The sequence below is a fragment of the Frondihabitans sp. PhB188 genome (assembly GCF_003752365.1).
GTDB lineage: Bacteria > Actinomycetota > Actinomycetes > Actinomycetales > Microbacteriaceae > Frondihabitans.
Map to the genome: position 1 here is coordinate 227,993 of NZ_RJUO01000001.1, position 56,563 is coordinate 284,555.

The 56,563-nt window shown below is 69.0% G+C and carries 54 protein-coding genes (1 of these 54 only partly in view); 37 read left to right on the forward strand and 17 right to left on the reverse strand.

The window, feature by feature from the left end:
- From mraY to dnaE, 14 genes are all read left to right on the forward strand, one after another.
- Positions 1–819: the 3' portion of a phospho-N-acetylmuramoyl-pentapeptide-transferase gene (gene mraY / locus EDF46_RS01060; protein ID WP_123504429.1), read on the forward strand. It extends 273 nt beyond the left edge of the window; only the last 819 of its 1,092 coding nucleotides appear in the window; its start codon lies beyond the left edge, outside the window; its stop codon occupies positions 817–819.
- On the forward strand, positions 819–2,351 hold the full coding sequence (murD, locus tag EDF46_RS01065) for a UDP-N-acetylmuramoyl-L-alanine--D-glutamate ligase (RefSeq protein ID WP_123504430.1): 1,533 nt from the start codon (positions 819–821) through the stop codon (positions 2,349–2,351). Before mraY ends, murD begins: the two co-directional genes overlap by 1 nt.
- Positions 2,308–3,600, forward strand: coding sequence for a putative lipid II flippase FtsW (gene ftsW, locus EDF46_RS01070; RefSeq protein ID WP_123504431.1), 1,293 nt, complete (start codon positions 2,308–2,310; stop codon positions 3,598–3,600). Before murD ends, ftsW begins: the two co-directional genes overlap by 44 nt.
- Positions 3,597–4,697 carry a glycosyltransferase gene (locus EDF46_RS01075; RefSeq protein ID WP_123504432.1) on the forward strand — a complete coding sequence of 367 codons (1,101 nt, stop codon included), beginning with the start codon at positions 3,597–3,599 and terminating at the stop codon, positions 4,695–4,697. The genes ftsW and EDF46_RS01075 overlap by 4 nt, the downstream gene beginning before the upstream one ends.
- A complete protein-coding gene (murC, locus tag EDF46_RS01080) occupies positions 4,694–6,100 on the forward strand; it encodes a UDP-N-acetylmuramate--L-alanine ligase (RefSeq protein WP_123504433.1) in 1,407 nt (468 codons plus the stop codon). The genes EDF46_RS01075 and murC overlap by 4 nt, the downstream gene beginning before the upstream one ends.
- A gap of 10 nt (positions 6,101–6,110) precedes the next feature.
- Positions 6,111–7,130, forward strand: a complete 1,020-nt coding sequence (locus tag EDF46_RS01085; RefSeq protein WP_123504434.1) for an FtsQ-type POTRA domain-containing protein — start codon at positions 6,111–6,113, stop codon at positions 7,128–7,130.
- 160 nt (positions 7,131–7,290) lie between these two features.
- Positions 7,291–8,439 (forward strand): cell division protein FtsZ, encoded by a 1,149-nt coding sequence (ftsZ, locus tag EDF46_RS01090; protein WP_123504435.1) that lies wholly within the window; start codon positions 7,291–7,293, stop codon positions 8,437–8,439.
- A gap of 17 nt (positions 8,440–8,456) precedes the next feature.
- Positions 8,457–9,143 (forward strand): YggS family pyridoxal phosphate-dependent enzyme, encoded by a 687-nt coding sequence (locus EDF46_RS01095; RefSeq protein WP_123504436.1) that lies wholly within the window; start codon positions 8,457–8,459, stop codon positions 9,141–9,143.
- A 34-nt stretch (positions 9,144–9,177) separates the two neighbouring features.
- Positions 9,178–9,744, forward strand: a complete 567-nt coding sequence (locus tag EDF46_RS01100) for a cell division protein SepF (protein WP_123504437.1) — start codon at positions 9,178–9,180, stop codon at positions 9,742–9,744.
- 69 nt (positions 9,745–9,813) lie between these two features.
- Positions 9,814–10,110, forward strand: a complete 297-nt coding sequence (locus EDF46_RS01105; RefSeq protein WP_123504438.1) for a YggT family protein — start codon at positions 9,814–9,816, stop codon at positions 10,108–10,110.
- A 182-nt stretch (positions 10,111–10,292) separates the two neighbouring features.
- A complete protein-coding gene (locus EDF46_RS01110) occupies positions 10,293–11,144 on the forward strand; it encodes a DivIVA domain-containing protein (protein WP_123504439.1) in 852 nt (283 codons plus the stop codon).
- On the forward strand, positions 11,131–11,748 hold the full coding sequence (gene lspA / locus EDF46_RS01115; protein WP_370454027.1) for a signal peptidase II: 618 nt from the start codon (positions 11,131–11,133) through the stop codon (positions 11,746–11,748). The genes EDF46_RS01110 and lspA overlap by 14 nt, the downstream gene beginning before the upstream one ends.
- Positions 11,745–12,668: an RluA family pseudouridine synthase gene (locus tag EDF46_RS01120; protein ID WP_123504440.1), complete on the forward strand. Its 924-nt coding sequence runs from the start codon at positions 11,745–11,747 to the stop codon at positions 12,666–12,668. Before lspA ends, EDF46_RS01120 begins: the two co-directional genes overlap by 4 nt.
- A 131-nt stretch (positions 12,669–12,799) precedes the next feature.
- Entirely contained in the window at positions 12,800–16,261 is a 3,462-nt protein-coding gene (dnaE, locus tag EDF46_RS01125) for a DNA polymerase III subunit alpha (protein ID WP_233579842.1), read from the forward strand.
- 93 nt (positions 16,262–16,354) lie between these two features.
- Here the strand turns inward: dnaE and EDF46_RS01130 are convergent, their stop codons facing one another.
- On the reverse strand, positions 16,355–16,960 hold the full coding sequence (locus EDF46_RS01130) for an HD domain-containing protein (RefSeq protein WP_123504442.1): 606 nt from the start codon (positions 16,958–16,960) through the stop codon (positions 16,355–16,357).
- 276 nt (positions 16,961–17,236) lie between these two features.
- A complete protein-coding gene (locus tag EDF46_RS01135; protein WP_123504443.1) occupies positions 17,237–18,190 on the reverse strand; it encodes a zinc-binding alcohol dehydrogenase family protein in 954 nt (317 codons plus the stop codon).
- A gap of 82 nt (positions 18,191–18,272) precedes the next feature.
- On the opposite strand from EDF46_RS01135, the gene EDF46_RS01140 reads away from it, so the two are divergent.
- Genes EDF46_RS01140 through EDF46_RS01155 form a run of 4 tightly spaced genes read left to right on the forward strand, consistent with a single transcriptional unit; the run spans position 18,273 to position 21,614 of the window.
- Complete coding sequence (locus EDF46_RS01140) at positions 18,273–18,686, forward strand: MarR family winged helix-turn-helix transcriptional regulator (RefSeq protein WP_123504444.1); 414 nt, start codon at positions 18,273–18,275, stop codon at positions 18,684–18,686.
- A gap of 41 nt (positions 18,687–18,727) precedes the next feature.
- Positions 18,728–20,038, forward strand: coding sequence for a histidinol dehydrogenase (hisD, locus tag EDF46_RS01145; protein ID WP_123504445.1), 1,311 nt, complete (start codon positions 18,728–18,730; stop codon positions 20,036–20,038).
- Between the two features lie 32 nt (positions 20,039–20,070).
- Complete coding sequence (gene nrdR / locus EDF46_RS01150) at positions 20,071–20,553, forward strand: transcriptional regulator NrdR (protein WP_123504446.1); 483 nt, start codon at positions 20,071–20,073, stop codon at positions 20,551–20,553.
- Between the two features lie 29 nt (positions 20,554–20,582).
- Positions 20,583–21,614, forward strand: coding sequence for a quinone-dependent dihydroorotate dehydrogenase (locus tag EDF46_RS01155; protein ID WP_123505143.1), 1,032 nt, complete (start codon positions 20,583–20,585; stop codon positions 21,612–21,614).
- Positions 21,615–21,671: 57 nt separating this feature from the next.
- Here the strand turns inward: EDF46_RS01155 and EDF46_RS01160 are convergent, their stop codons facing one another.
- Positions 21,672–22,250, reverse strand: coding sequence for a DUF3043 domain-containing protein (locus tag EDF46_RS01160; RefSeq protein WP_233579744.1), 579 nt, complete (start codon positions 22,248–22,250; stop codon positions 21,672–21,674).
- Positions 22,251–22,293: 43 nt separating this feature from the next.
- Here EDF46_RS01160 and EDF46_RS01165 point away from each other — a divergent pair, with 43 nt between their 5' ends.
- From EDF46_RS01165 to EDF46_RS01185, 5 genes are all read left to right on the forward strand, one after another.
- Positions 22,294–23,706: a dipeptidase gene (locus EDF46_RS01165; protein ID WP_123504448.1), complete on the forward strand. Its 1,413-nt coding sequence runs from the start codon at positions 22,294–22,296 to the stop codon at positions 23,704–23,706.
- A 42-nt stretch (positions 23,707–23,748) separates the two neighbouring features.
- On the forward strand, positions 23,749–24,117 hold the full coding sequence (gene erpA, locus EDF46_RS01170) for an iron-sulfur cluster insertion protein ErpA (protein WP_123504449.1): 369 nt from the start codon (positions 23,749–23,751) through the stop codon (positions 24,115–24,117).
- Between the two features lie 206 nt (positions 24,118–24,323).
- Complete coding sequence (gene coxB, locus EDF46_RS01175) at positions 24,324–25,217, forward strand: cytochrome c oxidase subunit II (RefSeq protein WP_123504450.1); 894 nt, start codon at positions 24,324–24,326, stop codon at positions 25,215–25,217.
- Positions 25,218–25,227: 10 nt separating this feature from the next.
- Positions 25,228–26,973, forward strand: coding sequence for a cytochrome c oxidase subunit I (gene ctaD / locus EDF46_RS01180; RefSeq protein ID WP_123504451.1), 1,746 nt, complete (start codon positions 25,228–25,230; stop codon positions 26,971–26,973).
- Positions 26,974–26,984: 11 nt separating this feature from the next.
- Positions 26,985–27,407 carry a cytochrome c oxidase subunit 4 gene (locus EDF46_RS01185; protein WP_123504452.1) on the forward strand — a complete coding sequence of 141 codons (423 nt, stop codon included), beginning with the start codon at positions 26,985–26,987 and terminating at the stop codon, positions 27,405–27,407.
- Between the two features lie 828 nt (positions 27,408–28,235).
- Here EDF46_RS01185 and EDF46_RS01190 read toward each other — a convergent pair.
- The 4 genes from EDF46_RS01190 to EDF46_RS01205 form a co-directional block, all read right to left on the reverse strand.
- Positions 28,236–29,861 carry a ubiquinol-cytochrome c reductase cytochrome b subunit gene (locus tag EDF46_RS01190; protein ID WP_233579844.1) on the reverse strand — a complete coding sequence of 542 codons (1,626 nt, stop codon included), beginning with the start codon at positions 29,859–29,861 and terminating at the stop codon, positions 28,236–28,238.
- 59 nt (positions 29,862–29,920) lie between these two features.
- Positions 29,921–30,988 carry a ubiquinol-cytochrome c reductase iron-sulfur subunit gene (locus EDF46_RS01195; RefSeq protein ID WP_123504454.1) on the reverse strand — a complete coding sequence of 356 codons (1,068 nt, stop codon included), beginning with the start codon at positions 30,986–30,988 and terminating at the stop codon, positions 29,921–29,923.
- Between the two features lie 95 nt (positions 30,989–31,083).
- Positions 31,084–31,911, reverse strand: coding sequence for a cytochrome c (locus EDF46_RS01200; RefSeq protein WP_123504455.1), 828 nt, complete (start codon positions 31,909–31,911; stop codon positions 31,084–31,086).
- A gap of 37 nt (positions 31,912–31,948) precedes the next feature.
- Positions 31,949–32,593: a heme-copper oxidase subunit III gene (locus tag EDF46_RS01205; RefSeq protein ID WP_123504456.1), complete on the reverse strand. Its 645-nt coding sequence runs from the start codon at positions 32,591–32,593 to the stop codon at positions 31,949–31,951.
- A 93-nt stretch (positions 32,594–32,686) separates the two neighbouring features.
- On the opposite strand from EDF46_RS01205, the gene trpD reads away from it, so the two are divergent.
- Complete coding sequence (gene trpD, locus EDF46_RS01210) at positions 32,687–33,739, forward strand: anthranilate phosphoribosyltransferase (protein ID WP_123504457.1); 1,053 nt, start codon at positions 32,687–32,689, stop codon at positions 33,737–33,739.
- Between the two features lie 71 nt (positions 33,740–33,810).
- Here the strand turns inward: trpD and glpK are convergent, their stop codons facing one another.
- Both glpK and EDF46_RS01220 read right to left on the reverse strand, forming a co-directional pair.
- Positions 33,811–35,328 (reverse strand): glycerol kinase GlpK, encoded by a 1,518-nt coding sequence (gene glpK / locus EDF46_RS01215; protein ID WP_123504458.1) that lies wholly within the window; start codon positions 35,326–35,328, stop codon positions 33,811–33,813.
- A 94-nt stretch (positions 35,329–35,422) separates the two neighbouring features.
- Complete coding sequence (locus EDF46_RS01220) at positions 35,423–36,100, reverse strand: MIP/aquaporin family protein (protein ID WP_233579745.1); 678 nt, start codon at positions 36,098–36,100, stop codon at positions 35,423–35,425.
- 229 nt (positions 36,101–36,329) lie between these two features.
- Here EDF46_RS01220 and dhaK point away from each other — a divergent pair, with 229 nt between their 5' ends.
- From dhaK to dhaM, 3 genes are read left to right on the forward strand one after another with little or no spacing between them, the layout of a single operon-like run.
- The gene (gene dhaK, locus EDF46_RS01225; protein WP_123504460.1) at positions 36,330–37,331 is read left to right on the forward strand and encodes a dihydroxyacetone kinase subunit DhaK; all 1,002 of its coding nucleotides are present in this window, start codon (positions 36,330–36,332) and stop codon (positions 37,329–37,331) included.
- Positions 37,332–37,364: 33 nt separating this feature from the next.
- Positions 37,365–38,009 (forward strand): dihydroxyacetone kinase subunit DhaL, encoded by a 645-nt coding sequence (gene dhaL / locus EDF46_RS01230; RefSeq protein ID WP_123504461.1) that lies wholly within the window; start codon positions 37,365–37,367, stop codon positions 38,007–38,009.
- A gap of 4 nt (positions 38,010–38,013) precedes the next feature.
- Entirely contained in the window at positions 38,014–38,706 is a 693-nt protein-coding gene (gene dhaM / locus EDF46_RS01235) for a dihydroxyacetone kinase phosphoryl donor subunit DhaM (protein WP_123504462.1), read from the forward strand.
- Positions 38,707–38,719: 13 nt separating this feature from the next.
- Here the strand turns inward: dhaM and EDF46_RS01240 are convergent, their stop codons facing one another.
- Positions 38,720–39,139 (reverse strand): YchJ family protein, encoded by a 420-nt coding sequence (locus EDF46_RS01240; protein WP_123504463.1) that lies wholly within the window; start codon positions 39,137–39,139, stop codon positions 38,720–38,722.
- A 48-nt stretch (positions 39,140–39,187) separates the two neighbouring features.
- Between EDF46_RS01240 and EDF46_RS18240 the strand changes: the two genes are divergently transcribed.
- The 3 genes from EDF46_RS18240 to EDF46_RS01250 all read left to right on the forward strand — a co-directional run bounded on the left by EDF46_RS18240 (position 39,188) and on the right by EDF46_RS01250 (position 41,781).
- On the forward strand, positions 39,188–39,364 hold the full coding sequence (locus tag EDF46_RS18240; protein WP_158614127.1) for a hypothetical protein: 177 nt from the start codon (positions 39,188–39,190) through the stop codon (positions 39,362–39,364).
- Positions 39,365–39,415: 51 nt separating this feature from the next.
- On the forward strand, positions 39,416–40,858 hold the full coding sequence (gene argG / locus EDF46_RS01245) for an argininosuccinate synthase (RefSeq protein ID WP_123504464.1): 1,443 nt from the start codon (positions 39,416–39,418) through the stop codon (positions 40,856–40,858).
- A gap of 170 nt (positions 40,859–41,028) precedes the next feature.
- The gene (locus EDF46_RS01250) at positions 41,029–41,781 is read left to right on the forward strand and encodes a class I SAM-dependent methyltransferase (protein ID WP_123504465.1); all 753 of its coding nucleotides are present in this window, start codon (positions 41,029–41,031) and stop codon (positions 41,779–41,781) included.
- A gap of 78 nt (positions 41,782–41,859) precedes the next feature.
- On the opposite strand, the gene EDF46_RS01255 is transcribed toward EDF46_RS01250, so the two are convergent.
- Complete coding sequence (locus EDF46_RS01255; protein ID WP_123504466.1) at positions 41,860–43,326, reverse strand: MFS transporter; 1,467 nt, start codon at positions 43,324–43,326, stop codon at positions 41,860–41,862.
- 63 nt (positions 43,327–43,389) lie between these two features.
- Here EDF46_RS01255 and EDF46_RS01260 point away from each other — a divergent pair, with 63 nt between their 5' ends.
- From EDF46_RS01260 to EDF46_RS01270, 3 genes are read left to right on the forward strand one after another with little or no spacing between them, the layout of a single operon-like run.
- Positions 43,390–43,977 (forward strand): TetR/AcrR family transcriptional regulator, encoded by a 588-nt coding sequence (locus EDF46_RS01260; RefSeq protein WP_123505144.1) that lies wholly within the window; start codon positions 43,390–43,392, stop codon positions 43,975–43,977.
- 57 nt (positions 43,978–44,034) lie between these two features.
- A complete protein-coding gene (locus EDF46_RS01265) occupies positions 44,035–45,249 on the forward strand; it encodes a sensor histidine kinase (protein ID WP_123504467.1) in 1,215 nt (404 codons plus the stop codon).
- Positions 45,246–45,899 (forward strand): response regulator transcription factor, encoded by a 654-nt coding sequence (locus EDF46_RS01270; protein ID WP_123504468.1) that lies wholly within the window; start codon positions 45,246–45,248, stop codon positions 45,897–45,899. The genes EDF46_RS01265 and EDF46_RS01270 overlap by 4 nt, the downstream gene beginning before the upstream one ends.
- Here EDF46_RS01270 and EDF46_RS01275 read toward each other — a convergent pair.
- The 3 genes from EDF46_RS01275 to EDF46_RS01285 form a co-directional block, all read right to left on the reverse strand.
- Positions 45,896–47,092, reverse strand: a complete 1,197-nt coding sequence (locus tag EDF46_RS01275; RefSeq protein ID WP_123504469.1) for a glycosyltransferase — start codon at positions 47,090–47,092, stop codon at positions 45,896–45,898. The genes EDF46_RS01270 and EDF46_RS01275 overlap by 4 nt on opposite strands.
- Positions 47,093–47,221: 129 nt before the next feature.
- A complete protein-coding gene (locus EDF46_RS01280; protein ID WP_233579746.1) occupies positions 47,222–47,707 on the reverse strand; it encodes an NUDIX hydrolase in 486 nt (161 codons plus the stop codon).
- Positions 47,708–47,718: 11 nt separating this feature from the next.
- Positions 47,719–48,483 (reverse strand): SDR family oxidoreductase, encoded by a 765-nt coding sequence (locus tag EDF46_RS01285; protein ID WP_123504470.1) that lies wholly within the window; start codon positions 48,481–48,483, stop codon positions 47,719–47,721.
- 133 nt (positions 48,484–48,616) lie between these two features.
- On the opposite strand from EDF46_RS01285, the gene EDF46_RS01290 reads away from it, so the two are divergent.
- From EDF46_RS01290 to EDF46_RS01305, 4 genes are all read left to right on the forward strand, one after another.
- Positions 48,617–49,147 carry an NfeD family protein gene (locus EDF46_RS01290; protein WP_123504471.1) on the forward strand — a complete coding sequence of 177 codons (531 nt, stop codon included), beginning with the start codon at positions 48,617–48,619 and terminating at the stop codon, positions 49,145–49,147.
- Complete coding sequence (locus tag EDF46_RS01295; protein WP_123504472.1) at positions 49,144–50,139, forward strand: SPFH domain-containing protein; 996 nt, start codon at positions 49,144–49,146, stop codon at positions 50,137–50,139. Before EDF46_RS01290 ends, EDF46_RS01295 begins: the two co-directional genes overlap by 4 nt.
- Entirely contained in the window at positions 50,136–50,891 is a 756-nt protein-coding gene (locus EDF46_RS01300) for a glycerophosphodiester phosphodiesterase family protein (RefSeq protein ID WP_123504473.1), read from the forward strand. The genes EDF46_RS01295 and EDF46_RS01300 overlap by 4 nt, the downstream gene beginning before the upstream one ends.
- A gap of 162 nt (positions 50,892–51,053) precedes the next feature.
- Complete coding sequence (locus tag EDF46_RS01305; protein ID WP_123504474.1) at positions 51,054–51,419, forward strand: RNA polymerase-binding protein RbpA; 366 nt, start codon at positions 51,054–51,056, stop codon at positions 51,417–51,419.
- A gap of 100 nt (positions 51,420–51,519) precedes the next feature.
- On the opposite strand, the gene lnt is transcribed toward EDF46_RS01305, so the two are convergent.
- The 3 genes from lnt to tatC are packed head-to-tail and all read right to left on the reverse strand — an operon-like array spanning position 51,520 to position 56,466.
- Positions 51,520–53,139 carry an apolipoprotein N-acyltransferase gene (gene lnt / locus EDF46_RS01310; protein ID WP_233579747.1) on the reverse strand — a complete coding sequence of 540 codons (1,620 nt, stop codon included), beginning with the start codon at positions 53,137–53,139 and terminating at the stop codon, positions 51,520–51,522.
- 47 nt (positions 53,140–53,186) lie between these two features.
- Positions 53,187–55,685, reverse strand: a complete 2,499-nt coding sequence (locus EDF46_RS01315; RefSeq protein ID WP_123504476.1) for an RNA helicase — start codon at positions 55,683–55,685, stop codon at positions 53,187–53,189.
- 25 nt (positions 55,686–55,710) lie between these two features.
- Positions 55,711–56,466 carry a twin-arginine translocase subunit TatC gene (gene tatC / locus EDF46_RS01320; RefSeq protein ID WP_123504477.1) on the reverse strand — a complete coding sequence of 252 codons (756 nt, stop codon included), beginning with the start codon at positions 56,464–56,466 and terminating at the stop codon, positions 55,711–55,713.
- Positions 56,467–56,563 lie beyond the last annotated feature (97 nt).

Below are 56,563 nucleotides of genomic sequence, written 5' to 3' on the forward strand. Positions count from 1 at the left end.
TTCGTCGGCTTCCTCGACGACTTCACGAAGGTCCGCAACCAGCGCAGCCTCGGCCTCACCGGCTGGGCGAAGATCCTCGGGCAGGTGCTCGTGGCCGTCCTCTTCGCCGTGCTGGCGCTCTCCGTGCACAGCCGCGTCGGGCAGTCCTCGGCGTCGACCATGATCTCGGGCGTCCGCGACATCCCGTGGCTCGACCTGGCGTTCGCCGGCCCCCTCCTCGGCGGCATCCTGTTCACCATCTGGGTGATCATGATCACCGCGTCGGCCTCGAACGGGGTCAACGTGGCCGACGGCCTCGACGGGCTCGCCACCGGCGCCTCGATCCTGGCGATCGGGTCGTACATCTTCATCGGGTTCTGGCAGAACAATCAGCTCTGCACGAGCGCCCGCGCCGTCCAGTCGGCCTGCTACGAGACGACGAACCCGCTCGACCTCGCCGTCGTCGCAGCCTGCGTGTCGGGCGGCCTCATCGGCTTCCTCTGGTGGAACACGTCGCCGGCGCAGATCTTCCTCGGCGACACCGGCTCGCTGGGTCTCGGCGGCGCCCTCGCCGCCCTCGCGATCCTCAGCCGCACCGAGCTCCTGCTGATCCTGATCGGCGGGCTGTTCCTGGTCGTCACCGGCTCGGTGATCCTGCAGCGCGCGTACTTCAAGCTCACCCATGGCAAGCGCATCTTCCTGATGAGCCCCCTCCACCATCACTTCGAGCTGAAGGGCTGGGCCGAGGTCACAGTCGTCGTGCGCTTCTGGATCGTCGCCGGCCTGTTCGTCGCCGCGGGCGTCGGGGTGTTCTACCTCGAGTGGATCTCGAAGTCCTGATGGCGGCTCCCCTCGACTCGCTCATCAGCTGGCATGCCGACTGGTCGGGGCTCCGCGTCGCGGTGCTCGGCCTCGGCGTCTCCGGCTTCTCGTCGGCCGACACTCTCGCCGAGCTCGGTGCCGACGTGGTCGTGGTCGCGCCCGACGAGGCGTCCGATCGCGCGCAGCTCGTCCCGGTCATCGGCGCCCGCCTGATCGTCCAGGCCGACCTGTCGACGCCTCCGGCCGAGCTCGTCGCCTTCGACGCCGACGTGGTCGTCGTGAGCCCGGGCTTCGCCCCGCACCACCCGCTCGTCGTCTGGGCCACCGCCTCGCGCGCCGCGGTGTGGGGCGACGTCGAGCTCGCCTGGCGCGTGCGCGACAAGACCCCCGAGCACATCGCCGACTGGGTGCTCATCACCGGCACGAACGGCAAGACCACGACGACGCAGCTCGTCGCCGCGATGGTCGCCGCCGACGACCGGAGCGTCGCGGCCTGCGGCAACATCGGGCTCCCGGTGCTCGACGCCATCCGCGAGCCGCTCGGCTTCGACGTCCTGGCCGTCGAGCTGTCGAGCCACCAGCTGCACTACCTGCCCATCGAGGGCCCCGGCTCGCTCAGCCCGGTGGCCAGCGTCATCCTCAACATCGACGACGACCACCTCGAGTGGCACGGCGGCGCCGACGCCTACCGGGCCGCCAAGGGTCGCGTGTACGCGAACACGAGAGTCGCCTGCGTCTACAACCGCGCCGACATCGCCACGCGGCTGCTCGTGCAGGAGGCAGACGTCGTCGAGGGCTGCCGCGCCGTCGGCTTCGGCCTCGGCACCCCGCCGGTCGGCGACTTCGGGGTGGTCGAAGAGATCCTCGTCGACCGCGCCTTCCTGGCCGACCGCGCGCACCGCGCCCTCGAGCTGTCCACCCTCGAGACCCTGACCGCGTCGGGTCTGGCCGCCCCGCACCTGGTCGCCGACGTCCTCGCCGCGGCCGCGCTCGCCCGCGCCCTCGACGTGGCCCCCGAGGCGATCCGGCTCGCCACGGCGGCCTTCCGGCCCGACCACCACCGCTCCGAGGTCGTCGCGACCGCGGGCGGCATCGTCTGGATGGACGACTCGAAGGCCACGAACCCGCACGCGGCCAAGGCCTCGCTCGCCGCCTCGCCGAGTGTCGTCTGGATCGTCGGCGGCCTGCTCAAGGGCGTCGACCCCGCGCCGCTCGTCGCCGAGGTGCGTCGCGGCGTCAAAGCCGCCGTCCTGATCGGCAGCGACCGGCAGATCCTCAGGGAGGCCTTCGAGCGACACGCGCCCGGCATGCCGGTCTTCGAGGTCGACGAGACCGACACTGAACGAGTGATGCCGCAGGCCGTGACATTCGCGGCCGCGGTCGCCGAGGCAGGAGACACCGTCCTCCTCGCGCCGGCCGCGGCATCGTTCGATCAGTTCGCCGACTACGGCGCGCGCGGAGACGCGTTCGCCCGAGCCGTGCACGACCACCTGGGAGGTGACGCCGATGGCCGACACGCCGTCGAGCCTCCCGCGACGCCTGAAGTCTGACGGGTCGGCGCGAAGCCGCACCCTCTCGGACGCCGTCGCGGGCCGAATCAGATCGGCACCGACCGGGGCCGCTCGCGTCGCGGTCAAGAAGCTGTTCGCGGCCGAGGAGACCAGCTTCTTCGTCATCCTCGGGACCGCGCTCTTCCTGGTCGTCTTCGGCCTCGTGATGGTCCTGTCGTCGTCGAGCGTCGAGCAGTACGTCGCCACGCACGACTTCTTCGGCGCGTTCCTGCGCCAGGGCATCTTCGCGGCGCTGGGCGTCCCGGCCATGCTCGTCGTGAGCCGAGTGCCCACCTGGGCCTGGAAGAAGTACGCCTGGCACCTGCTCGTGCTCGCGATGTTCCTCCAGCTCCTGGTCTTCACGCCCCTCGGCTCCACCGTCAACGGCAACCGCAACTGGATCCGCATCGGCTCCTCGTTCAGCGCCCAGCCCTCCGAGTTCCTCAAGCTCGCTCTCGTGATCTGGATCGGGATGATCCTCGTCAAGAAGGAGCGCAAGCTCGGCGACTGGAAAGAGCTGCTGGTCCCCCTGATCCCGGTCGTCCTGATCGCCATGGGCCTGGTCATGAAGGGCGGCGACCTCGGCACCACGCTGATCCTGATCATGCTCGTCGCCGTCGCGGTGTTCGTGGCCGGCGTCAAGCTGAGGTTCTTCGTCCCCCCGCTGATCCTGCTCGCCTGCGTGCTCCCGGTGATCACGTCGGGAGCGAGCTCCCGCACCGATCGCATCTCGGCGTGGATGTCGGGCTGCAGCTCCGAGGAGGCGTACCAGTCGACCTGCTGGCAGACCGTGCACGGGCTCTGGGCGCTCGCTTCGGGCGGGGTCTTCGGCGTGGGTCTCGGCAACTCGAAGGCGAAGTGGTCGTGGCTGCCCGAGGCCGACAACGACTTCATCTTCGCCATCGTCGGCGAAGAGCTGGGCCTCATCGGCGCCTGCGTCGTCCTGGCCCTGTTCATCGTCCTCGCCGTGTCGTTCATGAAGATCCTGCGCTCGACCGACGACCCCTTCGTCCGCATCGTCACCGGCGGCGTCATGACCTGGGTGATCGGCCAGGCGCTCGTCAACATCGCGGTGGTGCTCGGCCTCCTGCCGGTGCTCGGCGTGCCCCTGCCGCTGATCAGCGCGGGCGGGTCGTCGCTCATCTTCACTCTCATCGCCATCGGCGTGGTGCTCTCGTTCGTGCACCGACGGCCGGGCGACCCGGTGTCAGCGCTGCGCTCCGACGAGCAGGTAGGGTCTCTCCGGTGACGACGTACCTCCTCGCCGGCGGCGGCACCGCCGGGCACGTGAACCCCCTCCTGGCGACTGCCGATCGGCTCCGCAGCCGCGAGCCCGACGCGACGATCCTGGTGCTGGGCACCGCCGAGGGCCTCGAGGCCCGGCTCGTCCCGGCCCGCGGCTACGAGCTGCTCACCGTGCCGCGCCTTCCCTTCCCGCGGCGCCTGAACGCGGCCGCCCTCCGCTTCCCATCGCGGATCGTCGGCTCGGTGCGCGGCGTCCGCTCGATCCTCCGCGACCGCGGAGTCGACGTCGTCATCGGGTTCGGCGGCTACGCGGCCGCGCCCGCCTACCTGGCCGCCTGGCGCGCCAGGGTTCCGATCGTCGTGCACGAGGCCAACGCCAAGCCCGGCATCGCCAACGTGCTCGGCTCGTTCGCGACGAAGCACGTCGGCGTCGTCTTCGCGTCGACGAAGCTGCGCCACGCGCGCCAGGTCGGGATGCCCCTGCGCGTCGAGATCGAGACCCTCGACCGCCACGCGGTCAAGAGCGAGGCGCTCCAGTTCTTCGGCCTCGACGAGTCGCTGCCGACCCTGCTCGTCACGGGAGGGTCGACGGGCGCGCGACGGATCAACGACACGCTGTCGAGGGCCGCCGAGGTCGTGCTCGGATCGGGCTGGCAGATCCTGCACATCACCGGCGAGAAGTCCGAGCTCGGGCCGTCCAGCCTGGCGAACTACCACATCGTGAAGTACTGCGATCGCATGGATCTCGCCCTCGCCGCTGCCGACTTCGTCGTCTCCCGCGCAGGATCAGCGACCGTCTCCGAGCTGACCGCCCTGGGCCTGCCCGCCGTGCTCGTGCCCTATCCCGTCGGCAACGGCGAGCAGCGCTTCAACGCCACCGACGTGGTCGACGCCGGCGGCGCCGTCCTGGTCGCCGACGCCGAGTTCACGCCGGCGTGGGTGCGCTCGAAGCTCGTGCCGATCCTGCTCGACCGGGCCCGCATCGCCGACATGACCGTCCGCGCGGCCTCCGTCGGGGTGCGCGACGGCGCCGACAAGACGGTCGACCTCGTCCTCGAGGCCACTCCCGCGTCCACCTCCACACGAATCGCGAACTCATGATCAAGCCCGACCTCGACCAGCCGCTTCCCGAGACGATCGGGCGCGCGCACTTCGTCGGAATCGGCGGCTCCGGCATGAGCGGCATCGCCCGCGTCTTCCTCGCTGCAGGCATCCCGGTCTCGGGCTCCGACTCGCGCGAGAGCGGCAACGTCGAGGCGCTCCGCGCGCTCGGAGCCACCGTCGCGATCGGCCACGACGCGGCCAACGTCGGCGACGCCGACACCCTCGTGGTGACCGGCGCCCTCTGGCAGGACAACCCGGAGTACCAGCTCGCCCTCGAGCGGGGCATCCCCGTGCTCCACCGCTCGCAGGCGCTCGCGTGGCTGATCGGCGGGCACCGGCTGGTGTCGGTCGCGGGCGCGCACGGCAAGACCACCTCGACCGGCATGATCATCACGGCTCTGCTCGAGGCCGACCGCGACCCGAGCTTCGTCAACGGCGGCGTCATCCAGTCGCTCGGCGTCAGCGCCAAGGGCGGTGCCGACGACCTCTTCGTGATCGAGGCCGACGAGTCCGACGGCTCGTTCCTGCTCTACGACACGTCGATCGCCCTGATCACGAACGTCGACGCCGACCACCTCGACCACTACGGCTCGCGCGAGGCCTTCGACGAGGCGTTCGTCGCCTTCGCCTCGGCGGCGAGCGAGTTCGTCGCCATCTCGAGCGACGATCCCGGGGCCGTCGCCGTGTCTCACAAGCTCGATCGCTCGAAGGTCGTCACCTTCGGCGCGGCCGCCGACGCCGACATCCGCGTCGCCGACGTCACCACCTCGGGCCCGGTGGCCTTCACCCTCGTGCATGCAGGCGTCGAGCGCCGCGTGCAGCTCAGCGTGCCCGGCCACCACAACGCCCTGAACGCCGCAGGCGCCTACGCCGTGCTCACGGGGCTCGGTCTCAGCCCCGAGGAGTCCATCGCGGGCCTCGAGGTCTTCGGCGGCACCCAGCGCCGCTTCGAGCTGCACGGGACAGTGCGCGGGGTGAGCGTCTTCGACGACTACGCGCACCACCCGACCGAGGTCGCGGCCGCGCTGCAGGCCGCGCGCAGCGTCGTCGGCGACGGTCGCCTGATCGCGGTCCATCAGCCTCACCTCTACAGCCGCACCCAGATGATGGCGGGAGAGTTCGCCGACGCGTACGAGTCCCTCGCCGACCACACGGTGGTGCTCGACGTCTACGGCGCACGCGAAGACCCGGTGCCCGGAGTGACCGGTGCCCTCGTCACCGAGCGCTTCCGCGACGCCGCCAAGGCCGACTACGTCCCCGACTGGCAGGCGGCCGCCGACCGCGTCGCCGAGATCGCCCGCGAGGGCGACTTCGTGATCACCCTCGGCTGCGGAGACGTCTACCGGATCGTCCCGCAGCTGCTCGGCAGCCTCGAGGCGACGCCGGAGAGCGCCGCGTGACAGGCGACTCATGAAGCGCCCCGAGGGATTCGACCGTCACGCTCCGGCCGAGCGGCCCGAAGCACCACAGGCGGCAGCACCGTCGAAGCCCGTTCGCGCCGGGGTCGCGCCGTCGAGGCCGGCTGCGAGCCGGCCCGCCGTGCCGGTGCCGGGCCCGCGGACGAAGGCCCCGGCGGTGGAGCCCGCAGTCCCTGCGCCCGTCGATCTGCCCCGGGACGACCGCGGTGCCGCCGAGGCGCGCGATCGCGCCCGTGACGCGCGCCGACAGGCCCGGCGTGCGGCCGCTGCGCGCCGAGCCGTCGAGCGGACCGAGGTGCGCCGCTTCACCCGGCGCACGCGCCACCGCCGCGCCACCCTCATCACCGCAGGCGCCGTCGTGCTCGCGCTGGTCGCGACGGTCACGATCAGCGTGTTCTCGCCGGCCCTGTCGCTGCAGACCATCACCGTCCAGGGAACGTCGCGCGTCGACAGGGCGCAGGTGCTCTCGTCACTGGACGCACAGGTCGGCAAGCCGCTGGCGCTGATCGACTTCACGGCCGTCAAGAGAGACCTCTCGGAGTTCCCGCTGATCGAGTCGTACGTCACCGAGACGAAGCCGCCGCACACGCTGGTGATCCGCATCACGGAGCGCGAGCCGATCGCCTCGGTGAAGGTCGGCAAGACGTACGAGCTCGTCGACCCGGCCGGCGTGGTCATCGCGACGTCGACCAGGAAGCCCGCCGGTGTCCCGGTCGTCGGCCTCAAGGGCGGAAGCGTCGACAGCAAGGTGTTCCGGTCGACGGCGGAGGTGCTTCTGGCGCTGCCGGCCGAGCTGCTGAAGAAGGTGGCGTCGGTCTCGGCGTCGACCGCCGACGACGTCACGCTCACCCTCACGGGCGGCGAGCAGGTCGTCTGGGGGAGCGCCGACCGGTCGGCGAAGAAGGCGCAGCTGCTGACGGGGCTCATCCGCGACCACAACGCGCGCGATCCGCAGCAGTCGGTGCAGTACGACGTGTCGGCTCCCGACAACGGCATCATCCGCACCAAGTAGCGTGGAGCTCGACCCGATTCGCGCGACACGCGGCTCACGTCGACACAGGTCGCGCCGGGTCGACCTACCTTGTGACTGCAGATATGCATACTGCGCATAACATTAACCTTGAAGTTCAACTTGAAGGTTTGCGAGAACTTCCACCAGGCGGAGGCCGGACGTGACAACGAACCATAACTACCTAGCCGTGATCAAGGTCGTCGGTGTCGGCGGCGGTGGCGTCAACGCCGTCAACCGCATGATCGAGCTCGGGCTTCGCGGCGTCGAGTTCATCGCGATCAACACCGACGCGCAGGCTCTGCTGCTGAGCGACGCCGACGTCAAGCTCGACGTCGGCCGCGAGCTCACGCGAGGCCTCGGCGCAGGCGCCGACCCCGAGGTCGGTCGTCGCGCCGCCGAAGACCACGCCGAGGAGATCGAGGAGGCCCTCGCCGGGGCCGACATGGTCTTCGTCACGGCGGGCGAGGGCGGCGGCACGGGCACCGGCGGTGCTCCGGTCGTGGCTCGCATCGCCAAGTCGATCGGCGCCCTCACGATCGGCGTCGTCACGAAGCCCTTCGGGTTCGAGGGTCGTCGTCGTCAGGCGCAGGCCGAGGCCGGCGTCGCGCAGCTCAAAGAAGAGGTCGACACCCTCATCGTCGTTCCGAACGACCGCCTCCTCGAGATCTCCGAGCGCGGCATCTCGATGGTCGAGGCCTTCGGCACCGCCGACCAGGTGCTCCTCGCGGGTGTGCAGGGCATCACCGACCTCATCACGACCCCGGGTCTGATCAACCTCGACTTCGCCGACGTGAAGAGCGTCATGCAGGGCGCGGGCTCCGCGCTCATGGGCATCGGCTCGTCGCGCGGCGCCGATCGCGCCATCAAGGCAGCCGAGCTGGCCGTCGCGTCGCCGCTGCTCGAGGCCTCCATCGACGGAGCCCACGGCGTGCTGCTCTCGATCCAGGGCGGCTCGAACCTCGGCATCTTCGAGATCAACGACGCTGCGCGCCTGGTCCAGGAGGCCGTGCACCCCGAGGCGAACATCATCTTCGGTGCCGTCATCGACGACACGCTCGGCGACGAGGTCCGGGTGACCGTCATCGCCGCCGGCTTCGACGGCGGCGAGCCGACCACCAAGACCAAGGAGCGCCGCGCGAGCTTCGTCGAGACCGACGGCCCCGCCACCACCACGGTCGCCGGTGTCTCGGCCATCGCCGACAGCGGCGCGGCCCCGACGTACACCCGCCCCCAGGAGCCCGCCCAGAGCCCCGACCCGGTGTTCGACGACGGCGACGACGACCTCGACGTCCCCGACTTCCTCAAGTAGCGGCCATCCCTCCGGCTATGGCTGCGCTCTCCGACCTCGCGGGCCGTGTCGACGACGTCTTCGGACGCATCGCCGATGCGGCCCGCTCGGCCGGTCGGGACCCGGACGAGCTCACGACGATCGTCGTGACGAAGTTCCATCCGGCGCAGCTCGTTCGAGACCTCCACGCGCTCGGAATCCGAGATGTCGGCGAGAACCGCCATCAGGAGGCGCAGGCCAAGGCCGCCGAGACGAGCGATCTCGACGGGCTCCGGTGGCACTTCGTCGGACAGCTCCAGTCGAAGAAGGCCCGTCAGGCTCGTGCCTACGCCTCTGTCGTGCACTCGCTCGACCGCGCCAGTGTGATCGACGCCCTGGCGACCGACGACGGCACTGTGCTGGACGGCTTCGTGCAGGTGAACCTCACCGACGATCCGGGTCGCGGCGGAGTGCAGGCGGACGACCTCGAAGCGGTCGCCGAGCGCGTCCTCCAGAGTCCCGGCATCGTGCTCCGCGGCGTCATGGCGGTCGCTCCGGTGCAAGGAGACCCCCGGCTCGCCTTCGCACGCCTCCGGGGTCTCTCCGAGCGCGTGCGCTCCCTGTCGCCCGGGGCCGACCGGATCTCCGCCGGGATGTCTCTCGACTTCGCCGAGGCCATCGCCGAAGGCGCGACACACCTACGAATCGGCACCGCAATCACCGGAAACCGCCCCGACGCTCGTTAATGTCGATGCAGACGAGCCACGACCGGAGGACACCATGGCGAACCCCCTCAAGAAGAGCCTGATCTACCTCGGGCTTGCCGACGAAGAACTCGAATACGACGGCAACGCCCCCCAGAGCGAGTCGCGGCCCCAGCCGGCCGCCGTGCAGCAGACGGCGCCGCAGCCGGCTGTCGCGCACCCCGCGCAGAAGTCCGCGCACCCCCACAAGCAGGCTCCGGCCTCGCCCGTGCAGCCGGTCCCGGCTCCCGTGGCGAACAAGGCCCCTGTGACGCCCCTGAGGCGCCCCACGTCGACCAAGAATGCGGTAGCCACCGAGATGAACGAAATCCTCACCGTCCACCCGCGCGAGTACAAGGACGCCCAGTCGATCGCGGCCAGCTTCCGCGACGGCATCCCCGTCATCATCAACCTCTCGCAGATGAGCGAGGGCGATGCTCGTCGTCTCGTCGACTTCGCCAGCGGACTCTCCCAGGGTCTGTACGGCAAGATCGAGAGGGTGACGAACAAGGTGTTCCTTCTCTCGCCGTCGCACATCGCCGTCAGCGGCGACCAGGCCGAGGCAGAGTCCGACATCGACGCGTCGTTCTTCGCCCAGTCCTGAGAACCTCCCCGGGGCTGGCTTCCGCCGGCGGGGCCTCCCCGCACTATCACAGCGAGTTGAATCCCCTCGATGATCGTCCAGCCCATTGCCACGATCGTGTACGTCGCGCTCCTCATCTTCTTCCTGCTGATGTGGGCGCGGTTCATCTTCGACCTGACCCAGTCGGTGAGCCGCACGTACCGCCCCAAGGGTCCGCTCCTCCTGCTCGCCGAGGTGACTTACACCGTCACCGATCCGCCCATCAAGGCGATCCGGCGGGTGCTCCCTCCGATCCGCCTCGGTGCTGTCGCGCTCGACTTCGGCTGGAGCATCGTGATGCTGCTCGTCGTCGTGCTGATGAGCGTCGCCTCGGCCCTCCAGCGCTGACGGCCGGTTCGTCTCGCGACTCGCGCGACGCGCGGATGACCCTCAGCCTTCAGGTCAGGTCGACTGTTGTCGTTGTAGGCTGAGTCAGTACGGTGTCCCCATCGGCCTCTCTCGTTCAGGGCGAGACGAAGCGACAGACACCATTCCCAGACCATGTACCAGAGATTCACGAGGTGACGGCAATGGCTTTGACGCCTGAAGACGTAGTCAACAAGCGGTTCCAGCCGACGAAGTTCCGTGAGGGCTACGACCAAGACGAGGTAGACGACTTCCTCGACGAGGTCGTGGTCGAGCTTCGTCGTCTCGGCCAGGAGAACGAAGAGCTCCGCCAGCGTCTCGCTACGAGCGAGTCGAAGGCCGAAGACCTTCAGCGCCAGGCGTCCGCCGCCCCGGCAGCGGCCGCTCCCGTCGCCATCGAGAAGGCCCCCGAGCCCGAGCCGACCCCGGAGCCCGTCGCGGCCGCCCCGGTCGTCGAGTCGGAGCCCGAGCCCGCTCCGGCGCCCGCCGCCGTCTCTGCTCCTCCCGCCTACTCCGCGCCGACCGTCGACGAGACGACCAGCACGAACAACCTCCTGCAGCTCGCGCGCCGCCTCCACGAGGAGCACGTCCGCGAGGGCATCGAGAAGCGCGACGCGCTCATCGCCGAGGGTCACGCCACCGCCGCTCAGCTCGTCTCCGAGGCCGAGACCACCTCGCGCACCAAGACCGAGCAGTTCGAGGCCGAGCACCAGGCCCGCGTGGCCGCGCTCGAGGCCGAGCAGAAGGCCAAGGCCGACCAGTTCGACACCGAGTTCCGCGCCCGCCAGGAGAAGATCGAGGGCGAGCAGCGCGTGCAGGTCGAGCGCCTCGACAACGAGCGCATCGGCCTCGAGCACCGCATCGACGAGCTGCGCGGCTTCGAGCGCGAGTACCGCGCCAAGCTCAAGAGCTACATCGAGGGCCAGCTTCGCGAGCTCGACGGCGAAGGCGCCCCCGAGCCGGTGTCGGCGCAGTCCGCCGCTCCGGCCAGCTTCCAGGGCTTTGGCTCGAACTAGAACGGCTACCCCGAAGGCCAGTGTCCGCGTCCTGCTGACACTGGCCTTCGTCGCGGTAGTCGTCTATGCGCTCGACCAGGGCAGCAAGTACCTCGTGGTGCACAGCCTCATCGTGGGCGAGCAGGTCGACGTCCTGGGCGAGTTCCTGCAGCTGCACTTCGTGAAGAACCCCGGCGCCGCGTTCTCGCTCGCCACCGGATCGACCTGGGTGTTCTCGATCGCCGCGGCCGCCGTGGTCGTCGCGATCATCGTCTTCTCCCGGCGCATCCGCTCGTTCCGCTGGGCGCTCATGCTCGGCATGCTGCTGGGCGGCACTCTCGGCAACTTGACCGACCGCCTGTTCCGCGAGCCGGGCTTCGGCGTCGGCCACGTGATCGACTTCATCTACTTCCCGAAGCTCCTGCCGGCGATCTTCAACGTCGCCGACACCTTCATCGTCTCGAGCATGGGCCTTCTGCTCCTGCTGACGCTTCTGGGCATCGGCCTCGACGGCCAGCGCGTCGTGCGCGTGCCGAAAGGCGCTCCGGCGCAGGATCCCGCCGCTGTCGCCCGACCCGACGCCGCCGCGACGAGCCCCGAGCCGTCCTCCCGGGACGCCTCGTGACGGAGTCCCGCTCGCTGCCGGTGCCCGACGGCCTGGCGGGGGAGCGCGTCGACGCCGCCCTGGCCAAGCTCCTGGGCTTCAGCCGCACCTTCGCCGCCGAGGTGGCAGGGCTCGGGGGAGTGAGCGTCGACCAGCGGATCGTCGGCAAGTCCGACCGCCTCGAGGCCGGCGCGTGGCTCGAGGTCACCTGGCAACCGAAAGAAGAGCCGACGGTCGTCGCGGTCGACGTGCCCGGCATGGGCATCGTCTTCGACGACGACGACCTCGTGGTCGTCGACAAGCCCGTCGGCGTCGCCGCGCACCCGTCGATGGGCTGGACGGGCCCGACCGTGCTCGGCGGTCTCGCCGCGGCAGGGTTCCGCATCGCCACCAGCGGTGCGGCCGAGCGCGCCGGAATCGTCCACCGCCTCGACGTGGGCACCTCGGGCCTCATGGTCGTCGCGAAGTCGGAGCGCGCCTACACGCTCCTCAAGCAGGCCTTCCGCGAGCGGACCGTCGAGAAGATCTACAACGCCGTCGTGCAGGGGCACCCCGACCCGCTGATCGGCACCATCGACGCGCCGCTCGGCCGCCATCCCTCGTCGTCGTGGAAGTTCGCGGTCGTCGTCGACGGCAAGCCGTCCGTCACGCACTACGAGACGGTCGAGGCGTTCCCCGCCGCGTCGCTGCTCGAGGTCCACCTCGAGACCGGCCGCACGCACCAGATCCGGGTCCACATGGCCGCACAGCGCCACCCGTGCGTCGGCGACGCGCTCTACGGCGCGGACCCGACGCTGTCGGCCAAGCTCGGGCTCACGCGGCAGTGGCTGCACGCCGTCCAGCTCGGCTTCGATCACCCGGCGACGGGTGACTGGGTGTCGTTCCGGTCCGAGTACCCGGCAGACCTTCAACACGCGCTTGAGGTCCTTCGGTCTTCCTGACTGCGATTTGGAGCGACGCGCCGAGGGATGTCGGCGGCCCCGGTTACGCTTGTCGCACGCCTTGACCCAGGGGAGAAAAGTTGTCTTCGAGCGATTCCTTCGTGCACCTGCACGTCCACAGCGAATACTCGATGCTCGACGGCGCCGCACGCGTCAAACCCCTGATCGAGGAGGCCGCCAAGCAGGGCATGCCGGCCGTGGCGGTCACCGACCACGGCAACGTCTTCGGTGCGTTCGACTTCTACAAGACGGCCACCGCCGCAGGGATCAAGCCGATCATCGGCACCGAGGCCTATATCACGCCGGGTACGCACCGGGGCGACAAGACCCGAGTCAAGTGGGGCGACGGGGGCCGTGACGACGTCTCGGGCGCCGGCTCGTACACGCACATGACCCTGCTCTCGGAGACGACCGAGGGCATGCACAACCTGTTCCGCCTGTCGTCGAAGGCGTCGCTCGAGGGCTACTACTTCAAGCCGCGCATGGACCGCGAGCTCCTGTCGCAGTACTCCACGGGTCTCATCGCCACGACGGGCTGCCCCAGCGGCGAGGTGCAGACCCGCCTGCGCCTCGGCCAGTACGACGAGGCGCTCAAGGCGGCGAGCGACTTCCGCGACATCTTCGGCAGAGAGAACTACTTCGCCGAGATCATGGATCACGGCCTCGGCATCGAGCGCCGCATCATGGACGACCTCGTGAAGCTCGCCAAGCAGCTCGACCTGCCGCTCCTCGCGACGAACGACCTCCATTACACGCACGAGCACGACGCCACCAGCCACGCGGCCCTCCTCTGCGTCCAGTCCGGCTCGACGCTCTCCGACCCGAACCGCTTCAAGTTCGACGCCGACGAGTTCTACCTCAAGACCGCGGCGCAGATGCGCCACCTCTTCCGCGACCACCCCGAGGCGTGCGACAACACGCTGCTCATCGCCGAGCGCTGCGAGGTCAAGTTCGACACCGAGGCGAACTACATGCCGCGGTTCCCCGTCCCCGAGGGCGAGACCGAAGAGACCTGGTTCAAGAAGGAGGTCGCCGAGGGCCTGAAGTACCGCTACCCCGACGGCATCCCGCAGAACGTCCAGGAGCGCGCCGACTACGAGGTCGGCGTCATCGCGCAGATGGGGTTCCCGGGCTACTTCCTCGTCGTCGCCGACTTCATCAACTGGTCGAAAGACAACGGCATCCGCGTCGGGCCGGGCCGAGGCTCCGGGGCCGGCTCCATGGCCGCCTACGCGATGAAGATCACCGATCTCGACCCCATCCGCCACGGTCTGATCTTCGAGCGGTTCCTGAACCCCGACCGCGTCTCCATGCCCGACTTCGACGTCGACTTCGACGACCGTCGGCGCACGGAGGTCATCAACTACGTCACCGACAAGTACGGCTCCGAGCGCGTCGCGCAGATCGTCACGTACGGCACCATCAAGGCGAAGCAGGCGCTGAAAGACTCCTCGCGCGTGCTCGGCTTCCCCTACGGCATGGGCGAGAAGCTCACCAAGGCGATGCCGCCCGCGATCATGGGCAAAGACATCCCGCTGACCGGCATCTTCGACCGCGAGCACGAGCGCTACAAGGAGGCCGGCGACATCCGCGCCGTCGTCGAGGGCGACCCCGAGGCGAAGACCGTGTTCGACACGGCGCTCGGCCTCGAGGGGCTGAAGCGCCAGTGGGGCGTCCACGCGGCCGGCGTGATCATGTCGAGCGACCCGCTGCTCGACATCATCCCGATCATGAAGCGCGAGCAGGACGGCCAGATCGTCACGCAGTTCGACTATCCGGCCAGCGAGGCGCTCGGCCTGATCAAGATGGACTTCCTGGGGCTCCGCAACCTCACGATCATCAACGACGCCCTCGACAACATCAAGTCGAACCGCGACTTCGACCTCGTGCTCGAAGACCTCGAGCTCGACGACGTCGGCGCCTACGAGCTCCTCTCCTCCGGCGACACCCTCGGCGTCTTCCAGCTCGACGGCGGGCCCATGCGCGGCCTGCTGCGGCTGATGAAGCCCGACAACTTCGAAGACATCTCGGCCGTCATCGCGCTCTACCGACCCGGCCCCATGGGTGCGAACTCGCACACGAACTACGCGCTGCGCAAGAACGGCCTCCAGGCGATCACAGCGATCCATCCCGAGCTCGAAGAGCCCTTGAGCGAGGTCCTCGGCGGCACCTTCGGCCTCATCATCTACCAGGAGCAGGTGATGAGCGCCGCGCAGAAGCTCGCCGGCTTCTCTCTCGGCCAGGCCGACATCCTCCGTCGCGCGATGGGCAAGAAGAAGAAGTCCGAGCTCGACAAGCAGTACGCGGGCTTCCAGCAGGGCATGTTCGACAACGGCTACTCGGCCGATGCCGTCAAGGCGATCTGGGACATCCTGCTTCCCTTCTCCGACTACGCGTTCAACAAGGCGCACTCGGCGGCGTACGGCGTCGTGTCGTACTGGACGGCGTACCTCAAGGCGCACTACCCGGCCGAGTACATGGCCGCGCTCCTCACGAGCGTCGGCGACTCCCGCGACAAGCTCGGCCTCTACCTCAACGAATGCCGCCGCATGGGCATCAAGGTGCTCCCGCCCGACGTCAACGAGTCGATCGGCTTCTTCGCCGCGGTCGGCGAAGACATCCGCTTCGGCATGGGCGCCATCCGCAACGTCGGCTTCAACGTCGTCGACCATGTCATCGCCGCCCGTGAGAGCAAGGGCGCGTTCACCTCGTTCCACGACTTCCTGTCGAAGGTCCCGATTCCCGTCGCGAACAAGCGCACGGTCGAGTCGCTGATCAAGGCCGGCGCGTTCGACTCGATGGGCGACACCCGGCGTGCCCTCGTCGAGATCCACGAGGCCGCCGTCGAGGGCGCCGTCAGCGAGAAGCGGGCCGAGGCCAACGGCCAGGTCGGCTTCGACTTCGACTCGCTGTGGGACGAACCGGCGCACGCCCAGCAGGTGCCGGTGCGCCCCGAGTGGACGAAGCGCGACAAGCTCGCCTTCGAGCGCGACATGCTCGGCCTCTACGTGTCCGATCACCCTCTGGCCGGCCTCGAGCTGCCGCTTGCCAAGCACGCCTCCACCACGGTCACCACCATCACGGCCGCCGACGACTCCATCGACGGCGAGACGGTCACCATCGCCGGCCTCATCACGAGCGTCCAGCACCGCGTCGCCCGCAACTCGGGCAACCCCTACGGCATCATCACCGTCGAAGACTTCGGCGGCGAGATCAGCGCGATGTTCCTCGGCAAGACCTACCAGGAGTTCGGGCCCTCGCTGGTCGGCGACTCCGTCATCGTGCTCAAGGGCCGCGTCAGCGTCCGTGACGACGGCAAGAACCTTCACGCCGTCAGCATGTTCATGCCCGACCTCGGCGTCGCCGCCAGCAGCGGCCCGCTGGTGCTGAGCATGCCAGAGTTCCGCGCCACGACCGACGTCGTCACCGAGCTCGGGGCCGTCCTCGGCCGCCACGCCGGTGCGACCGAGGTGCGCCTGCGCCTGCTCAAGGGCGACAACGCCCGGACGTTCGAGATCCCGATGCCCGTCGATATCACGGCCGATCTCTACGGCGAGCTGAAGAGCCTGCTCGGGCCCAGCTGCCTGCTCTAGGCGGCGTGCCCGTCCGCTAGACCCACCGATCCGTCCTCTCCGCCGGACCGCGGACTGGCAGATGGGCCGATCGCGGGGGTCTGATCCGCGCGGCTAAGGCAGCAGCGCTGCCCACGCGACGGCGCCGGCCGCCGCTCCGCCGGCGGAGTGCAGCCGCACGGCGCTGCACTCCGGCTTGCGCGCCGCCTGCGCCGCGATCGAGCCGCCGAACTCGTCGCTGAACCCGGACCGCGGCAGCCGCTCCGTCACGCTGCGAAGCAGCGCGGGATCCCAGTCGGAGGCCCCGGAACCACGCACGTCGAGCGACGTCGCCATCTCGAGCAGGTGCCCCTCCGCATCGAATGCGGGGTCGACCGACCTCCACATGTGCCGCTCGATCACCTCGCGCACGCGCCCGCGCCGCACAGGAGCCCAGCCCGCTCCGGCCCCGAAGACGGCCGCGACGGCACCGCCCGCCTCCTCGAAGGGCACGGCGACGGCGTCGAAGTGCGGAGCCAGCCCGGCGTCGTGCAGCATCCCCGCGACGAAGAGCAGCTCGGCGTCGTAAGGCAGGTCGATTCGCTCCGCGAGCGCGACGGCCCAGGCCCACGAGCGCAGGCTGTGGGCGACGAGCGCGGGGCTCATCCACTCGCGCGCCGCCTCGAGGGCGAGCGCGGCGGCGGGGGTCGGGGCAGCGAGGAGGGCGTCGATGTCGGTCACGCGCTCAGGCTAGGCGGGGCGCGGCCCCGAGCGGGAGGGGCCTGCCTGCCTAGCCACGTCGAGTTCCTGCCGTCGTCAGCGGGAGGGCCGTGGTTCGCCGGGGCGGGATCGTGCGGGGGCTGGAATCATGCTCGTGCGGGTCCGCGTCGTAATCGGCGCGCCCCCCGGCGACACGCCCTGACTGACGAGCGCCCGCCGAACCCGACGAGCGCGGGCCCGACGCGACGAGCGCCTGCGAACGCGACGAGCGCCCGCCGAACCCGACGAGCATCGCGGCTACGGGACGAGCACCACGCGTTGCGAGGCCCGCGTCGCCCACGCGGCCTCGACGTCGCGCAGGGGGACGGCGTCTGCGTCGAGCCGGTACGTGCCCGCGATGATCTCAGCCGCCAGCGCGGGCAGCGACTCGACGATCGCGCGGACGCTCGCCGACCCCTGCCCGCTGCCGAGGAACCGCACGTTCGCCTGCCGCAGCACCGTCGACGGCAGCGCGATCTCCGGGCCGGCCACTGCGCCGATCTCGATCCAGTCGAGCGCGCGAGAGCGATCACCGCGCGCCTTCAGGAGGGGTGGAATGGCGGCCTCGGTCGGCGAGCCCCAGAGGTAGTCGAGCACCACATCGACCTCCGCGGAGGTCGCGGCGATCTGCGCGGCGACGGCGTCGGGCTCCGCCGACAGGTCGACGACGTGCGTGGCACCGAGGTCGCGCAGGGCCTCGACGCGCTCGGCCCCGCGACCGGCGGCGACGATGCGGTCGGCGCCCAGCCGCTTGGCCGTCTGCAGCGCGAGCCGGCCGGCCGACCCGGTCGCGCCGAGCACGAGGACGGACTGCCCGGGCCGGAAGTCGACGCGCGTCCGCAGCGGGATCCACGACGACATCGCCGGGTTCATCGCCGCGGCGATCGCGACGGGATCGACGTCGGCCGGCAGTGTGACGCTGCGGCGCGTGTCGATCAGCGTCCGCTCCGCCATGGCGCCGAGGGGCCCGTCGCCGAGCACGAAGTAGACGAGCTCCCCGTTCTCACGGCGGCCGACCCCGTCGATCCCGGGCACGAGCGGCAGCTCGTCGGTCGATGTGTAGTGCGACCCGTCGGCCTGGGAGCGGACGCGCGGGTGCAGCCCCGACGCCAGCACCTCGACGACTTCGTCGTGAGGGGACGCAGGAACGGGAGACGCGAACTCCCCGTACCGGGGCGGCTGTTCGAACGAGGTGACGACTGCGGCCTTCATAGGGAGCTCCAGACTGGCGAAAGTAGTTGGTAGCACCAATCATATAGTTGGTGGTACCAACCATGTCAAGTAGGCTGGGGGCATGCCCGTAGACCTCTCGCTCGTCGATGCCGCAGCTCAGCTCACCTTTGCCGTGCACGAGGTGCTGACCCGGGCTGCGGCCGAGCTCGGCCTGTCGGTGACGCAGCTGCGCATGCTGGGGATCCTCCGCGACCGGACTCCCACGATGGCGTCGCTCGCTGACCAGCTGGCACTCGACAGGTCGTCGGTATCGGGTCTGGTCGACCGCGCCGCGACCAAGGGGCTCGTCGAGCGGGCTCCCTCCGAGACCGACCGCCGCGTCGTGACCGTGGGTCTCACCGCCGCGGGTCGCGAGGCCGCCGTGCGCATCGAGGCCGTCGTCGAGCCGCGCATCGAGGCGCTGCTGGAGTCGGCCTCGGCGGCCGATCAGGCGGCTCTCCGCCGTCTGGCGGCGACCCTGCCGTCGGCTGTCTGACGGCCGCCCCTCTCACCCGTTCCCGGTAGGCTGACCGGGCCATGATCGCTACCCTCGACCTCCGCGGCCAGACGTCCACCTCCAGCGAGCTGCTCGCCCTGATCCCGCGTGCGACCGTCGACGTCACCGCCGCCAGCGCCGCCGCGGCGATGCTCATCGCCGAGGTCCGTCAGCATGGCAGCCGGGCGCTGCTCGACCAGGCAGAGCGCTTCGATCGGGTGCGCCCCGCTTCGCTGCGCGTGCCGCAGGCCGACATCGACGCGGCCGTCGCAGCCCTCGATCCGCTGGTGAAGGCCGCGCTCGTCGAGTCGATCGCGCGGGTCACGGCGTCGTCCGCCGCGCAGGTGCCGGCATCGCAGACCACCCACCCCGCCGACGGCGCCACCATCGTCCAGCGCTGGCAGCCCGTCGCCCGCGCCGGGGTCTACGTGCCCGGCGGCAAGGCGGTCTACCCGTCGAGCGTCGTCATGAACGTCGTCCCCGCGCAGGTCGCCGGCGTCACCTCGATCGCCCTGGCGTCTCCGCCGCAGGCGCAGTTCGGCGGCTCGGTGCACCCGACCATCCTCGGCGCGGCCGGGCTCCTCGGAATCGACGAGGTCTACGCGATGGGCGGGGCCGGTGCCATCGGCGCCCTCGCGTACGGCGTCGACGACGCCGACCTCGAGCCGGTCCAGGTCATCACCGGTCCGGGCAACAACTACGTCGCCGCTGCGAAGCGCCTCGTGCGCGGGGTCACCGGCATCGACTCCGAGGCGGGAGCCACCGAGATCCTCGTCATCGCCGATGCGACCGCCGACGCCACGCTCGTCGCGGTCGACCTCATCAGCCAGGCCGAGCACGACGAGCAGGCCTCGGCCGTGCTCGTCACCGACTCCGCCGACTTCGGCGAGGCCGTCGTCGCCGAGGTGGGCCGACTCGCGCCGCTGACTCACTCGGCCGAACGCGTGCAGACCGCTCTCGCGGGGCCCCAGTCGGCCGTCGTGCTCGTCGACGATCTCGAACGCGCCGCCGACTTCAGCAACGCCTACGGTCCCGAGCACCTCGAGATCCAGACCGCCGACGACGACTCCGTGCTGGCGCGGATCACCAACGCCGGCGCGATCTTCGTCGGGCCCGACACGCCCGTGAGCCTGGGCGACTACCTCGCCGGCTCGAACCACGTGCTGCCCACCGGCGGTCAAGCGCGGTTCTCGTCGGGCCTCGGGGCGTACACGTTCCTGCGCCCGCAGCAGATCGTCCGCTACACCGCCGCGCCGCTGGCGGATGTCGCCGAGCGACTGGTCGCGCTCTCGAACGCCGAGCTGCTGCCCGCGCACGGCGAGGCCGTCGCCGCGCGCCTCGAGCGCCCGTAGGCACCGGGCCTCTCGCGATAGCCTGGTCGCATATGTTCTGTCCATTCTGTCGCCACCCCGACTCCCGAGTCGTCGACTCCCGTACCAGCGACGACGGCACGTCGATCCGCCGCCGCCGCCAGTGCCCGAACTGCGGCCGCCGCTTCTCCACGACCGAGACCGCGAGCCTCGCCGTGATCAAGCGCAACGGGGTCCTCGAGCCGTTCAGCCGCGAGAAGATCATCTCGGGTGTCCGAAAGGCCTGCCAGGGCCGTCCGGTCACCGACGGCGACCTCGCCGTCCTGGCCCAGAAGGTCGAGGAGGCCGTTCGCGCGAGCGGCGCCTCGCAGATCGACGCGAACGAGGTGGGCCTGGCGATCCTTCCTCCGCTCCGTGAGCTCGACGAGGTCGCGTACCTCCGCTTCGCCAGCGTCTACCAGGCCTTCGACTCGCTCGACGACTTCGAGGAGTCGATCCGCGTCCTCCGAGAAGACCACGCGAATCATCCGAAGGCGACGTCGGCGGCAGACAAGTGAGCCAGACCGACGCCCACGACGACGCCGGCGTGTACGGGTTCGTCTTCCGGCACTTCTTCGTACGCATGGACCCCGAGCGCGCGCATCACCTGGCGTTCGGCTTCATCAAGGCGATCCCGGGCATCCCCGTCGTGTCGACGCTCGTCCGTCGCGCCACGAAGCCCCACCGCTCGCTCCGCGTCGAGACGCTCGGCCTGACCTTCCCCTCGCCGTTCGGCGTCGCCGCCGGTTTCGACAAGGACGCCAAGGGCATAGCCGGCCTCGGAGCCCTCGGGTTCGGCCACGTCGAGGTCGGCACGATCACTGCGAAGGCGCAACCCGGCAACGACCGGCCGCGTCTGTTCCGGCTGGTCGCCGACCGTGCCGTGATCAACCGCATGGGCTTCAACAACGGCGGTGCTCTCAAGGCCGCCGGGGTCGTCGGCCGCGCCCGCCATCTCCGTCACCGCCCGGTCATCGGCGTCAACATCGGTAAGAGCCGTGTGGTCGAGGTCGACGACGCCGTCGACGACTACCTCGTCTCGACCCGCCTGCTAGCGCCGCTGGCCGACTACCTCGCCGTCAACGTCTCCTCGCCCAACACGCCCGGGCTCCGTGGCCTGCAGGAGCTGGACAAGCTCGCCCCTCTTCTCACGGCCGTCCGCGACGCCGCCGGCCGCACGCCGGTGCTCGTGAAGATCGCGCCCGACCTCGACGACGATGCCGTGCGCCGCGTCGCCGAGCTGACGGTCGAGCTCGGTCTCGGCGGGATCATCGCCACGAACACGACGCTGTCGCGCGACGGTCTGGTCAGCGACCTGAAGGTCGTCGAGAAGGCGGGGGCCGGCGGCCTGTCGGGTGCCCCGCTCAAGCAGCGGTCGCTCGACGTGCTGCGCGTGATCCGCCAGGCAGTTCCTGCGACTCTCTGCGTCATCTCGGTCGGCGGGGTCACCACTGCCGCCGACGTTCAGGAGCGCCTCGACGCCGGCGCCACGCTCGTGCAGGGCTACACGGCGTTCCTGTATCGCGGGCCACTGTGGGCACGGGAGATCAACCGTGGTCTGCGCGACCTGCGCCGCTAGGACCCCGGGCGACGCGGGGGAGCGGCTGATCGGGGAAGTGGCTAGGCCGGGGACCGGCTAGGCGGGGAACGAGCCGCGCTTGACCTGCGACTTCGGCGTGCGCATCGGGCGGATGAGCAGGGCGCGCATCGCGGCGTACCAGCGGAGTCCGCGCTCGACGTGCTCCTTGCCGTGCTTCGCCTCGAGCTTCCTGACGATGCGGTGGCCCACGAAGAAGCAGTCGATGACGGCCAGGAGCACGAAGCCCCAGATCGCGAAGAGCGCGATGCTGGCGAGGGCCGGCACCGAGCTGAGCACGATGACGATCACCATCAGGGGCAGCATGATCTCGCCGACCGAGTAGCGCGCGTCGATGTAGTCGCGGACGAACTTGCGCTGCGGGCCCTTGTCGCGGGCCGGGAGATACTTCTCTTCGCCGTTGGCGAGGCCGAGCCGGGCCTTGTTGCGCTCGATGGCGACCCGGTCGCGCTGCTCCTTGCGGGCCTCCTTGCCCACCGGCACGAGCGGGCGGCGGTTCGCGGCCTCGCGCTCCTTGCGGGTCGGAGTGGCTCGGCCCTTGCCGATGGTGATCGGCTCGTCGGACTCGGTCGACTTCTTCGTCGAGTTGTCGGGGGAGATGATGGGTGCCTTGGCCACGGGGAGATCCTTGGTTTCGTCGGAGAACCTAAGATTACCTGTCATGACTGAGACCTCCTATTCTCCTGCCCCGCTGAATCCCGAACTCTCGGCCAAGCTCCGGGAGAGCGTTCAGGGGGCTCTGCCCGCGTCGATCGCCGACCTCTCGGCCCTGGTGCGGATTCCCAGCGTCTCGTGGGACACCTTCGACCCGGAGAACGTCGTCGTGTCGTCCAAGGCGGTTGCGGCGCTGATCGAGTCGACCGGCCTCTTCGAGTCGGTGACGACCAGCCGCGCCCCGATCGAGGGCGACCAGCTCGGCCACCCCGCCGTGCTCGCGAAGCGCCCCGCGAAGAACGGCCGGCCGACGGTCCTCCTGTACGCGCACCACGACGTGCAGCCGGAGGGCGACGAGGCGCTGTGGGAGACTCTGCCGTTCGAGCCGACGGTCCGGGGCGAGCGCCTCTACGGGCGCGGGGCGTCTGACGACAAGGCCGGCGTCATGAGCCATGTCGCAGCTCTCCGCGCCATCCACGAGGTGGTCGGCGACGACCTCGACCTCGGCATCGTCGTCTTCATCGAGGGGGAGGAGGAGTTCGGGTCGCGCTCGTTCACCAACTTCCTGGCCCAGCACCACGACGAGCTCGCCGCCGACGTGATCGTCGTGGCCGACGCCGACAACTGGACCACCTCCGTGCCGGCGCTCACCGTCGGCCTGCGCGGCAACGTGACCTTCAAGCTCACCGTGTCGACGCTGGCGCACGCGTCGCACTCCGGAATGATGGGCGGCGCCGTCCCCGACGCGATGCTGGCGATGGTCCGCCTCCTGGCCTCCCTCCACGCCGAAGACGGCTCCGTCGCCGTCGAGGGCATGACCTCGCGCGAGGCCGAGTACCCGGAGTTCGACGAGGCCGAGATCCGTCAGACGACAGGCCTGCTCGAGGGCGTCTCGCTGATCGGCGACGGCCCGATCCTGAGCCGCATGTGGTCGAAGCCCACCGTCACCGTGACGGGCATCGACGCGCCGAGCGTCGCCAACGCGTCGAACACCCTCCTGCCCACGGTCTCGGTGCGCATCAGCGCCCGCGTCGCGCCGGGCCAGCCGGCCGTCGAGGCGTTCCAGGCGCTGAAGACGCATCTCGAGTCGAACGCGCCGTTCGGAGCGCACCTCGAGATCAGCGACGTCGACACCGGCAACCCGTTCCTCGTCGACACCTCCGGGTGGGGCTTCGCCGAAGGGCTCGCCGCGCTGGCCGAGGGATGGGGCGAGACGCCCGTCCAGACGGGCGCCGGCGGCTCGATCCCGTTCATCTCCGACCTGGCCGAGGTCTTCCCGGAGGCGCAGATCCTCGTCACCGGCGTCGAGGACCCCGACACACGGGCCCACAGCCCGAACGAGTCGCAGCACCTCGGCGTCTTCCACCGTTCGATCCTGAGCGAGGCGCTCCTGCTCGCGAGGCTCGACGCGCGATCCTGACCTGCTTACACTTGTGTGACAACCCCTGAACCTGGAGGCACTTTGACTGACATCGCCACCGCACCCATCGTCGCTGACGCGCCCGCGCACAAGGTCGGCCTCTCGGCCGCCGCAGCAAACAAGGTGAAGAGCCTCCTCACGCAGGAGGGCCGCGACGACCTGCGCCTTCGCGTCGCCGTCCAGCCTGGCGGCTGCTCGGGCCTCATCTACCAGCTCTACTTCGACGAGCGCCTGCTCGAGAACGACGCGACCGTCGACTTCGACGGCGTCGAGGTGGTCGTCGACAAGATGAGCGTCCCGTACCTCGAGGGCGCCTCGATCGACTTCGAGGACACCATCGAGAAGCAGGGCTTCACGATCGACAACCCCAATGCGCAGGGCAGCTGCGCCTGCGGCGACAGCTTCCACTGAGCGTTCATCCAGAGAACGGCAGGGATTCATCCAGACGGATGGAGCCCTGCCGTTTTTTCGTCTCATCATCAAGCGAACCGCGGCCGGGTGGGACGAATGCACCCCTTGCCTGCGAGTAGGCTAAGCATGTTCCTTCTCTTACTGAGAGCTCCGGCTCTGGTCGGCGGGGGAGCGTGCCCTACAGCTGAGTCATCCGAGAGGTAACAGTGCGCTCAAAACGTCGTCTACTCGCCGCCATTCCTGTGGCAGCGATCTCGATCCTGGCCCTGTCCGGCTGTACGGAGCAGCAGCTTCAGGGTTGGCTTCCCACCGAGCGCGGCACGACGAACCACGTCAACGCCACGATCGGCCTCTGGGTCACGTCCTGGATCGTCCTCCTCGGCGTCGGCGTCATCACGTGGGCCCTTATCATCTGGGCCGTCGTCGTCTACCGTCGCCGCAAGGCCGACAAGGGCCTTCCCGTCCAGCTCCGGTACAACATGCCGATCGAGATCTTCTACACGATCGTGCCGCTGTTCCTCGTGCTCGGCTTCTTCTTCTTCACGGCCCGCGACCAGGCCGACATCGAGAAGCCCACCGCCAACCCCGACGTGACCATCACGGTCTACGGCAAGCGCTGGGCCTGGGACTTCAACTACATGGACACCCAGACGAAGGCCAACAGCGTCTACTACCAGGGCATCCAGGCGCAGGAGCTCGGCGACGGAAACGTCGACGAGTCGAAGCTTCCCGTGCTCTACCTGCCCAAGGGCAAGACGGTCAAGATCATCCTCAAGTCGCGAGATGTCATCCACTCCTTCTGGGTGGTCGACTTCCTGTACAAGAAAGACATGATCCCCGGCAAGACCAACTACGAGTACTTCACGCCCGAGAAAGAGGGCACGTACACCGGCAAGTGCGCCGAGCTGTGCGGCGAGTACCACTCGCTGATGCTCTTCAACGTGAAGGTCGTCTCGCCGTCCGCCTACGAGGCGTACCTCGACACGCTCCGCAACGAGGGCAACGTCGGTGATCTGGGCGACCAGTACAACACCAACACCAACGAGCCCGACAACAAGACCCCGGTCGCCGCAGGCGCCGACAGCACCTCGAGCAAGTAAGGCGCATTCGATGAGCTCAGCCACTGCTACCCGCCCCGAGACAGGCGGCCAGTCCTCCGGTCAGAACTTCAACACGACTCGCGTCGGCCGCAAGGGCAACGTCGTCGTGCGGTGGATCACCTCCACCGACCACAAGGTTCTCGGGTACATGTACCTGATCACCTCGTTCATCTACTTCCTGATCGGCGGCGTCATGGCGCTGATCATCAGGGCGCAGCTGTTCGCCCCGGGTCTCGACATCGTCCAGACCAAGGAGCAGTACAACCAGCTGTTCACGATGCACGGCACGGTCATGCTGCTGCTGTTCGCGACGCCGCTGTTCTCGGGTTTCGCCAACGCGATCATGCCGCTCCAGATCGGCGCGCCCGACGTCGCGTTCCCGCGGCTCAACGGCTTCGCCTTCTGGCTGTACTTCTTCGGCGCGCTCGTCGTCATCGCCGGCTTCCTCACCCCGCAGGGTGCGGCCTCGTTCGGCTGGTTCGCCTACGCGCCGCTGTCCGACACGACATTCACTCCAGGTCTCGGCGGAAACCTCTGGGTCTTCGGCCTGGCGCTGACCGGCTTCTCGACGATCCTCGGTGGTGTCAACTTCATCACGACGATCATCACGATGCGCGCCCCGGGCATGACCATGTTCCGCATGCCGATCTTCGTCTGGAACACCCTCGTCACCTCGATCCTCGTGATCATGGCGTTCCCCGTCCTCGCCGCAGCCCTGTTCGGCCTCGGCTTCGACCGAGTCTTCGACGCGAACATCTTCAACCCCGCCAACGGCGGCGCCATCCTGTGGCAGCACCTGTTCTGGTTCTTCGGCCACCCCGAGGTGTACATCATCGCGCTGCCGTTCTTCGGCATCGTCTCCGAGGTGTTCCCGGTCTTCAGCCGCAAGCCCATCTTCGGCTACAAGACCCTCATCTACGCGACGCTCGCGATCGCCGCTCTGTCGGTCACGGTGTGGGCTCACCACATGTACGTCACCGGCTCTGTCCTGCTGCCGTTCTTCTCTCTGATGACGATGCTCATCGCAGTGCCCACCGGCGTGAAGATCTTCAACTGGGTCGGGACGATGTGGCGGGGCTCGATCACATTCGAGACTCCCATGCTCTGGGCCATCGGCTTCCTCATCACCTTCACCTTCGGTGGTCTCACCGGCGTGATCCTGGCCTCGCCGCCGCTCGACTTCCACGTCTCCGACTCGTACTTCGTCGTCGCGCACTTCCACTACGTGGTCTTCGGCACGGTCGTCTTCGCGATGTTCTCCGGCTTCTACTTCTGGTGGCCGAAGTGGACCGGCAAGATGCTCAACGAGCGTCTCGGAAAGATCCACTTCTGGCTGCTCTTCATCGGGTTCCACACGACGTTCCTCATCCAGCACTGGCTGGGCGTCCTGGGCATGCCGCGTCGGTACGCCACCTACCAGCCTGAAGACGGATTCGAGTGGATGAACCAGCTCTCCACGATGGGCGCCATGCTGCTCGGCGTGTCGATGCTCCCGTTCATCTACAACGTCTACATCACGGCTCGACTGGCGCCGAAGGTGCTTGTGAACGACCCTTGGGGCTATTCGCGTTCGCTCGAGTGGGCGACGTCGTGCCCGCCCCCGCGCCACAACTTCGAGTCGATCCCGCGTATCCGCTCCGAGTCCCCGGCGTTCGACCTCAACCACCCCGAGGCCGGCATCCCGGTCGGCGTGGGCCCGCTGAAAGATGCGCCTGATGCCCCCACGTACGACGCTGGCGACAACACGGTCAAGTAGAAAGACGCGTCATGAGAGCTCAATCGAACATCTTCTGGATCCTCGCGGTCTTCTTCTTCGTCGCTGATGCCGGCTACACGGTCTGGAGCCTCCTCTCGCGGGAGTTCCAGACCGTCGAGTGGACCGGAACCCTCGGTATCGGCCTCGCCGGAATCATGTCGGTCTTCCTCGGGTTCTACATGAACCGCTCGCACTTCGCGCAGAGCGGTGAGCTGCCCGAAGACCGTCTCGACGCCAACATCGACGACGGCGACCCCGAGATCGGTTTCTTCAACCCGTTCAGCTGGTGGCCGATCTTCCTTGCGGCTGGTTGCACCATCGTCTTCCTCGCCCTCGCGGTCGGCATGTGGCTCATCTTCATCGGTGCAGCTCTCACCGCCGTCGCCCTCGTCGGCTGGGTCTACGAGAACTACCGGGGCGTGTACAAGCACTGAGTGCGCTGCGCGTTCTCCTAGCGGGGCATCACCTTCGGGTGGTGCCCCGCTTTCGCGTCCCGGCCGTTCCCTCGGGCGCAGGACCGGCAAACCGCCGCCGCTCCCAGTGCCGCGGTCGCTCACCCCGCGATCGGCCGCCCCGCCCCCGATCCCCACATGACACCACTCCACATCGTGGTTTCACGTCGCGATCGTGGCGCGGCTCTGCGGATCCATGCCCGCCAAGGCAGCCCGAGTAGCTGGGCGCGCCTCCTGCGTGCCGACCCATGATCGGGACTCGGCGCCACGAATGATAGTGGCGCCGAGTCCCGATCGTGGTGCGGGGCAGGGATTGCTGGCCCACCGATGGAGGCGAGGCGGAGCACTTTCGGCCCAACATTGCGACGTGGCACCATCAAAGATGGTGGTGCCATGTCGCGATCGTGGGAAAAGGGCGGCGCGGAGGAGCGCGACGGCCACAGTGACCTGGCGGAGGCCATACGCCCCTGCGGGCCGCAAGAGGAGCCCGCCGACGAGGTACCGGCCGGACGGCGGGGGAGTCCCGCTAGGAGCGGGTGCGCCGCCGCCGGGAGTCCCGGCGGGAGCCCGGCGCTGAGGCCGGCGAAGGTCTGCCTCCTGAGTGCCCAGGCTGGCCCTACGCAGCGAATTCGCACCGCAGAGCTCTCGGATTCACGGCGACGGCGCACGACCCCGCGCACGTCGCCGGCGCACGACCCGCTCACGCCGCCACCGCACGACCCCGCTCACGCCACCACCCGGTCGCTCCGCCAACGCGAAACCCCCGCCCGCACCGAAGTGCAGACGGGGGTTGTGCGGGCGGCGGAGCGCTTAGTGGTGCGAGTCGCCGGCGTCGATGGCTCCGTGGCTGTCGTGGTGCGACGCCTCGATCTCAGCCTTGGTGACGGGGGAGATGCGGTCTTCGAAGAAGAACCCCGAGACGGCGGCCCGAACACGCTCGACGGGCGTGATGACTCCGCGCTCGTTGGGACGGACCATGAGGGGCTCGTACTCGTTGTAGCTGACCAGGGTCCAGCGCTCGTATTCGGTGAGCGGGGTGTGGACCTCGATGAACTCGCCACCGGGGAGGCGGACGATGCGGCCCGACTCGTGGCCGTGGAGAGCGATCTCGCGGTCCTTGCGCTGAAGGCCGAGGCAGACGCGCTTCGTGATCCAGAAGGCGATGAACGGGCCTACCACGGTCAAGAACTGCATGACGTGGATCACCTGATCGATCGACAGCTTGAAGTGCGTCGCCATGAGGTCGGACGAGGCTGCGGCCCACAGCGCTGCGTACAGCGTCATGAGAGCGGCACCGATGGCCGTGCGGGTCGGAGCGTTTCGCGGACGGTCGAGGATGTGGTGCTCGCGCTTGTCGCCGGTGACCCAGCCCTCGATGAAGGGATAGAAGGCGACGGTTGCGAGAAGGCCCATCAGGACGACGATCGGAACCAGGATGTTGAACGAGACGGTATAGCCGCCCCACACGACTTCCCAGTGAGGCGGCGCCAGTCGGAGCGCGCCGTCGGCGAAGCCGATGTACCAGTCGGGCTGCGTGCCCGCGGAGACCGGGGAAGGGTCGTAGGGTCCGTAGTTCCAGATCGGGTTGATCGTGAAGAGCGACGCGATCAGGACGATGACACCGAAGACGATGAAGAAGAACCCACCGGCCTTGGCCGCGAACACCGGCATCACCGGCACGCCGACGACGTTGTTGTTCGTCTTGCCGGGGCCCGAGAACTGCGTGTGCTTGTTGATGACGAGCAGCAGGAGGTGGGCGCCGAGCATCGCGATGAGGAGCGCCGGCAGCAGCATGATGTGCAGCGAGTACAGACGGCTGACGATCGCGGTTCCGGGGAACTCTCCGCCGAAGAGGAGGTACGAGATCCACACGCCCAGGACAGGGATGCCCTTCACCATGCCGTCGATGATCCGGAGACCGTTGCCCGAGAGCAGGTCGTCGGGGAGCGAGTAGCCGGTGAACCCCTCGGCCAGCGCCAGGATGAAGAGCACGAAGCCGATGAACCAGTTGATCTCGCGCGGCTTGCGGAACGCACCCGTGAAGAAGATGCGGAGCATGTGCAGGCCGATGGCAGCGATGAACAGCAGGGCCGCCCAGTGGTGGATCTGGCGGAAGAGCAGGCCACCGCGGATCTCGAACGAGATGTTCAGGGCCGACTGCATCGCCGCCGACATGTCGATGCCCTTAAGAGGCACGTACGAGCCGTTGTAGGTGACCTCGGCCATGGACGGCTGGAAGAAGAACGTCAGGAAAGTGCCCGAGAGCAGGATCACGACGAAGCTGTAGAGGGCGACCTCTCCGAGCATGAACGACCAGTGGTCGGGGAAGATCTTGCGACCCACCTCTTTGACCAGGCCGGAGACGCTCGTGCGCTCGTCGATGTAGTTGGCGGCGGCACCCATGAGCTTGCTGCCCTTAGCGGGGCGCAGCGGCATGTTGCCCTGTTCGGCGTAGCCCACTTCGTGGGTCTCTACGGGTGATTCGGTCGTGGCGCTCATGCGCGGTCACGCTCCCAGAAACTCGGGCCAACCGGCTCGTGGAAATCGCTCTGTGCCACGAGGTAGCCCTGGTCGTCGACCGTGATGGGCAGCTGCGGCAGGGGCCGTGAGGCCGGTCCGAAGATGACCTTGCAGTTCTCGGTCACGTCGAACGTGGACTGGTGGCAGGGGCAGAGCAGGTGGTGTGTCTGCTGCTCGTACAGCGCCACAGGGCAGCCGACGTGCGTGCAGATCTTGGAATAGGCAACGATTCCGTTGTACTGCCAGTCCTCGCGGCCCTCGGGCTCGTGGAGGTCCTCAGGCTTCAGGCGCATGAGGAGAACGGCAGCCTTGGCTTTCTCTTCGAGCAGATCCTCGGAGTCGAGCAGGCTTTCGGGGATGACGTGGAAAGCCGAGCCGAGGGTCACATCGGCAGCCTTGATGCGAGTGCCGGAAGGGTCGAGGGTGAGGTGCATACCCTTTTTCCAGAGTGTATGCCTCAGAACGACGTTCGGGTCGACCTTCGGGCCCAGGTCGCGGAAGATGACCACGCCGGGGAGGATGAAGGCGAACAGGGCGCCGAAGAGGCTGTTGCGGATCAGGCTGCGGCGACCGAAGCCCGACTCCTTGTTGCCGAGCTCGAAGACCTCGACGGCCTTGGCGCGGGTCGCATCCGAGCCGCGAGTGAGGTGACGCTGCTCCGTGATCTCGCGCGCGGGCATGATCGCCTTGGACCAGTGGACGGCACCGATGCCGATGGCGAGCAGGCCGAGTGCAATGCCGAGACCGAGGAACAGGTTGTTCAGGCGGATGGAGCCGGTGTCGCCGTCTTTGATCGGGAAGGCGATGTAGGCGGCCACAGCCAGGCAGCTGAAGACGATCGACGCGAAGAACAGCGTCGAGACCTGTCGGGCCGCACGCTTCTCCTCCGCCGGGTCCTTGTCGGTCATCCGGATGTGGTGCTGCGGTTCGCCCGGATTCTCGAAGGGGTCTGCAGGGATGACCGCGGTACCCGCGGAGATCTTCTGCGGCTCAGCCTTCTCGACAGCCGAGCCCGCGAGGGTCTCGTCGTCGTGATCTGCCATGGTGCTGCCTTTCGGTGAGCTCGTGACTCAAAAAATCGGTGGTACTGACTTCGGTGCTCGCGAGCCGGTCTGATCGCCGTGCCCGCGAGAGGGGATTAGTGCGAGCGGGCTGTCAGCCAGACCGTGATGGCGACGATCGCGCCGAGGCCGAAGATCCAGATGAAGAGGCCTTCGGAGACGGGACCGAGGTCGCCGAGCTGGAATCCGCCCGGCGACGGGTTCTTCTCGAGGTACTTGAGGTACGTGATGATGTCCGCTTTGTCTTGCGGGGTGATGTTCATGTCGTTGAACACGGGCATGTTCTGCGGGCCGGTCAGCATGGCCTCGTAGATGTGCTTGGACGAGACTCCCTTGAGCGAGGGAGCGAACTTGCCCTCGGTCAGCGCGCCCCCGGCGCCGGCGACGTTGTGGCACATGGCGCAGTTGATGCGGAACAGCTCGGCGCCGTTGGCGGCGTTGCCGTTCTCCTTGAGGTACTTCGACTGAGGCTCCGAAGGGCCGGTGCCCAGCGAGGCCACGTAGGCGGCCATCGCCTGGATCTGCTCGTTCGTGAACTGCACGGGCTTCTCGAGAGCCTGCGGACCGTTCGCCGCGGCGGGCATGCGCCCGGTGCCGACCTGGAAGTCCACGGCAGCCGCGCCGACGCCGATGAGGCTCGGGCCCTCGGTCGTGCCAGATCCGCTCATGTTGTGGCACGTGGCGCAGTTGGCGGCGAAAAGCTTCTGACCCTCGTTCACCTTGTCCTGCGACACGGCGGAGGTGGTGCCGCTGCCCGTCTCGGCCGTGGCGGTCGAGGTGAAGAGCGCGTACGCACCGCCGGTGGTCAGCAGGCCGACGACGATGAGCGAGACGGTGGCGAGCGGCGAGCGGCGTCCGACGCGCTTGCGGCCGGCCGTGGCGGTGGCTTTAGAGGAGGAGAACATTCTGCTGTGGGAATCCAATGCCTATTTGAGACGATGCTTATTTCAAGATGTAGACGACGAGAAACAGGCCGATCCACACGACGTCGACGAAGTGCCAGTAGTACGAGATGACGATGGCGCTGGTGGCCTCTCGGTGGCTGAAGTTCTTGACCGCATAGGCGCGGCCGATGATGAACAGGAAGCAGAGGAGACCGCCCGTGACGTGCGCGGCGTGGAAGCCGGTCGTCAGGTAGAAGGCCGAGCCGTAGGCGCTCGACTGGAGCGTCACGTGCTCGGCGATCAGGTTCGTGTACTCGTAGGTCTGCAGGGAGACGAAGACGGCGCCCATGGCGTACGAGAGGAAGAACCATTCGACCAGGCCCCACTTCGACACCTGGAAGAGCTTGCCCGTGCGCTTGCCCTGCAGACGTTCAGCGGCGAAGACGCCGAACTGGCAGGTGACGCTGGAGAGAACCAGGGTGATGGTGTTGAAGGCCGCGAACGGGACGTCGAGCTTGGCGCTCTGCGACGCCCAGAGCTCGGGTGACGTGCTGCGAAGGGTGAAGTAGATCGCGAACAGGCCCGCGAAGAACATCACCTCGCTTCCGAGCCACACGATGGTTCCGACAGCGGCAGTGCTGGGCCGGTTGACAACCGGTCCGCCTGAAGGTCTCGAGAGAGAGGTACTTGTCACAAGATTCATTATGGCCGATAAAGCCCCGAGAATTTCGCCGCAAGACCCTGCCAGTCTTGATGGCGAGATATCTGAAAGAAGGCGCTTAGTAGGCTGAGAGTCATGACAAGCGATCTCTCCTGGCCCCGCATCATCGACTTGCTCCTGGACGGCGAGGACCTCTCGATCGCCGACGCCACCTGGGCGATGGAGCGCGTGATGGTGGGCGAGGCGACCGGCTCGCAGCTGGCTGCCTTCCTGATCGCTCTGCGGGCCAAGGGCGAGACGGTCGATGAGATCGTGGGGTTCCGCGACGCGATCCTGGCCCATGCCGTGCCGCTCCCGGTCGACTCCATGGCGGTCGACATCGTCGGCACCGGGGGAGACCGGTTCGGCACGGTGAACGTCTCGACGATGGCGTCGATCGTGGTCGCGGCCTCGGGCGTGCCGGTCATCAAGCACGGCAATCGCGCCGCCAGCTCGTCGTCGGGGTCGTCCGACGTGCTCAGTGCGCTCGGTGTCGATCTCACCCGCGATCCCTCCCGGGTGGCCGAGGTGCTGCGGGAGGTGGGCATCACCTTCGCCTACGCGGCAGCCTTCCACCCCGGCTTCAAGCACGCCGGCCCGACGCGCAGCGAGATCGGCGTCCCGACGGTGTTCAACTTCCTCGGTCCGCTCACGAACCCCGCGCGTCCTGAGGCCAGCGCCGTCGGCGTGGCCAACGCCTCGAAGGTCGCGCTGATCGTCGGCGTGTTCCAGACCAGGGGAGCGACGGCACTGGTGTTCCGCGGCGACGACGGCCTCGACGAGCTCACCACGACGGGCCACAGCCACATCTGGGAGGTGTCGGGCGGCCAGGTGACCGAGCACGACCTCGATCCGGTCGAGCTGGGCATCCCGCGCGCGTCGATCGACGACCTGCTCGGCAAGGACCCCGAGCACAACGCCGGCGTGGCCCGTCGCACGCTCGGCGGGGAGACCGGCCCGGTCCGCGACATCGTCCTGCTGAACGCGGCTGCGGGCCTGGTGTCGTTCCGTCTCGCGCAGGATCCCGCCCAGCGTGAGCGCCCGATCGTCCATCGCTTCCGCGAGCAGCTCGAGGTGGCCGCGCGCTCCATCGACTCCGGGGCCGCGACTGCGAAGCTCGACGAGTGGGTCGCCGCAACCCGCTCCTGACTCCGAGCACGACACGAGGGCCGCAGGAACTTCCTGCGGCCCTCTCTGTCATTCGTCTGCCCGACGGTGAATCAGTTCACGTCTTCGTCGACCCAGTCGAACGTGCGCGTCACGGCCTTCTTCCAGAGGCGGAGCGTGCGGTCGCGCTCCGCGTCGTCGAGGTTGGGCGTCCAGCGCTTCGACTCCTGCCAGTTGGCGCGGAGATCGTCGAGGTTCTCCCAGAAGCCGACGGCGAGACCGGCTGCGTAGGCTGCGCCGAGCGCAGTGGTCTCGGCGACGACCGGGCGGACGACCGGCACGTTGAGGATGTCGGCCTGGAACTGCATGAGCGCGTCGTTGGCGGTCATGCCGCCGTCGACCTTGAGCTCGGTCAGGTCGACGCCCGAGTCGGCGTTGACGGCGTCGAGCACCTCGCGCGTCTGGAAGGCGGTGGCCTCCAGGGCGGCGCGGGCGATGTGGCCCTTGTTCACGTAGCGGGTCATGCCGACGAGCGCGCCGCGGGCATCCGAGCGCCAGTACGGCGCGAACAGTCCCGAGAACGCGGGCACGAAGTACACGCCGCCGTTGTCCTCCACCGTGGTGGCGAGCGTCTCGACCTCGGGGGCCGAGTTGATGATGCCGAGGTTGTCGCGCAGCCACTGGATCAGCGAGCCGGTGACGGCGATGGAGCCCTCGAGCGCGTAGTGCGTCGGACCGTCGCCCAGCTTGTAGCCGATGGTCGTGAGCAGGCCGTTCTCGCTCTTGACCTTCTCCTCGCCCGTGTTGAAGATGAGGAAGTTTCCGGTGCCGTAGGTGTTCTTCGACTCGCCCTTGTCGAACGCGGCCTGGCCGAAGGTGGCGGCCTGCTGGTCGCCGAGGATGCCGGCGATCGGCACCTCGCGCACCAGCGACGACGAGGACGCGTAGCCGTAGACCTCGGACGACGACTTGACCTCGGGGAGCATCGACTTCGGCACGCCGAAGACGTCGAGGATGTCCTGACGCCACTCGAGGGTCTCGAGGTCGAGGAAGAGCGTGCGTGAGGCGTTGGTGACGTCGGTCACGTGGACGCCGCCGTCGACGCCGCCGGTCAGGTTCCAGAGGACCCAGGTGTCGGTGGTGCCGAAGATCAGGTCGCCCGCCTCGGCCTTCTCGCGTGCGCCTTCGACGTTCTCGAGGATCCAGACGATCTTGGTTCCGGCGAAGTAGGTGCTGAGGGGGAGCCCGACGATGTCCTTGAAGCGCTCGACGCCGCCGTCGGCCGCAAAGCGGTCGACGATCTCCTGCGTCCGGGTGTCCTGCCACACGATGGCGTTGTAGACGGGCTCGCCGGTGTTCTTGTCCCAGACGACGGCGGTCTCGCGCTGGTTGGTGATGCCGATCGCCTTGAGGTTGTGGCGCGTGATGTTGGCGCGGGAGAGCGCCTGGCCGATGACCTCGCGCGTGTTCTCCCAGATCTCCTTGGGGTTGTGCTCGACCCAGCCGGCGCGGGGGAAGATCTGCTCGTGCTCGAGCTGCCCGGTCGACACGATGCCGCCCGAGTGGTCGAAGACGATGGCACGGCTGGAGGTGGTGCCCTGGTCGATTGCGAGGATGTAGTCGTCGCTCACGGTGTGAACTCCTTCGTTGATAGTTCAGATCGGTACGGGGTGGTGAGTTCATGCGGAGGCCCGGGCGACGGGAGTCGTCCGGGCCTCGGGGCCTCTAGGAGGCGAGGGGGAGGAGCGCGAACGACAGGAGCGCTGCGAGCGCGCCGCCGACGAGCGGACCGAGGACCGGCACCCAGGCGTAGCCCCAGTCGCTCGAGCCCTTGCCCTTGATCGGGAGGAAGGCGTGCGCGATGCGCGGGCCGAGGTCACGGGCCGGGTTGATGGCGTAGCCGGTCGGGCCACCGAGGGAGGCGCCGATGCCGACGACCAGGAAGGCCACCGGGAAGGGGCCGAGCTCGGCAGGAGCCTTGCCGTTGCCGATCGCGATGATCACGAAGACGAGGACGAACGTGGCGATGACCTCGGTCACGAAGTTCCACGCGTAGCTGCGGATCGCAGGGCCGGTAGAGAACACGCCGAGCTTGGCGGCCGGCTCCGGCTCTTCGTCGAAGTGGTTCTTGTACGCCAGGTAGACCAGCACGGCGCCGATGATGGCGCCGATCATCTGGGCGAGCACGTACACGAGGAACTGGACGAACGTGATGTTCCCCAGGATCAGCTGCGCGATGCTCACTGCGGGGTTGAGGTGGGCGCCCGACTTGTACGACACCAGGATTCCGGCCATGACCGCGAGGCCCCAACCGAAGTTGACCATCAGCGTGCCGCCGTTGAAGCCCTTGCTCTTGACGAGCGCCACGTTGGCGACCACGCCGCCACCGAGAAGGAGAAGCATCGCCGTGCCCACCGTCTCGGAGAGAAAAATAGTTCCCAGATCCACTTCGACCGTCCTTAGCCGTGAAAGCAGAGTTCCCCTGCTGGGTACTCCGCGATGAGCAATTGCCATCACCCTAGACCCGGCGCACAGGTTTGCGATACCAACACGGTCGGACTTTGTTCTGTGTCTGGCTGTGTCCGTTACCGGAGCGGTACGGTAAGCGCATCAGCCGATTGGGAGGCCTTCGATGAAGAAGCTCATCAATGATCCGAAGAACGTCGTCGACGAGTCCGTGGAGGGGTTTGGGCTCGCCCATCCCGACATCGTGAGCGTCACGCCCGACCCGCTCTTCGTGGCTCGGGCCTCGGGGGCGGTGAGCGGCAAGGTGGCGATCGTCTCCGGAGGCGGCTCGGGCCACGAACCGCTCCATGCGGGCTTCGTGGGCGTGGGCATGCTGTCGGCCGCAGTTCCCGGGCCCGTGTTCACCTCGCCCACCCCCGACCCGATCGTGGCCGCGACGCTCGCCGTGGACGGCGGGGCAGGCGTGCTCCACATCGTGAAGAACTACACGGGCGACGTGCTGAACTTCGAGACCGCGGCCGACCTCGCGGACGCCGAGGGCGTGCGGGTCGCCTCGGTCGTCGTCGACGACGACGTCGCGGTGAAGGACAGCCTCTTCACGGCCGGGCGGCGCGGCGTCGCCGGCACCGTGTTCGTCGAGAAGGTCGCAGGCGCGGCGGCCGAGCGCGGCGACGACCTCGATGCCGTCGTCGCCATCGCCACGAAGGCCAACTCCGTCGTGCGCACCATGGGCGTCGCCCTCGCCGCGGGCATCGTGCCGCACGCCGGCGAGCCGAGCTTCGTGCTCGCCGACGACGAGATCGAGATCGGCATCGGAATCCACGGCGAGCCCGGACGCGAGCGGATCCCGCTCGAGCCGGCCGACGCGATCGTGGATCGCATGCTCGCGCCGATCCTGGAGGACCTCCCGTTCGCGTCCGGCGACAGGGTGCTCCTCTTCGTCAACGGGATGGGCGGCACGCCGCTCGTCGAGCAGTACATCGTCTACCGGCACGCTGCGAAGGTGCTCGCCGAGAAGGGCATCGAGGTCGCGCGTACGCTGGTGGGCAACTTCGCTACGAGCCTCGAGATGCAGGGCGTGTCGATCACCGTCGCGAAGCTGGACGACGAGCTGACCGAGCTGTGGGACGCCCCCGTCGAGACCGTCGCCCTCCGCTGGGGCCGTTGAGCCCCCGCCCCACCTCCTCTCGAAAGGATTGCCATGAGCCTCGGCCTCTCCTGGGTCACTGCCTGGGTCGCAGACACCGTCAAGGTCGTCTCGGACAACCGGCTCCACCTGATCGACCTCGACCGCGAGATCGGCGACGGCGACCACGGCGAGAACCTCGACCGCGGCTTCACTGCCGTCAAGGCGAAGTTCGAGAGCCTCCCGTCCGACTCGACGCCGGGCGAGGCGCTCAAGCTGGTTGCGACGACGCTGATCTCCACGGTCGGCGGAGCCTCCGGTCCGCTGCTCGGAACCGCGTACCTAAAAGGCTCGCAGGCGATCGGAGACCAGGCGGAGCTCGATTCCGACGCGGTCGTCGCCTTCCTGACGGCGGCGCGCGACGGCGTCGTGCTGCGCGGCAAGGCGGAGGTGGGCGACAAGACGATGATCGACGCGTGGACCCCGGCCGTCGACGCCGCCACCGCTGCCGCCGCCGACGGGAAGTCGCCGAGCGAGGTGCTGCGCGCCGCGTCCGACGCCGCCGCCGCGGGCGCCGTGTCGACCGAGCCGCTCGTGGCGCGCAAGGGCCGTGCGAGCTACCTGGGCGAGCGAGCCGTCGGCCACCGTGACCCGGGCGCCGAGTCGTCCTCTCTCATCATCGCCGCCGCGGCCGACGCGGCCGCCTCTCAGGAAGGCTGACCCCATGGCAGCACCAGTCGGAATCGTCGTCGTGTCGCACAGCTCGAAGATCGCCGAGGGCACGGTCGAGCTGGCCGCGCAGATGGCGCCCAGCATCACGATCGTGGCCGCGGGCGGCACGGACGAGGGCGGCATCGGCACCAGCTTCGACCGCATCTCGCAGGGGCTGACCCGGGCGCAGGGCGGATCGGGTGTCGTGATCCTGTGCGATCTCGGGTCCGCGATCCTGACCGCCGAGACTGTCGTCGACTTCCTGGACGACGCCGAGAAGGCGCTCGTCGTGATCGCCGACGCGCCCGTCGTCGAGGGCACGGTCGCCGCAGCCGTATCGGCCGAGACCGGTGGGTCGCTCGCCGACGTCGCGGCCGCGGCCCGGACGGCTACGGGGGTCGCCGACGCCCACGCCGACGAGCGCGACCTCAGCCGAGCCGAGGTGGCCGGCGCCGTCGAGCGATCGACGACGCTGATCAACCCGTCGGGCCTGCACGCGCGCCCCGCGGCCGAGTTCGTGAAGCACGCCGGAGCCTTCTCGTCGAGCATCCAGATCAACGGCGTCGATGCCAAGAGCCTGCTGCGCATCATGGGCCTCGGCCTGCCGCAGGGCTCGACCGTCTCGATCGTCGCGACGGGTGACGACGCGGTGGCGGCCGTCGATGCGCTCGTCCAGCTCGTCGACTCGGGCTTCGGCGAGGTCTGAGCTTCGGAGCGGGCTAGACCGCCTCGACGTACAGCCACCGGTTCTTCTGGCGCAGGAACGTCGACCGCTCTCGGAGCACGTGAGCGCCGTCGTCGCCTCTGAACCGCGCCTCGAACTCCACTGTCCCTTCGGTGTCGAGCATTCCGCCGCGCACCACGTCGAGGATGTCGAGCCGGAACCACCGGTCGGCCGGGTCGAGCTCGAGGCTCGCCGGCCGTGTCGACGGATGCCAGGTGGCGAGCAGGTAGGCGGCGTCGCCGACCGCAAAGGCCGAGTAGCGCGACCGCATCAGACGCTCGGCCGTCGGTGCCGACTCTCGGCCGCGGTGGAACGGCCCGCAGCAGGCCCCGTAGGTCTCACCGCTCAGGCAGGGGCACCGGTCGGTGTCGGGCTTCGGCGCGCCCTCGCTCGTGGCGGGTCCGTCTGTCGTCATGGGGTCCTTGCTGGGCGGCGGGCGCCTCGGCGGTCGTAGGGTTGGGCTATGCGAGTGGTAACCCTAATAGTCGCCGTCCTGGCGAGTCTCTTCGCGCTGTACCAGCACCGGAGCGAGGCGAAGACCGAGAAGGCCGAGGCCAAGGAGCACGCCGCGCGTGAGGCCGGGTATCCGAAGGGCCGCAAGGTCGCCGTGCCCAAGAAGCCGAAGATCACGCGCGGCTGACCCGCGTCGCCCGGTCGGGTCGGGGGCGAGGTTCGCACTAGGATTTTCGTCATGTCCAAAGTACTGAGCAGTCTCCCCGTCGGCGAGCGCGTCGGCATCGCGTTCTCCGGTGGCCTCGACACCTCCTGCGCCGTCGCGTGGATGCGCGAGAAGGGCGCTGTTCCGTGCACGTACACGGCCGACATCGGCCAGTACGACGAGCCCGACATCGACGTGGTGCCGGAGCGCGCGAAGGAGTACGGCGCCGAGATCGCGCGCCTCGTCGACGCCAAGAGCGCCCTCGTCGAAGAGGGCCTGGTCGCCCTCCAGTGCGGCGCCTTCCACATCCGCTCCGGCGGCAAGACGTACTTCAACACGACGCCGCTCGGCCGCGCGGTGACCGGCACGATGCTGGTCCGCGCCATGAAAGAGGACGGCGTCGACATCTGGGGCGACGGCTCCACCTACAAGGGCAACGACATCGAGCGGTTCTACCGCTACGGCCTCATGGCCAACCCGCGCCTGCGCGTCTACAAGCCGTGGCTCGACTCCGACTTCGTGAACGAGCTCGGCGGCCGCACCGAGATGAGCGAGTGGCTCGTCGCCCGCGGCTTCCCGTACCGCGACTCGACCGAGAAGGCGTACTCGACCGACGCCAACATCTGGGGTGCCACGCACGAGGCGAAGAGCCTCGAGGAGCTCAGCCACGGCCTCGACATCGTCGAGCCGATCATGGGCGTCGCCGCCTGGCGCGACGACGTCGAGGTGGCGACCGAAGAGGTGAGCGTCCGCTTCGAGGCCGGCCGCCCGGTCGCGATCAACGGCGTGGAGTTCGCCGACTCCGTCGCCCTGGTGCTCGAGGCGAACGCCATCGGCGGCCGTCACGGCCTGGGCGCGTCCGACCAGATCGAGAACCGCATCATCGAGGCGAAGAGCCGCGGCATCTACGAGGCACCCGGCATGGCTCTGCTGCACCTCGCCTACGAGCGCCTGCTCAACGCGATCCACAACGAAGACACCGTGGCGAACTACCACAACGAGGGCCGCAAGCTCGGCCGCCTCATGTACGAGGGCCGCTGGCTCGACCCGCAGTCGCTCATGCTGCGCGAGTCGCTCGTGCGCTGGGTCGGCTCGGCCATCACCGGCGAGGTCACGGTCCGCCTCCGCCGCGGCGACGACTACACGATCCTCGACACCACCGGCCCCGGTCTCAGCTACCACCCCGAGAAGCTCTCGATGGAGCGCGTCGGCGACTCGGCCTTCGGCCCGGACGACCGCATCGGCCAGCTCACGATGCGCAACCTCGACATCGCCGACTCGCGCTCGCGCCTCGAGCAGTACGCCCTGTCGGGCCTGATCGGCGGAGCCACGGCCGACCTCGTCGGGTCGCTCGAGGCAGGGGAGGGCGAGCTCATCCTCGGCGCCTCCGAGCCCGTCGACGCGGCCACGGACGCCCAGGGGCGCGCCACCGACGCCGCCAGCGAGTCCGCGGCGTTCGACTCGGGCACCGACTAGGCGCAGCGGCAGCACCGGCGACGGCCGGGTCACCTGCGGGTGGCCCGGCCGTCGTGCTGTGCGCGGACGATCGTGGGCCGGGCGGGGGAGGGGCGGCGGGGGCAGGCACGTGCGGCGGCGCGGGGCCGTGGGTAGGGTGGCACGCAGTTCCTGCGCCCGAGGAGGACGCCATGCCGCTTGACGCCGACGATCTCGACCCGCATGTCTGGGGTGCCGATGTCGCGCGCTCGTACGACCGCTCGTCGGCGGGGATGTTCGCGCCGGAGGTCGTGGGGCCGACGGTGGAGTTCCTGCGCGGGATCGCGGCGGACGGGCCGGCACTGGAGTTCGCCATCGGCACCGGGCGCATCGGACTTGCGCTGGCCGAGACGGGTGTCGCGGTGTCGGGCATCGAGTTCTCCGAGGCGATGGCCGCCGAGCTGGCGGCGAAGCCCGGGGGAGAGGCGCTGCCGGTCGTCGTCGGCGACATGGCATCGACCCGGGTCCCCGGCGAGTTCGCCCTCGTGTATCTGGTATACAACACGATCACGAACCTGCTGACGCAGGAGCAGCAGGTCGCGTGCTTCGAGAACGCCGCGGCACACCTGCGACCCCGCGGCGCATTCGTCATCGAGACGTTCGTGCCGCGATTGCGACAGCTGGTTCCGGGGGAGAGGTACCAGCCGTTCGAGGTGACCGACACTCACCTCGGCTTCGACGAGATCGACACCGTGACGCAGCTGCTCGTGTCGCATCACTACGATTTCGCCGATGGTGCCGCGACGACGTTCTCGTCGCCGCACCGCTACGTCTGGCCGTCGGAGCTCGACCTGATGGCGATGCACGCCGGCCTGCGATTGGATCAGCGCTGGGCCGACTGGACGCGTGCGCCGTTCATGGCCGACAGTGCGGGTCACGTGTCGGTGTGGCGCAAGGTCGCTTAGGGCGTGCGCAACGGGGCAACTCCGGTCCGGAATTCGCATTACTTGACATAATGTGCATTATCAGCGCATCGAAGGACCTCACAGCGCAGGATGGGGCACGGCCGTCGCCGTGCCGCCGCGCCGGGCCCGCCACGCACCCCACGCCACCAGCGCCGCGGCCATCGCCGTGAGGCTCAGCCCGCCGACCATCACGGCGTCGCGGAACTCCGCCGTCTGGGCCGCCGACCAGTGCGCCGTCGCGATGCTGCCGGTGAACAGTGCCGCCAGGATCGTTCCGGTGACGGCGACGCCCACGCCGGTGGCGACCTCGGAGGCCGTGTCGACGAGGGCTGCGCCGATCGACGTGCGGTTCTCGGGAAGGCCGCGCATGACGTTGGTTCCGGCGACGACGCCGTTGATCCGGATGCCCGCGGCCACCAGGACGAGCGCTGTGGCGACCCACGGGTAGCCGAGGGTCCCGAGCACGCCGTAGACGGCGAGGCCGAGGATGACGCAGACGGAGCTCAGCCAGGCGGCGCGGTCCATTCCGATGCGCTTCACCAGCGGGCCGACGAACGGCCCGCCGGCGAGCAGGACCACCACCTGCGGCAGCAGGCCGACAGCTGCCAGCGCCGGCGGCCAGCCCCAGTCGAGCTGCAGCTGCAAGGTGACGAGGTAGCCGAGGCCGGCGGTCGCGAGCCCGGTGGCGGCCTTGTAGGCGAGGCCGGACGACACCAGCGGCCGGGCCACGAGCGCCAAGTCGAGCAGCGGGTGCTGAGCAGTCCGCATGCGGCGGACGAAGAGCGCTGCTCCCCCGGCGGCCGCGACGGCTGATGCCCAGGCCGCCCAGGAGCTCGCGCCGAAGTCGACGAAGAGCGTCGGGGTGACCAGCGCGAGGACGATCGTCACCGTGCCCAGCACGGCGCCGGCGACATCGATGGGGTCGCGATGCAGCTCCCCCGGCTCGTCGACGGCGATGCCGCCGCGGATTCCGATCCAGGCGAGGACGGCGATCGGCACATTGGCCAGCAGCAGCACCTGCCACGGTGCGATGGCGATGACGAGACCGCCGACCGTCGGGCCGAGGGCCAGGCCGACGAGGCCGACCGTCGTGATGAGGCTCATCGCCCGCACGCGCAGGTCGTCGCCTGCGAAGAGGCGGAACGCCAGGGCGATCGAGCCCGGCGTCGTCATGGCCGCGGCCACGCCCATGAGCAGGCGGACGGCGATCAGCTGCTCGGCGCTGGTGACGAACGCGGTCGCGAGGCTGGCCACGGCGAGCAGCGTCAGGCCGATGAGCATCATCCGGCGGCGACCGAAGCGGTCCGACAGGCTGCCGAAAGCGAGCATGAGGCCGCCGAAGACCACCGAGTACGAGCCGGTCACCCACTGGAGCGCCGTCGTCGACGCCTGCAGGTCGCGGCCGATGGTCGGCAGAGCCACGTTCAGCACGGAGTTGTCGAGCATCTCGAACAGGAAGACCGCCGACAGGCCCGCGAGGGCGAGCCAGGCGGCTCGGAGAGTGGCGGGCTGCGTGCGCGCAGACGGAAGAATGGTGATGGACATGCCGTTAGGTTATGTCACTAAATTAAGTCACACAAGACTCAGTCGGTGGAGAAAGCGAGCGACATGCCCAGAACGAGCGAGCGCGGCGGGCCCCAGACGCGCGCCCGGATCCTCGAAGCCGCCAACCGCCTCTTCATCGAGCGCGGCTTCGACTCTGTGACGGTGGCTCAGGTCGCGAAGGACGCGGGCGTGTCGAGCGTGACCGTCTTCAACCACTTCCCGACGAAGGAGGATCTCTTCCTCGACCGCTCGGGTGACGTCGAGGCCCTGCTCCGGTCGGCCGCGCGTGAGCCGGGCGATGTCGTCGAGTCGCTGCACCGAGCCATGGTCGGCCTCGCCGACGAGGAGCACGCCTTCTCGGGGTTGAGCGAACGGTCGGTCGAGTTCCTGCGCACCGTCGTCGGCTCCCCCGCGCTGATAGCGCGGGCCCGGGGCATCGCCGCCGGCCTCCAGCGCGTGCTCGCCGACGAGCTCGGGCCGGACGGGCGGATACTGGCCGTGTTCTTCGTCAACGGCTACGCCGCGGTGTTCGTCGAGACTGCCGCGGGGCTGCTCGCCGGCGCAGAGCCCGACGCGCTGGCGGCTGGCCACCGCGCCCGGCTCGAGGCGCTCTTCGAGGCGCTGCGACACGGTGTCGGCGACGGGAGATGACGCCCGACGCGACCTGGCAGGGCCGACTCCCCTTCGGCGGACGCTAGCGTAAGACCCATGTGGACATCCCTCGACCGTCGGCCCTTCGCGGTCGACGTCATCGTGGGCGTCGTCGCGTTCGGGTTCTTCGGGTGCCTGGACGTGTTCCGCACGGGCTGGATCACGCTTCCCGTCGACGCGCTGTTCGCACTGGCGCTCGTCTTCCGGCGCCGCTCCCCCGGCACGGCCCTCGGCATCTCCTGGCTCGGGGCGCTCGTGCAGCTGCTGGTCCTGCCCTCCTTCATCAACGGCAATGTCATGCTCGCCGTCGTCATCTTCGCGACGAGCCTGTCCGAGTCGCGTCTGGTCCGCCGTCTCGGCCTGGCGTCGAGCCTGGCCGGCGGCGTGGTCGCCAGCGTGAAGCTCGTCCTGATCACGGGGCTCTTCCTCCCCCACGGGCAGCACGCGTCGCAGCTCGCGGTGTCGCGGGTCATCTACTTCGTCGGCGTGGCCGGGGTCATCGCCGCCGCGCTCTCGCTGTTCTGGCTGCTCGGGACGATCACGGGCACGCGGCGGGCCCTCATCGCCGCGCGCCTCGAGCGCCTCGAGGGCGACCAGGAGTTGCTCCGGGCCGAGCTCCGAGTCGCCCAGGAGACCGAGCGCACGCGCCTGTCGCGCGAGATGCACGACGTGATCGGGCACTCGCTCGCGGTGATCATCGCGCAGTCCGACGGAGCCCGGTACGCCGTGGCGAAGAACCCGCAGGCCGCGACCGACGCGCTCGGCGTCATCAACCAGTCGGCCCGATCGGCCCTCGACGACGTCAGCGACCTGTTGAACGTGCTCTCGGGCGGCGACGGCCACGAGGGCTCGCTCGGCATCGCCGACCTCGAGGGGCTCGTCGCCAACCTCCGCTCGTCGGGGCTGGTCGTCGAGGTCGCCGAGACCGGCCACCGTCTGCAGCTCTCGACGGCGGGCGACCTCGCGCTCTACCGCGTCGTGCAGGAGGCCCTGACCAATGCGCTCAAGCACGGCGGCCCCGGCACCCGCGTCGATGTCGCCATCTCGTGGACCGTCGACGGCGTCGGAGTGACCACGCACACCACCGAAGACGGCGGCCCCGGTCTCATCGCCGAGGCCGACCGGCCTCGTCTGGGCGGCTACGGCCTCGCGGGCATGGTGGAGCGCGTCCGCCTCGTCGGAGGCACCGTCGAGAGCGGCCCGCGCGTCGACGGCGTCACCGGCTTCGGAGTCGCCGCTCGAATTCCCCACCACCCAGGAGCTCCCGAGTGACCGAGATCCGCATCGGCCTCGCCGACGACCAGCCCCTGTTCCGCGCCGGGATCCGCATGATCCTCGACTCGCAGGACGACTTCGCCGTCGCGTGGGAGGCGTCCGACGGCGGCGAGGCGGTCGAGAGAGCGGCCTCCGAGCCGGTCGACCTGATCCTGATGGACATCGAGATGCCCGTGACGGACGGCGTCGAGGCGACCGCGCGCATCCTGGCCGCTGACGGGCCGGCCCCCAAGGTCGTCGTGCTCACGACGTTCGAGCTCAACGACAAGACGTTCAAGGCGATTCAGGCGGGTGCCTCGGGCTTCCTGCTCAAGAACGCCGACCCCGAGTTCCTGCTCGCTTCGCTTCGCACGATCCACTCGGGCTCGGCCGTCGTCGCGCCCTCGGTGATGACCGGGCTCGTCGAGCGGTTCGCTCGCCGCCCGACGACGGCCGGGACCGATGCGCTCTCGGAGCTCACCGCCCGGGAGCGGGAGATCTTCTCCCTGCTGGCGGCGGGCCTCAGCAACAACGAGATCGCCGACGACCGCCACCTCAGCGATGCGACGGTGAAGTCGCACGTGAGCAGGATCCTCGGCAAGCTCGATCTGCGCGATCGCGTCCAGCTGGTGATCTTCGCCTACGAGAACGGCCTCGTTCGGAGCTAGGCGACCTCGGCCTGGCGGACCGGGCCGGTGGCGGGGTGCGCGTCGTGGGCCGAGATGTCGTGCGTGGCGGCCTCATGTGCCGCAGTCTCGCTCTCCACGATGTCGTCGAGCGTCGGCTCGGACGTGCCGACGTTCTTGTAGACGATGCGCGACTGGTAGAGGTAGCGCAGGGTGAAGCCGATCGCGATCAGGCCGGCCTGCACGAGCACGCTGTGCAGCGAGGTCGTCTCGACGATGAGCCAGAGCAGGAACGTGCGGACCGCCGACTCCGTGCCGTTGAAGGCGAAGGTGTGCCACCAGCGCTTCCACACGGTGCGGGCGCCGGCCTTGAGGTCGTTGAAGATGAAGCGCTCCTGCAGCAGGAAGTTGCCGATGATCGTCGCGACTGCGGCGATGCAGGCGGCGGCGAGGTAGCCGACGCCGAACTGCTGCAGGCCGTAGAGGATGGCGAGGTTCGCGACGGCGCCGAGGGCTCCGATGGCGGCGAAGCCGGAGATCCGGCCGAACTTCAGGTCGAACAGCTGGCGGCCGAGGGCGATTCCCTGCTTCATGTCGGCCTTGGATGTTCCCGCGAGCCGCGCTTCGAAAACGAGGGGCACCTCGGCGACCGACAGCGACTGGCGAGCGAGGATCTCGAGCAGGATCTTGAAGCCGCGGGCGTGGAGGCCGTCGACCTCGATCGAGCCGCGGCGGAGGCCGAAGAAGCCCGACATCGGGTCGCTCGTACCATGCAGGCGGCTCGGGAAGAGCGCCTTGGTGACCTTGATCGACGTCTGCGAGACGAGACGGCGCACGCCGCCCGACAGGCCGTCGCTCGATCCGCCGTCGACGTGGCGCGAGGCGACGACGACGTCGGCTCCCGTGGCGTCGCCCTTGGCGAGGATCGCGGGGAGGGTCTCGGGGCGGTGCTGCAGGTCGCCGTCCATGACGATCGACCAGCGGCTCGTCGTCGAGCGGAGGCCCTCGATCACGGCACCGGAGAGTCCGCCGACCGGGTTGTCGCGGTGCAGCAGGCGCACCGGGAGCACGTGCCTCGACGCGACCTCGCGGACCACGTCGGGCGTGTTGTCGTTCGAGTCGTCGACGAACAGGATCTCGGCGTCGATGCCCTCGACGGCTTTCTCGACGCGGCGCACGAGCTCGGCGACGTTCGGGGCTTCGTTGAAGGTGGGGACGATGACGGTGAGGTCCATGGCTCGAGCCTACGAAGGGCGCCTCGCCCGCCGATACGGCCGAACGGCCCAACCTCGTCTCATCACATGTGTTGAGACGAGGCCCTGCCGGCCCAGTGCCGGCTGGTCGAGTGCCTGCCGGTCGAGTGCTTACCGGTTTAGTGCGCGCCGGATGATGCCGGGCAGATTGAGAGGCTCGAACGGCTCGGTGGTCGTGGTGAGCTCGTCGATGCTCCACCAGCGCGACTCGACGATGTCGACCTTCTCGTCGTCGGTCCAGTCGTCCGAGACCACCTCGAAGTGCGGCAGGCGCACGACGTAGAACTCGGCGTGGCCGTGCGTGTGGTCGGCGGCATCCCACTCGACCTCGAAGTCGGAGGTGAAGACGACCTCGCCGGGATCCGAGATGACCTGGCCGGTCTCTTCGTGGAGCTCCCGGATCGCGGCGTCGCGGTGCGACTCCCCCGGGTCGACCCCGCCGCCGGGCGTGATCCAGCGCGAGACGCCCGAGGTGTCGGGCGACCTGGTGTCCATCAGCAGCACGCGGTCTGCCTCGTCGAGCACGATGAGCCGCGACGTGAGACGCAGGATGCGGCGCGAGCGGCCGGCGTCGCCGGCAGGGGTGGGGGTGGCCACGGCGCCGACGCTCAGACCGCGGCGAAGTCGGAGACGTCTCCGACCAGCCGGGTGTTGTCGGAGGGGACCTCGTCGAGCGCGGCCGCGGCCACCTCGGCGGCGAACTCGGCGACGTTGTAGAGCTTGCCGGCCGACTCGCGGCGCGACGAGATGGCGCCGGGGTTGGAGCGCTCGAGCAGCGTCGCCGTGATCGTGCCCTCGATCATGTCGCCCGACACGACGGTGAAGCCGATGCCCCTCTCGGCGAGCATCGGGATCAGCTCGCGGAGGGCGTCCTCGCCGGCGCGCTTGCTCAGCGCCACGGGGAGGTACTCGGGCATGGTCTCCGTGGTGCGGATGAAGTGCGCCTGGTGGCTGGTGACGAAGACGACGCGCGAGCCCTCGGCCATGAGCGGCAGCGCCTTCGTGAGCACGTCGACCTGCGCATCGCGGTTGAGCTGGAGCGCGTAGTCCGCCGCCATGCCCGACTCCATGCCGCCCGACGCGTTGAGCACGAGAACGTCGAGACCGCCGAGCTCGGCCTCCACCCGGTCGAACATCCCCTGGACCGAGTCGGGGTCGGTCAGGTCGGCGCCGATCGCGATGGCCGATCCGCCGCCGGCGACGATCCTGTCGACGAGCTGGAGGGCGCGCTTCTCCTTGTTGCGGTAGTTCACGACCACCGAGGCGCCGGCCTCGGCGAAGTACTGGACGGTGTCGGCGCCGACTCCGCGAGAGGATCCGGTGACGAGGGCGCGGCGACCCGCGAGGCTGCCTGCGGCGAGGGGGTTGGACACTCTGGGGTACTCCTGTCGATGCGGCGAAAACGTGCAGCCTCAGGCTACCAAGCGGAGCGCGGACTGCTAACGTGGGGCAAGCAGCCGAAATTCTGTACCTTACCTTTTCGGTCCGATTCCCAAGGAAGGGAGCATGACGATGACCGAGTTCTTCGCCGACTACTACTGGGTGCTCTGGATCGGATTGATACTGCTCTTCGTGATCGTCGAGGTGACGACCGTCGAGTTCACCTTCCTCATGCTCGCCATCGGCAGCGTGGGCGGCCTCCTCGCCGGCCTGTTCGGCGGCGAGTTCTGGTTGCAGGTGATCGTCGCGGCGATCGTCTCCCTGCTGCTCCTCTTCACGGTGCGCCCGCCCCTCCTGCGTGCGCTGAAACGCGGCGGCGATCAGACGAAGACCGGCGTCGAGGCCCTCCTCGGCCTCGCCGGCATCGTGGTCGTCCCCGTCGTCGGCGGCGACCCCGCGGCCGGCCCCGGCCAGGTCAAGCTGTCGAACGGCGAGACCTGGAGCGCCCGGCTCCTCGCCCCCGAGGGGTCCGGCACCCTCGACACCGGCACGCCGGTCGTCGTCACGGCGATCGAGGGGTCGACGGCCGTCGTCGTCCCCGGCACCACACCGCCCAGCAAGCCCGTCTCGCCCACCAACCAAGGGAGCCTCTCATGAACGTCGACGCAGCAGCCATCGGGGGGATCGTGCTCGTTCTCGTCCTCATAGTGGTCGTGATCTTCGTGCTGGTGATCCTCTTCCGCGCGATCCGGATCATCCCGCAGGCCACGGCCGGCGTGGTCGAGCGGCTGGGCAAGTACCACAAGACCCTCTCCCCCGGCCTCAACATCCTCGTGCCGTTCATCGACCGCGTGCGGCCGCTGCTCGACATGCGCGAGCAGGTCGTCTCGTTCCCACCCCAGCCCGTCATCACCGAGGACAACCTCGTGGTCTCGATCGACACGGTCGTCTACTTCCAGGTGACCGACGCCCGTGCGGCGACCTACGAGATCGCCAACTACCTCGGCGCCGTCGAGCAGCTGACCACCACCACGCTCCGCAACGTCGTCGGCGGCCTGAACCTCGAAGAGGCCCTCACCAGTCGCGACAACATCAACGGCCAGCTGCGCATCGTCCTCGACGAGGCGACCGGCAAGTGGGGCATCCGCGTCGGCCGGGTCGAGCTCAAGGCCATCGAGCCGCCCCTGTCGATCCAGGACTCCATGGAGCAGCAGATGCGCGCCGAGCGCGATCGACGCGCCCAGATCCTCCGCGCTGAAGGCACCAAGCAGGCCGCCATCCTCCAGGCCGAGGGGTCGCGCCAGGCGTCGATCCTCGAGGCCGAGGGTGCGGCGAAGTCGCAGGTCCTGCGTGCTCAGGGTGAGGCCGAAGCCATCCAGACCGTCTTCAAGGCGATCCACGATGGCGACCCCGACCCCAAGCTGCTCGCGTACCAGTACCTCCAGACGCTGCCGAAGATCGCCGACGGCACCGCGAGCAAGGTCTGGATGATCCCGTCCGAGTTCACCGAGGCGCTCAAGGGCGTCGGCGCAGGCTTCCTCGGTGCCCGCGATGCGATGAAGGGCGAGGGCGCCGGAACTCCCGGTACGCCGCCCGCCCCGGCGCCCGCGCCGACGGCCCCCACCTCGGCGGGCCCCTCCGCCGAGTGACCACGCGCTGGTTCGACCGTCGGTCCCCTCGCGTCATCGCGCACCGGGGGCTGGCGGTCGGCGAGCCGGAGAACACTCTGCCGGCTTTCCTGCACGCCATGGCGCTCGGCGTCATGCATCTCGAGACCGACGTCCACGCGACCAGCGACGGTGTCGCCGTCCTCAGCCACGACCCCGATCTGCACCGCGTGGGCGGGCCGCAGTCGCCCATCGCCGGGCTGACGGCGTCGGCGGTGCGCCGTATCCGGCTTCGGGGAGACGTCGAGATCCCGACGCTGGCCGAGGCGCTGCACGCGTTTCCCGATGCCTGCTTCAACATCGATCTGAAGCACGACGCCGTGGTCGAGCCCGCCGTCGCCGCCATCCGGTGCGCGAACGCGATCGATCGCGTCCTCGTCACCTCCTTCGACGAGAAGCGCCGGCACCGCGCCGTGGCCGACCTGCCCGGCGTGGCGACGTCCGCCTCGTCGCCCGGCGTGATCCGCGCCGTCGTCGCCGCGCAGACGCGGGTACCCCTTCTCGCGCGCCTGGCGATGAAGGGCATCCACGCGCTGCAAATTCCGGAGCGGCAGGGCTCGCTCCCTGTTCTGTCGTCGGCTCTCGTCCGCGCCGCGCACGCCAACGGCGTCGAGGTCCATGTGTGGACCGTCAACGAGACGGCCGACATGGAGCGTCTGCTCGATCTGGGCGTCGACGGGCTCATCACCGACCGGGCCGATCTGGCTGTCCCCGTCGTCACTGCGCGACCGTGAGCGAGCGCTAGTGCGTTCTGCTCCGAACACCAGACAGGAAAGCCAGGTCGTGACGGCAACTCCCGATCCGCTGTGTGCGCACTGTGAGTTTGGGGCCGCCGAAACAAACCTTCATCTTAAGTGGTTACAAAGGGAGATTGCAACGCGAGAGGAGACCACACAATGGCAGATCGCAGTTTGCGTGGAATGAGGCTCGGAAGCCAGAGCCTCCAGAGCGAAGAGGGCGTCGAGTTCTCGCCCCGTAAGAAGGCCATGTTCCAGACGGCGGACGGTTCGACGTTCGAGGTCGTCTTCGCGGCCGAGGCCGAGGTTCCCGAGTCGTGGCAGTCGCCGAAGTCGGGTCAGGAGGGCACGCTGCTCTCCGAAGACGGCAAGCCCGTCGACATCGACCGCGGCGACGTGAAGACGCCGCGCACCCACTGGGACATGCTCCTGGAGCGCCGTACGCGCCCGGAGCTCGAGGAGCTCCTGCAGGAGCGACTCGACTTCCTGAGGGCGCGCAAGGGTCAGCAGAAGATCGGCGCCTAGCCTCACCAGCTCAGGCCGCACGACAGCCAAGTCGCGCCCGACCACTCAGGTCGGGCGCGACTTCTGCGTCGTTGCTGCGCCCGTGCCCGGAGAGAGCGATTCACGCGGCGCGAGCCAGCCGACGAGCGCGCTTCGCCACCCGGTGACGACGCTCGGCTTCGGCGTACCCGGAGCCGCGCAGCAGCACGCGGGCCAGCACGAGCGACGCGAGTCCGAAGAACATGACGAGCTGCTCGAGGGCGGCCCCGGCGAAGACAGCCGGCGTGGTGCCCGTGCCGAGAGTGATCTTCGTGACCATGGCGCCCGGGCGGAACGCCGGGATGCTGTCGATCGTCGCACCGTCGGCCGAGATGACGGCACTCGAGCCGACGGTCGACACGTTGACCAGCGGCCGCGCGGTCTCGATGGCCCGCAGGCGCGCGATGGCGAGCTGCTGCGTGTTCTCGTCGGTCTGCCCGAAGTCGGCGTTGTTCGTCTGGGCCAGGATCACCTTGGCCCCGTCGTCGACCATCTGCCGGGTGAGGGCGTCGTCGACGATGTCGAAGCAGATCGAGATGCCGGCTCTGATGCTGCCGACGTCGAGCACGTTCGAGTTGGTACCCGGTGTGAGGTCGCGGGTGAGCAGCCCCACGAGCGATGGGGCCAGCGCCATGAAGAAGGGTCGGTCCGGCACGTACTCGCCGAAGGGCACCAGGTGGCGCTTGTCGTACTGGGCCTGCACCGCGCCGTCGTTCCAGACGACCGAGGAGTTGTAGTCCTTCGACCCGCGCTGGGTGATGACTCCCGAGACGATCGGGGCGTCGTAGGCCTGCGAGAGCGTGTCGAAGATGTACGTACCGTAGGGGTCGGTCGTCGGGTTGCGATCTGACGCGCCCTCGGGCCAGACGAGCATGTCGATCGTGTCGGAGGGCCGCACGCCGTCGTACGTGGCGAGCACCTGGGCGTTCGTCAGGTCGCCGTAGTCGTGCTTCTGGAAGAACCCCGCCTTGCTGTTGCCCTGCACGGCCGCGATCGTCGACGTCCCTGCCGACTGCGTGGGCCATGCCGGCACGGCCAGGACCGCGACGATCGCCGTGAGCCCCACCAGAAGGCGGGTCGAGCGCACGAGGGGCCGATCCACGATTAACTGGAGCAGGAACGCGGCGAGGCCGACGAGCACGAAGCTGAGGCCCGACACCCCCAGCCACGCGGTCAGCGGCGCGAACGGGCTCTGCGACTGGCTCTCGGCCACGCGGCCCCACGAGAAGCCGCCGTACGGGTAGTGGCCCGCGACGAACTCACGGCCGGTCCAGAGGCCTGCGACGACGACCGGCAGCAGCAGGGTGCGGCCCAGCGTGCCGGGCCAGACCCGAGCGACCCAGCGATAGGCGAGGGTGATGGCGATGCCGCCGACGGCGAAGATGACCGCTTCGAACCCGGCCAGCGCGAACCAGGGAACGGGCCCGAGGTACGTCGCGACCCAGTCGATGAGGACGAAGAAGAAGGTTCCGCCCGAGGCGAGCCCCACCAGAAGCGACCCGCCCACGCTCCGACCCTGGAGGGCGAGGAGGATCAGCGCCGTGCCCGGCACCGCCAGGATCCAGATGTTCTTGTCGGGGAAGGCGAACTCGAGCAAGGCCCCTCCGCCGGCGCCGACGATGACGGCCATCCACAGGGGCAGACGGAAGTCGGCTGAGCGCGGCGGACCCGATAGGGGCGGCGCGCCGAAGAGTCGGGGCACCCGACGAGTCTAAACGGCCCAGTCGGGGCCCTGGCCCGGAAAGCGCCCTAGACCGTGCTGTAGGAGACGATGCCCCGGCGCACTGCGTCGAGCGCCTTGCGGGCCGTCGCGCCCACGGGCGGGTCGGCCACCATCGAGAGCTGGTCGAGCAGGTCGATCGTCTGCTTGGTCCAGCGCACGAAGTCGCCCGCCGCGAGCTCGGCATCGTCGAGCACGGTGTCGAGGTCGGCGCCGCGCGCCCACTTCTGCATCGCCAGGGCGATGCCGGGCGACGGTTGCGACGTGCCGGGCAGCCGGTGCGACTGCTCCAGGTCGTCGAGCTCCGACCAGATGGTCTGCGTGCGGTCGAGCGCCGTGCGGTACTCCCCGCGCGGCAGGAAGCGGTCGCCCAGCATCCCCTCGTCTCGTCGCGGCTCGTACACGAGAGTGGCGGCCATCGCTGCGAGCTGAGGCACGTCGAGCTGGTTCCAGACGCCACGGCGCAGGCACTCGGCGACGAGGAGGTCGCGATCGCCGTAGATGCGGCGCAGGGTGCGCCCCGGCGCCGCGACCTCGACCTCGGTCGTGCGGGAGACGCTCGACGAGTCGCCCTGGGCCGAGCCGTCGGGCGGGATCAGGTAGCCGAGGTCGAGGAGCACGTCGGTGACGCGGTCGAAGATCTTCGCGACGGCTCCGGTGCGACCGCGGATCTGCGCTGAGAGCTGGTCCGTCTGCTTCTTCAGCTTGTACCAGCGCTCGGCCCAGCGTGCGTGCTGCTCTCGCTCGGGGCAGGCGTGGCAGGGGTGCGAGCGCATCTGCCGACGCAGCGACGTGATCTTCTGCTGTCGGCGGTCGCGTTCTCCGCGGCTCTGCGTCTCGGCGCGAGACGCCCCCTGCTTCTCGAGGTCGGCGATCTCCTGGCGGATGATCATGAACTCGCCGAAGTCGCCGAGGTGACACTGCATCGAGTTCGCGTAGCCGTCGAGCGACTGCTGCTGCGAGCGGACCTTGCGGGCGAGGTCGACGACGGCGCGGTCGGCCTGGAACTGCGCGAAGGAGGTCTCCAGCACCTCGCGCGTGCGCGAGCGCCCGAACCGCTCGATCAGGTTGACCGCCATGTTGTAGGTGGGTCGGAAGCTCGAGTTGAGCGGGTAGGTGCGGCGGGAGGCGAGTGCGGCGACCGCCTGCGGGTCGAGCCCCTGCGCCCACTGGATCACCGAGTGGCCCTCGATGTCGATACCGCGACGACCGGCACGACCGGTCAGCTGGGTGTACTCCCCCGGCGTGATCGGCACGCGCGACTCGCCGTTGTACTTCTCGAGCTTCTCCAGCACGACGCTCCGCGCCGGCATGTTGATGCCGAGGGCGAGCGTCTCGGTGGCGAAGACGACCTTGACGAGCTTCTTCTGGAAGAGCTCCTCGACGACCTCCTTGAACGCGGGCAGGAGACCGGCGTGGTGCGCGGCGACACCCCGCTCGAGCCCTTCGAGCCACTCGTAGTAGCCGAGCACGGCGAGGTCCTCGTCGCGGAGGGTGCGGCAGTGCTCGTCGACGATCTGCCGGATCTCGTCGCGGTCGGCCGCGGAGGTCAGTCGGATGCCGGAGCGGAGCACCTGGCGCACCGCCTGGTCGCAGCCGACGCGGCTGAAGACGAAGAAGATGGCCGGCAGCAGGTTCTTGCCATCGAGCAGCTCGACGATCCGCCAGCGGTCCATGCGGCCGAAGTTCTGCGGGCCGCTCGGGCCGGGACGCGCGGAGTCTCGGCCGCGGTAGCCGTGGGATCCCGAGCCCGGTCGCCCGCCACGGCCGCCGGCGCGGACGTTCAGCGACGCCGCGCGGACGAGCTCCGGGTTGACCCGGTTGGTGGCGGCCTTGCCGCTGGAGTCGAACAGGTCGAGGTACTTGCTGCCGACGAGCACGTGCTGCTGGAGGGGCACGGGGCGCTCCTCGGAGACGATGACGTCGGTGTCGCCGCGGACGGCCATAAGCCAGTCGCCGAACTCCTCGGCGTTCGACACGGTCGCGCTCAGCGACACCATGCGCACGTCGAGCGGGAGGTGGATGATGACCTCCTCCCAGACGGCACCGCGGAAGCGGTCGCCCAGGAAGTGGACCTCGTCGAGCACGACCCAGCGGAGATCCTCGAGCAGGTCGGAGCCCGCGTAGAGCATGTTGCGCAGCACCTCGGTCGTCATCACGACGATGCGGGCGCGCGAGTTGACGTTGGTGTCGCCGGTCAGCAGGCCCACCTCGGAGGCGCCGTACTCGGCGACGAGCTCCTGGTACTTCTGATTGCTGAGCGCCTTCATCGGCGCCGTGTAGAAGACCTTGTGGTGGGGATCCTGCATCGCGAGATGGATCGCGAACTCCGCCACCAGGGTCTTGCCCGCACCGGTGGGAGCGGCGACGAGGACGCTCCGGCCTTCCTCGACGACCTCGCAGGCCGCGATCTGGAAGGGGTCGAGGCCGAAACCCAGTCTCGAGCGGAACGCCTGGAGCTGGGGGGTCTTGGAACGGTTGCGCGACGCTGCGAAGCGCTCGGCAGGAGACGGATCGCTGCTGGTCACGCGGTCGAGTCTATGCGCGCGGGGCTCAGGCGCCCGCGAGCTCTGCGTCGAGCGCGGCGACTCGGCGTGCGGCCCGGAGGTCGTGCACGTAGGTCACACCGCAGGCGGCGAGGAACAGCAGGATCATCGGAACAGCCAGCAGCAGCATCGAGATGACGTCGGCGGCAGGGGTGACGATCGCGGTGAACAGGACGATCAGGATGATGGCCACGCGCCAGCTCTTGATGATCGACTTGTGCGAGATGACGCCGACGAAGTTGAGCAGCACGAGGAACACCGGCAGCACGAAGGCGACGCCGACGGCGAGCACGAGCTTCAGGACGAAGTCGTAGTAGGTCTTGGCGTCGATGATCGACGAGTCGTCTTGCGAGATGAAGCTCGTCATCACCTGCACGATGTGCGGAAGCACGAAGAAGCCGGCGCAGCAGCCCGCGAGGAACAGCGGGATGGCTGCCCCGAGGAACCCGAGCGCGTAGATCTTCTCCTTGCGCACCAGGGCCGGGACGATGAACGCCCAGATCTGGTACAGCCACACCGGGCTCGAGATGATGATGCCCACGGTGATGGTGATCGTGAGCTTCAGGTCGAAAGCGCCAGTGATGTTGCCGAAGTTGAGCGACGCGAGACGGTGGCCGTCACCGGCGATGGTCTCGACGGGCGCCCTGAGAATGTCGAGGACGTACTCGGAGAGGAACCATCCGGCGATGGAGCCGAGCGCGATGGCGACGGCCGCGAAGAAGAGCCGCTTGCGCAACTCCAGGAAGTGCTGCCCGAGGGACATCCGCCCCTCGGCGCTCTTCGAGGAGCCCGCACCGCGGCGCTTCGCCGCAGGCCCGTCCAGACCTGGCCCGCCCCCAGGAACTGAGGTCGCGGCCACG

Excerpts from the sequence above, each read along its gene's own strand:
- argG (WP_123504464.1), top strand. The coding sequence starts at position 39,416 with ATGTCCAAAGTACTGAGCAGTCTCCCCGTCGGCGAGCGCGTCGGCATC.
- EDF46_RS01135 (WP_123504443.1), bottom strand. The coding sequence starts at position 18,190 with ATGAAGGCCGCAGTCGTCACCTCGTTCGAACAGCCGCCCCGGTACGGG.
- murC (WP_123504433.1), top strand. The coding sequence starts at position 4,694 with ATGATCAAGCCCGACCTCGACCAGCCGCTTCCCGAGACGATCGGGCGC.
- EDF46_RS01250 (WP_123504465.1), top strand. The coding sequence starts at position 41,029 with ATGCCGCTTGACGCCGACGATCTCGACCCGCATGTCTGGGGTGCCGAT.
- dhaK (WP_123504460.1), top strand. The coding sequence starts at position 36,330 with ATGAAGAAGCTCATCAATGATCCGAAGAACGTCGTCGACGAGTCCGTG.
- EDF46_RS01290 (WP_123504471.1), top strand. The coding sequence starts at position 48,617 with ATGACGATGACCGAGTTCTTCGCCGACTACTACTGGGTGCTCTGGATC.
- tatC (WP_123504477.1), bottom strand. The coding sequence starts at position 56,466 with ATGTCCCTCGGGCAGCACTTCCTGGAGTTGCGCAAGCGGCTCTTCTTC.
- EDF46_RS01275 (WP_123504469.1), bottom strand. The coding sequence starts at position 47,092 with ATGGACCTCACCGTCATCGTCCCCACCTTCAACGAAGCCCCGAACGTC.
- dhaL (WP_123504461.1), top strand. The coding sequence starts at position 37,365 with ATGAGCCTCGGCCTCTCCTGGGTCACTGCCTGGGTCGCAGACACCGTC.
- EDF46_RS01190 (WP_233579844.1), bottom strand. The coding sequence starts at position 29,861 with ATGCCGCTGCGCCCCGCTAAGGGCAGCAAGCTCATGGGTGCCGCCGCC.
- EDF46_RS01205 (WP_123504456.1), bottom strand. The coding sequence starts at position 32,593 with ATGAATCTTGTGACAAGTACCTCTCTCTCGAGACCTTCAGGCGGACCG.
- ftsW (WP_123504431.1), top strand. The coding sequence starts at position 2,308 with ATGGCCGACACGCCGTCGAGCCTCCCGCGACGCCTGAAGTCTGACGGG.
- EDF46_RS01260 (WP_123505144.1), top strand. The coding sequence starts at position 43,390 with ATGCCCAGAACGAGCGAGCGCGGCGGGCCCCAGACGCGCGCCCGGATC.
- EDF46_RS01140 (WP_123504444.1), top strand. The coding sequence starts at position 18,273 with ATGCCCGTAGACCTCTCGCTCGTCGATGCCGCAGCTCAGCTCACCTTT.
- EDF46_RS01240 (WP_123504463.1), bottom strand. The coding sequence starts at position 39,139 with ATGACGACAGACGGACCCGCCACGAGCGAGGGCGCGCCGAAGCCCGAC.
- ctaD (WP_123504451.1), top strand. The coding sequence starts at position 25,228 with ATGAGCTCAGCCACTGCTACCCGCCCCGAGACAGGCGGCCAGTCCTCC.
- EDF46_RS01305 (WP_123504474.1), top strand. The coding sequence starts at position 51,054 with ATGGCAGATCGCAGTTTGCGTGGAATGAGGCTCGGAAGCCAGAGCCTC.
- nrdR (WP_123504446.1), top strand. The coding sequence starts at position 20,071 with ATGTTCTGTCCATTCTGTCGCCACCCCGACTCCCGAGTCGTCGACTCC.
- EDF46_RS01085 (WP_123504434.1), top strand. The coding sequence starts at position 6,111 with ATGAAGCGCCCCGAGGGATTCGACCGTCACGCTCCGGCCGAGCGGCCC.
- EDF46_RS01100 (WP_123504437.1), top strand. The coding sequence starts at position 9,178 with ATGGCGAACCCCCTCAAGAAGAGCCTGATCTACCTCGGGCTTGCCGAC.
- EDF46_RS01255 (WP_123504466.1), bottom strand. The coding sequence starts at position 43,326 with ATGTCCATCACCATTCTTCCGTCTGCGCGCACGCAGCCCGCCACTCTC.
- EDF46_RS18240 (WP_158614127.1), top strand. The coding sequence starts at position 39,188 with ATGCGAGTGGTAACCCTAATAGTCGCCGTCCTGGCGAGTCTCTTCGCG.
- EDF46_RS01200 (WP_123504455.1), bottom strand. The coding sequence starts at position 31,911 with ATGTTCTCCTCCTCTAAAGCCACCGCCACGGCCGGCCGCAAGCGCGTC.
- trpD (WP_123504457.1), top strand. The coding sequence starts at position 32,687 with ATGACAAGCGATCTCTCCTGGCCCCGCATCATCGACTTGCTCCTGGAC.
- dnaE (WP_233579842.1), top strand. The coding sequence starts at position 12,800 with ATGCTCGACGGCGCCGCACGCGTCAAACCCCTGATCGAGGAGGCCGCC.
- EDF46_RS01095 (WP_123504436.1), top strand. The coding sequence starts at position 8,457 with ATGGCTGCGCTCTCCGACCTCGCGGGCCGTGTCGACGACGTCTTCGGA.
- EDF46_RS01110 (WP_123504439.1), top strand. The coding sequence starts at position 10,293 with ATGGCTTTGACGCCTGAAGACGTAGTCAACAAGCGGTTCCAGCCGACG.
- EDF46_RS01220 (WP_233579745.1), bottom strand. The coding sequence starts at position 36,100 with ATGCTTCTCCTTCTCGGTGGCGGCGTGGTCGCCAACGTGGCGCTCGTC.
- murD (WP_123504430.1), top strand. The coding sequence starts at position 819 with ATGGCGGCTCCCCTCGACTCGCTCATCAGCTGGCATGCCGACTGGTCG.
- dhaM (WP_123504462.1), top strand. The coding sequence starts at position 38,014 with ATGGCAGCACCAGTCGGAATCGTCGTCGTGTCGCACAGCTCGAAGATC.
- EDF46_RS01165 (WP_123504448.1), top strand. The coding sequence starts at position 22,294 with ATGACTGAGACCTCCTATTCTCCTGCCCCGCTGAATCCCGAACTCTCG.
- EDF46_RS01185 (WP_123504452.1), top strand. The coding sequence starts at position 26,985 with ATGAGAGCTCAATCGAACATCTTCTGGATCCTCGCGGTCTTCTTCTTC.
- EDF46_RS01295 (WP_123504472.1), top strand. The coding sequence starts at position 49,144 with ATGAACGTCGACGCAGCAGCCATCGGGGGGATCGTGCTCGTTCTCGTC.
- EDF46_RS01265 (WP_123504467.1), top strand. The coding sequence starts at position 44,035 with ATGTGGACATCCCTCGACCGTCGGCCCTTCGCGGTCGACGTCATCGTG.
- EDF46_RS01195 (WP_123504454.1), bottom strand. The coding sequence starts at position 30,988 with ATGGCAGATCACGACGACGAGACCCTCGCGGGCTCGGCTGTCGAGAAG.
- hisD (WP_123504445.1), top strand. The coding sequence starts at position 18,728 with ATGATCGCTACCCTCGACCTCCGCGGCCAGACGTCCACCTCCAGCGAG.
- EDF46_RS01105 (WP_123504438.1), top strand. The coding sequence starts at position 9,814 with ATGATCGTCCAGCCCATTGCCACGATCGTGTACGTCGCGCTCCTCATC.